This is a genomic window from Synechococcus sp. MW101C3 (genome assembly GCF_002252635.1).
Taxonomy (GTDB): Bacteria; Cyanobacteriota; Cyanobacteriia; order PCC-6307; family Cyanobiaceae; genus MW101C3.
On record NZ_NQKX01000002.1, the window covers coordinates 276529 to 333870 of the forward strand.

Below are 57342 nucleotides of genomic sequence, written 5' to 3' on the forward strand. Positions count from 1 at the left end.
TGGCGCTCGAAGGTTTTGACCTCAGCTGGCGTCAACGCCTGGAGCCGTTGCTGGCTGCAGGACGCGCCGCTGGAGCCAGCCTGGTGGAGGTTTTCCTGGAGAGCACTGACCACATCGGCTTGCTGGCTGAGCAGGACCGCATCACCAGCGTGAGCCCGGCCTTCGGCCGCGGCGCTGGTGTGCGCGTGTTCCGCGGCGAGCGCGATGGCTTTGTCTCCACCAACGACCTCAGTGAGCGGGGCCTGATGGTGGCGCTGGAGCAGGCCCTGGGCATGCTGGGCCTCACGGTCAACAGCAACGGCATCAGCGGCTTCGACGGGCTGCCCGACCTGCGCGACTACGCCCTCGCCAAGGGCGACTGGCTGGTTGCCTGCCCGACCCTGGCGGAAAGCACCGACCGGCTGCTGGAGGGCACCGCCCTGCTGGAACAGCACGGCCAGCACCTGCAGGCACGCCGCGGCAGCTACGCCCGCGACTGGCAGGAGGTGATGGTGGCCGCCAGCGATGGCACCTTCGCCCGCGACATCCGGTTGCACCAGTCGGTGGGGCTCACGGCCCTGGCCGCCGACGGGGAGCACCGGGCCAGCCAGGGCCGCCGTTATGGCAGCACCGACCGCCCGGACGATCTGCGCCAGTGGGATGCCCAGACGGCCGCCGTCGACCTGTGTGCCAGCACCCAGGCCATGCTGCATGCCGAGTATGTGGAAGCGGGCACCTACCCCGTGGTGCTTGCCAACCGCTTCGGCGGTGTGATCTTCCATGAGGCCTGCGGGCACCTGCTGGAAACCACCCAGGTGGAGCGGGGCACCACCCCCTTTGCCGATCGGATCGATGCTCCGATCGCCCACAGCGCCGTGACGGCGATCGACGAGGGGCTCAGCGACGGCGCCTTCGGCAGCCTGTCGATGGACGACGAGGGCATGGCGCCCCAACGCACGGTGCTGATCGAGAACGGGGTGCTCAAGCGTTTCCTCTCCGACCGCGCCGGTGAACTGCGCACCGGCCACCCCCGCACCGGCAGCGGCCGGCGCCAGAGCCACGCCTTCGCGGCCGCCAGCCGCATGCGCAACACCTACATCGCCGCCGGGCCGCACACCCCGGAGCAGCTGATCGAATCGGTCGATCGGGGCTTGTACTGCAAATCGATGGGTGGCGGCAGCGTGGGCCCCACCGGCCAGTTCAACTTTGCGGTGGAGGAGGGCTATCTGATCGAGAACGGTCGCCTCGGCAAGCCCGTGAAAGGAGCCACCTTGATCGGTGAAGCCAAAGAGGTGATGCCCCGGCTCTCGATGTGCGCCAATGATCTGGAGCTGGCAGCCGGCTTCTGCGGTTCGGTGAGCGGCAGCATCTTCGTCACCGTGGGGCAGCCGCACATCAAGGTGGATGCCATCACCGTGGGAGGCCGCTGATCATGAGCACCACCACAGCGGGAACCACCTTGGGCCTCGACGCCCACGCCCTCAGTGAGCAGCTCAGCGGCCTGGCCCAGGGCCTGGGCATCGAGCGCTGGGATCTGGGCGCCGCCTGCAGCACCGACACCTCCGTGCAGGTGGACCGCGGCGAAGCCAAGCAGCTCAAGGGGGCCCAGCGCAGCGCCATCACCGTGCGGGTCTGGAACGGGGATGGCCTTGTGGGCATCACCAGCACCTCCGACCTCTCCCCCGCCGGCCTGGCCCGTGCCCTCAGCGGTGCCCGCGATGCCAGCGCCTACGGCAACGCCGACGACATCCCGGCCTTCTCGCCGCTGGCCACGGCCCCGCTCGAACCGCTTGATCAGCCCCTGGTGGAGCCGCGCGGCATCCTCGAGCTGCTGGACACCCTGCGGGAAGCGGAGCGCGACCTGCTCGGCCGCCATGCCGCCATCACCACCGTTCCTTACAACGGCCTGGCCCAGCGCAGCAGCGAGCGCCTTTACCTCAACAGTGCCGGCGCCTGCCGCGAGCAGAAGCTCACCACCGCCAGCCTTTACCTCTATGCCCGCGGCGAAGAGGAGGGCCGCAAACCCCGCAGCAGTGGCGCCGTGCGTCTGGCTTACGGCCTGCAGCAGCTGGATGTGGCCGGCTGCATCGCTGAAGCGGCCGAGCGCACCATCGCCCATCTCGATTACGCCCCGATCCAGACAGGGCATTACACCTGCATCTTTTCGCCGGAAGCCTTCCTCGACCTGATCGGCGCCTTCAGCAGCCTGTTCAATGCCCGGGCCGTGCTCGACGGCGTCAGCCTCAGCAACCGCGACGCGCTCGGCAGCACCCTGGCGGTGCCGTTTCTCTCCATCCACGACAACGGCCTGCATCCCGGCAATGTGGGCGCCTCGAACTTCGATGGCGAAGGCACACCCGTGCGGCGCCTGGCCCTGGTGGAAGGGGGCGTGCTGCGCCACTTCCTGCATTCCGAAGCCACGGCGCGAGCCTTCGGGGTGGAGCCCACCGGCCATGCGGGCCTGGGCGCCAAGGTGTCGGTGGGGCCGCATTGGTTCGAGGTGGGGCCAAGCGCCGGTTCCTCCGGCGGCGCCAGCGGCCTGAATCGCCACACTGCCGACGGCGTGGTGTGGATCGATTCGCTCTCGGCACTGCACGCCGGTGTGAAGGCGAGCCAGGGATCGTTCTCACTGCCGTTTGATGGCTGGCTGATCCGCAACGGCGAAGCGCGCTCGATCGAAGCGGCCACCGTGGCCGGTGACATCCGGGCTGTGCTCAAGGGCATCCTCGGCTTTGAAGGGGAGGCCAAGCTCACCCCCGATGGCCTCTGCCCGCACGTGTGGGTGGAAGGCCTGTCCGTGACCGGCGACGCCTGAACGGCACCGGCCCCGTTTGATCCACCCGCCCACGTCCCTGTGAAGATCCTGTTCTGGGGCACGCCGGCCTACGCCGTGCCCAGCCTTGAGGCGTTGGTGGCTGCCGGCCACGCAGTCGTGGGAGTGGTCAGCCAGCCCGACCGGCGACGTGGCCGGGGGGCGGCGGCCCAGCCATCGGCGGTGAAGGCCCGGGCCCTGGAGCTGGGGCTGCCGGTGTTCACTCCCACCCGTATCCGCCGCGAACCGGAGGTGCAGCAGCAGCTGGCAGCCCTCGGCGCCGACCTTTCGGTGGTAGTGGCCTTCGGCCAGTTGCTGCCGCCCGAGGTGCTGCAGCAACCGCCGCTGGGCTGTTGGAACGGCCACGGTTCCCTGCTGCCCCGCTGGCGCGGGGCCGGGCCGATCCAGTGGTGCCTGATGGAAGGCGACGCGCAGACGGGGGTGGGGATCATGGCGATGGAAGCCGGCCTCGACACGGGTCCGGTGCTGCTGGAAGGTCGTCTGCCGATCGGCCTGCTCGACAACGCCCAGCAGCTGGCAGCCCGGCTCAGTGCGCTCACCGCCACCCTGCTGGTGGAAGCGATGCCGAGGATCGAGGCCGCCGGCCCTGGTCCCGAACCGGAGCGCTGGCAGCGGCTGGGGCTGCGGCCCCAGGGCGACGACGGCGTGCGCTTGGCGCGGTTGTTGCGCAAGGAGGACTTCGCGGTGGATTGGAGCCGTTCGGCGCTGGCGATCCACCGCCAGGTGATGGGCTTGTACCCCGGCGCCACCACCACGCTGGCGGGCAAGCGGCTCAAGCTGCTCGCCACCGAGCCGCTGGTGGCCAGGCTGGCGGAGCAACTGAGCGCCGACGTCCGGGCGCTGTCCACCGGCGTGGCTGAGCAGCAAGGGAGACCCGGTGAGGTGCTGGCTCTGCTGCCAGGCGTGGGGCTGGTGCTGGGCACCGGCGGCTGCCCGCTGCTGCTGCGCAGTGCCCAGCTGGAGGGCAAACAGGCGGCCAGCGGCCAGCCCCTGCTCCAGCAGCTGGGCCTGCAAGCGGGTGACCGGCTGGGTGAGAAGGGGGCAGGGTCTGCTCCAGAGGGGTCGCTCGGCGGGAGCTGAGCGCGGTTCCGCTGGTGCTCAGGCCAGGCGCCTTTCGATCTGGTGCTCAGGCCGGGCGCCTTTCCATACAGTGACGCCACGAGCGGACAGGACAGGCGCGATGGAGGGAGCCGGAGCGGCGGTGAATGCGCAGGAACCGGCAGCAGCGATGGAGAACGGGGGCCGCAGTGATCCGCTGCTGTGGGCCCTGGATCATGCGCAGGCACCTTTGCGGGTGGGCACCTGGCTGAAGGTGGAGGCCGATCAGGCCGCGGTGTTCGCCGTGGGGAATCAACTGGCCGATGTGCTCCTCACAGGCCGCCATCAGCTGCGGCGCCAGTCGCTGCCGAAGCTGGCGGGGTTGATCGACCTGCCGGGGCAGGAAGGCAGCTTCTTCAATGCCCAGATCCACGTGGTGGACCTGCGCCACTTCACGGCCCTGCCCTGGGGTGAGAGACGTGCGCAGCCGATGGTCGCCACTGCGCTCCGTCCGGTGGCTCCCTCGCCGGAGACCTTCAGCGCCTCCGGGCTCTGCGCGATCCAGTGCCTGGACCCGCTGCTGGTGCTACGTACCGTGGGCGCCCGCCAGCTGATCGAGGGCCCGTCACGGCCGGCTGCACCGGTGACTGAGCTGCTGGCCCCGCACCTGCTTGGCATCTCCAGCCAGCTGCGGCAGGTGATCCACGATGGCGTCCGTGGCCCAGCGCGGGAGGAGCCATCGTTGGCCATGCTGGCCAGCGACACGGGGGAGAGGTGCCGCAGCAGCTTTGCAGCTGTCGGACTGGCGCTCAGCGATGTGAGCATCGAGAGCCTCACCCTGCCGGCACGGAAGCCGAGCGGAGAACTACCGGCCTCGTTGGAAGCACTGATGAGCCTGTTCCGGCCGGCACCACCGCCACCACCACCGGCCTGAGCCGGTTGACTGGGCTGCAGGCTTGAGCGGAGGGTCAGGGACGACGGGTACGAGCCCGCGCCGGGGCGGCGGCAGATCCGGAGCCCGGCGCCGGCCGGCGGGAGCGGGTGGGGGGACGATCAGGCCGGCCACCGCCACCTCCGCCGGAGCGGCGTCCACCCTTGCCCCGCCCACCGCTGAGATCCAGCGGCGGGGCCGAGAGGATGGTGGGCTCAAACCCGGCGATCTCCAGCCGCGGCAGTGGGTTGCCGATCATCCGCTCGATCGCCCGCAGCAGCTCATGCTCCTCGGCGGCCACCAGGGAGATGGCATGGCCACTCTGGCCGGCACGGCCCGTGCGGCCGATCCGGTGCACGTAGTCCTCGGCCACGTTGGGCAGATCGAGGTTCACCACATGGGGCAACTGCTCGATGTCGAGGCCGCGGGCAGCCAGATCGGTGGCCACCAGCACACGCAGCTCGCCGCTCTTGAAGGTGGCCAGCGCCCGGGTGCGAGCGCCCTGACTCTTGTTGCCATGGATGGCCATGGCCGTGAGGCCCTCCTGGTTGAGGCGATCGGCCAGGCGGTTCGCACCGTGCTTGGTGCGCGAGAACACCAGCACCTGCCGCCAATCGCCCTGGCGCACCAGATGGGTAAGCAGATCAGCCTTGCGGGCCATGTCGCAGGGATGCATCACCTGCTCCACCAGCGGAGCGGCCCTGTTCTCGGGCGTGGCCTGCAGCTGCACCGGGTTGTGCAGCAACCCCTGAGCCAATTTGCGGATCGAGGGGTTGAAGGTGGCGGAGAACAGCAGGTTCTGCCGCTTCGGCGGCAGCAAGGCCAGGATCTTCTGGATGTCGCGGATGAAGCCCATGTCGAGCATGCGATCGGCTTCATCAAGCACGAGGATTTCGAGCCGGTCGAAGCGGATGGCGTTCTGCTGATAGAGGTCCATCAGTCGCCCCGGAGTGGCCACCAGCACGTCGGCGCCACGGCGCAGGCGCTGCATCTGCGGGTTGATCTTCACCCCGCCGAACACCACATCGCTGCGCAGATCGAGATAGCGCCCATAGACCTGCACGCTTTCCGCCACCTGGGCCGCCAGCTCGCGCGTGGGCGTGAGCACCAGGGAGCGCACCTGGTTGTTGCGGGCGTGGGGGCCGTGCTGAAGCCGCTCCAGCATCGGCAGGGTGAAACCGGCGGTCTTGCCGGTGCCTGTCTGGGCAGCCGCCATCACATCGTGGCCAGCGAGCACCGCTGGAATTGACTGCAGCTGGATCGGCGACGGCACCGTGTATCCCTTGGCCGCGATCGCCTTGAGCAGCGGCTCCGAGAGACCAAGCGAATCAAAGGAGACGCCGGCATCGGGAAGGTCCGTCAGCACAGGCCGCTGCTGCGGTGCCTGCTCCTCTGCCTGGAGGCGACGGATGGGTGGCGTGCGGCGACCGCCGCTGGGTTGCTCCTGTCCCGGAGCTGGGTGGGTCAGAAGGGTGATCGGAGCGGCTCGCATGGTGCCCCAAGCCTAGAGGGAGCCACCAAGCACGCCCGAGGGTGGAGAGGCTTTGGGGTTGAGGGCCTCAGAGCGGCTGGTGGCATCGGAACCGTTGCGCCAGATGAGGAGAGCGACAATGACGCCATGACGGCGAGCGGCAGGGACAAGCGAACGCAGGAGGATGACCAACTGCCAATTCGCCGTGCCGCCCAGTTGTGCCGGCTGACAAACGGATGGGAGGCGCACAGCGTCGGGATGCCGTACAACAGCGGTCAGCTCAGCTGCAGGCAGGAACAATCTGGTGGCCAACCACATCGAGCAGCCAAGTCCTGAGCCAAGGCACGGGTGATCTCAGCGGCTTGAAAGGCGGTAGCCGATCCCACGGATCGTTTCGATGCGGCGGGAATCGATTTTGCGACGGAGATAACCGATGTAGACATCCACAATGTTGGACTGGGGATCGTGGCCATAGCCCCAGACATGGTCGAGAATCTGCTCGCGGCTGTGGATGGCCAGCGGGTTGCTGAGCAACAACTCCAACAAACGGAACTCACGATCCGTGAGGTCGATAGGGTCGGGAAAACTCTCGAGGAACACCTGGCGTTCCCGCAGGTTCATGGTGATGCCGCAGTGCTGAAGCTCAAGCGTCTGCGCATTCGGAGCCTGAGCCAGGCGGGTAGAGGACGTGCGCAGACGGGCACGGATACGCGCCAGCAGTTCATCAAAGCGAAAGGGTTTGGTGATGTAATCATCAGCGCCAGCGTCCAGGCTGGCCACCTTGGTGCTGAGATCATCGCGGGCGGTGAGAACAATCACCGGTGTTTCTATGCCCTGACCCCGCATCGCCTCGAGAACATTGGTGCCATCAAGGCCCGGAAGGCCGAGGTCCAGCAATAACAGATCGATGGGGGAGGCAGAAAGGATGTCGACCACGCCATCACCCGATGGCGTGTGCACCACGTCGTAGCCCTGAGCACGCAATCCCTTTTCAATGAAGCGAGAGATGCGTGGCTCGTCTTCGGCGATCAGGATGCAGGCCATGGCTCAGGGGAAAAGTCGCGCAGCAGCACAGGTTGCCGTGCGGGAAAGATCAATGTGAAGGTCGTGCCGCGGTTTGGCTGGCTGAGGAGTTCAATCCGGCCGTGGTGGGCATTCACGATAGCCCTCACGATCGACAGACCAAGACCCGAATGATGCTCAGCTTGGGTGCGGCTTCTGCCCTTGAAGAAGCGTTTGAACACCTGCGGCTGGATGCGCTCAGGGATTCCCTCACCGCTGTCTGAGACCCAGAGGCGGATGGATCCATCGGCAGCGAGGGAGGAGCCCAGCTCAATGCGATCAGATTCACTGGTGTGCTGGGTGGCGTTGAGTGCAAGGTTCATCATGCACTGGGTGAGGCGTTGTTCATCGGCCTCCATGATTGTCTGGGCCGTGCATGCCAACGACCAGCGGCGCGGGGCGAGAATCCTGGCCTTCTGGTAGATGTCCTGGGTGAAGCGATTCACATCAAGGTCACTGAGCACCAGGAATTCAGGGCGTTGGGATTGGGCCAGCAGTGAAAGCTCTGCAACCAGCCTGGCGATCCGGTCCACTTCATCCAGCACCAGGCGTACCGTTTCACGGCGAGCCTCCTCATCATCGTCCTGAAGAAGCAGCTCGATATTGCCCCTGATCACTGTGATTGGTGTGCGCAATTCATGCCCAGCATCTTGGATGAATTCCTTCTGGGAAATGATTAAGGCTTCCAGGCGGTCCATCATGGCATTGAAGCTGAGGGTGATGTCACCCAGTTCGCCTCTGCCGGTAACGGGCAAACGCTGTTTGAGATTCGTGGCCGTGATCGAACGCGTGGTGCTGGCCAGCAGCTGGAGGGGAGCCAGCACCGCCTTGGAAAGAATCCAGAGAAACAACAGCGACGTGATCAGAATGCCAACAACAATCTGAACCAAGATGGAGGTGAAATCGCCAACCTCAGCAAGTTCGCCGGCAGTGGTACGTGCCGCCACGAACACAGCTTGCACCCGGCCATCCACTTCAACCGGAACGGCCGAATACAGAATGGTTCCCACCTCTGGATCAGCTTCATCCACCTTGCCTGAAGCAAGCTTTGTGGTGGCTTCCCACTGCCGCATCAAGACAGATCCCGGCCGCATGGGGTGAGGCAGAGCCACTGGGCTCGAGCGCTGAAACTCTCCATTGATGATCAAGATGAAGAAGGTGTCGTCTTCCGGAAGGATCTTCGTAAGAAAACTCTTCATGTGCCCGGCAAGCTCAGGACTGGAAGGAGCCGCTTCGGCGGTAAGCAATGGCCGCATGTAGTGCTCGAAGTCTTGAATGCTCTCGCCCAGGCTGGTTTGCTCACGCTGATGCAGCTCAAGCAGCAGCAGATGCTTACTGAGCGGCACCGTCAGACCAATCAGCACAGACAGCATCACGGCATAGAACACCAACAGCCGCGTGCGAACCTCACCAAAGAACCCCGCTTGCGGCATGTGACCTTCCAACGTGTACGGAATTGAGCAGTAAAGGTAAGGCAGCACCGCTGCTGGAAGCGATGCTTTCGCACTGGCGTTGAGCCTGGACTGACGCTGGCACACACAGCTGAAACAGCCCCGTTCAGAGCACTGATCAAAGCGTGAGCAGTGAATGCAGGAAGAAACCCGCCAGGCCAACAGCCTGACGGGTGATCATCACGATCGATGAGGTCAGATGAAATCGAAGGTCGGCACGTAATCGAACTTGAAGTCGTTTCCGGGATCAAAGCCACCGAAGTACCCCTGCAGCAGCATGCTTCCAGAGGAGCCAGCAAACGAGAGCTGGGTGCCCTGGGACGTGGTGCTGATGTTGATCGACGCTTCGGAAAGGCCCAGTGAGGCCGCGAAGTGGATCTGGTCTCCCTGAACGCGGCTGAAGTCGATCACCGTATCGCCAGCGCCGAAGATGAAGACATCACCCCCTGCGCCACCCGTGAGCCTGTCATTTTGCAGGCCGCCGTCGATCAGGTCATCGCCGGCACCACCAACCAGCTGGTCGGCGCCGCCGCCGCCCCAGAGCAGATCATTGCCGGCATCGCCGTTGAGGCGATCGGCACCGGCGCCACCATCGATGATGTCGTTGCCATCACCACCGAAAACGATGTCGTTTCCGCCAAGGGAACGGATCGCATCATTGCCATCCAGGCCGTTCATGGTGTCGCCGGCAGCGGTGCCCGTGAGCACGTCGTCGCCGGCTGTTCCGGTGAGTTGTGGCAATGGCGGCGTGACCGAACCAGTGGTGGGGAGATAGCCACCCGTGTTGTTGAAGGGAACGAGGCTGGCTGCCGTGAGCGGCTGATCAGAAACCAGAATTTTCTCCAGCTGCAAGCCGGCATAGGCGCCACCCACACCAACAGCAGGCGATTCGGAAATATAGAAGAAGTCGGCACCATTCTTCGATTGATCTGGATCCACATCCAATGCATTCGCACTGGAGACTCCAAAGGTGGTCACCTGTCCAGCGGCGGTGGTGACAGTCAGACCGATGACGGCACCAGCACCACCGATCAGAGCACCGGTCTGGGCGTTGAAGCTGGCGGGAGCAAAGGTGATCCGCACCGTATCGGTGGCACTGAACCAGACACGCCCTACTTCGACGCTGGTTGTGGAAGCATTGGAATCAAATTGAAGGGCTTCGCCGAGACGATCACCACTAACAGTGAGGGTTGTCATGTCGAGTTCTCAAGTAGGAGGAACACTCAACAAAGTTATCGGCCTATCTACCCGATGACGCAACAATGAGAACCTTCTCATGTCGCCTTCATCGTTATGACAATGTCTGTCAGATGTTACTCAAATACAACTGAATACAAGAAAACAGCGGCGTGATTTCTTGCATTCTTGGTTGGGGCCGAACGAAGTGAGCCAGACAGCTCGGCAGAAGGCTTTCTCCCCGCAAAGGAAGAAACGCAATCAGAGCCATCTGGTCTCTCGGATGTTGCTGTGGTAGCAGGAAGCGAGCTCTTGCTCCTCAGCGCCCCGCCCCAGCCCCCGCAGGCACCTTGCCGACGCCCAGAGCGCGCAGTTCCTGCAGCAGGGTCTGCAGCACCTGTTTGGCGTCGCCGAACACCATCGAGGTCTGGGGGAGTTCGAACAGGTCGTTGCGGATGCCGGCGTAGCCGGAGCCCAGGCTGCGCTTCACCACGAACACCGAGCGGGCCTGGTCCACCTCCAGCACGGGCATGCCGTAAAGCGGACTGCCGGGATCGCTTTTGGCGCGGGGGTTCACCACGTCGTTAGCGCCCAGCACGATCACCACATCGGTGCGGGGGAACTCCGGGTTGATCGCATCCATCTCGATCAACTGGTCGTAGGGCACATCGGCCTCAGCCAGCAGCACATTCATGTGGCCCGGCATGCGGCCGGCCACCGGGTGGATCGCATAGCTCACCGCAATGCCCTGCTGCTCCAGCAGCTTGGCCAGCTCCTTGAGGCTGTGCTGCGCCTGGGCCACCGCCAGGCCATAGCCCGGCACGAACACCACCCGCTCGGCCGCTTCCAGCGTGAGGGCACATTCCTCGGCGCTGCAGGAGGTGACGTTCTTGTACCCCTCATCCTTGGCACCATCGGAGCCGGCCGCCGGCGCTGCCCCCATGGCACCGCCGAACAGCACCGAGGTGAGCGAGCGGTTCATCGCCGTGCACATCACCTGGGTGAGGATCAGGCCCGCCGCCCCCACCATGGCGCCCGCCACAATCAGCAGCTCGCTGCCCACCACGAAGCCAGCCGCCGCTGCCGCCACACCGGAATAGGAGTTGAGCAGTGAGATCACCACCGGCATGTCGGCGCCGCCGACCGGCAGGGTGAGGCCCACGCCCAGCAGCAGCGACAGCACGGTGAGCGGAATCAGCGCCACCGCCATGCCTTTGAGCACCAGGCCGCAGCACACCAGCGAGGCCACCGCCAGGGTGATGTTGATCGCGTGGCGCTGGGGTTTCTGGGTCCAGCCGGGGGTGCCCAGCCATTCCTGCAGCTTGCCCATCGCCACCAGCGACCCGCTGAAGGTGATGGCACCCACCAGCACCGACGCCAGCACCGACACCTGACCCAGCAGGTCGAGCGGCGTGGGCAGTTGGGCGGCACCGATCGCCACCAGCAACGACGACAGACCACCGCAGCCGTTGAACAGCGCCACGGTTTCGGGCATGGCGGTCATCGCCACCTTGAAGGCGAGCAGGGCGCCGAGGCCACCGCCCACCCCCAGACCCAGCAGCATCCACGGCCAGCCGTCAAAGCCCTGTTGCAGCAGCAGACCGGCCACCGCCAGCAGCAGGGCCAGGGCCGCCAGGCCATTGGCCGCCCGGGCCGTGCGGATCTTGGCCAGGCCCTTGAGGCCGAGGGCCAGCAGCATCACAGCCCCGAGTTCGAGCGTCAGTTCTCCCATCAGTTCGCTCCCTTGCGTTTGAACATGGCCAGCATCCGGTCGGTCACGAGAAAGCCCCCGACCACGTTGAACAGGGCAAAGCCCAGCGCAGTGGCCCCCAGCAGGCGCAGCGCCGGTGTGGGCGCCTCGGCGATCAGCACCAGGGCCGCCAGCAGGGTGATGCCGCTGATGGCGTTGGCGCCGGACATCAACGGGGTGTGCAGGGTGGGGGGCACCTTGCCGATCAGTTCCAGCCCGAGCAGGCTGCCGAGCACCAGCACCCAGAGCGCTTCGGTGCCGCTGAGAACGCCGCTCATGCCGCCACCTCCACCAGCGCAGGCCAGAGGTCGGGGCGGCGGCAGGCGCCGGCGTGGGTGATCAGGCAGGGGTCCAACAGGGGGTCCTCCGGGGAAATGGTGAGCAGGTCGTCGACGAGCAGCTGCTCCAGCAGCGCCGACACATTGCGCGCATACAGGGCACTGGCGTGCTGCGGCACCGAGGCCGGCAGCTGGCCGGCACCGATCACCCGCACCCCGCCGATCTCGACGGTGGTGTCGGCCTGGCTGCCGGCCACATTGCCGCCCTGACCCACCGCCAGATCCACCACCACCGATCCGGGCCGCATCACGGCCAGCATCTGTTCGGTGATCAGCAGCGGTGCCGGCCGGCCCGGCACCAGCGCCGTGGTGATCACGGCATCGGCTTCGGCCAGGTGCACGGCCAGCTGCTGGCGCTGCGCTTCGAGGAAGGCCAGGCCGGCCTCGCGGGCATAGCCGCCGGCCTCGCCGGGGGCATCGCGTTCAGGCGGATCGATGAAGCGGGCACCGAGCGATTCCACCTGCTCCTTGGCGGCCGGCCGCACATCGCTCACCTTCACCACGGCGCCGAGGCGGCGGGCCGTGGCCACCGCCTGCAGACCAGCCACGCCGGCGCCGAGCACCACCACCTTGGCGGGCTGCACCGTGCCGGCGGCGGTCATCAGCATCGGGAAGAAACGATCGAGCTCGGCCGCTGCCAGCAGCACCGCCTTGTAGCCGGCGATGTTGGCCTGCGACGAGAGGGCATCCATCGTCTGGGCGCGGCTGATGCGGGGCAGCAGCTCCAGCGCCAGCGCCGACACGCCCTGGTGGGAGAGGCGCTCGATCAGGGGGCGGTTCTGGTAGGGCTCCAGCAGGCCCATCAGCAGGCTGCCGGAGCGCAGACGCTCCACATGGCCGGGGCCGCCCTCGGCTTCCAGCCGCGGTGGCGCCACCGTGAGCACCACATCGGCGCTCTCCCAGCCTTCAGCGGCTCCGGCGGGCAGGACCTCCGCGCCGCTGGCCGCAAAGCTGTCGTCGCCGTACCCCGCCTGCTGGCCGGCCCCACTCTCGATCGCCACCGCGCAGCCCTTGTCCGCAAGGCGGCGGGCCGTTTCCGGCGTCGCGGCCACCCGTCGTTCGCTGGGGCTCCGCTCCGCCGGGATCCAAACCCTGATCACGCTCCACTCCCTCCACACGGGTTTCCATGTAAAGAGCAGGAGGCCCATCAGGAGCCAGCCGGGCCCGGCCGTGTGTTCATGCCACCACATGCGTTCATGCCGCTGCCGGCAAGCGCACACACCACGGCAATCCGTAGCCGCCCGCACATCCGCGCCGCGATCGGCTCCCTAAATCCAGTGGGTCATCCACGTCGACCTCACCATGGCCACCTACGCGATCACGATCGAGGGCGGCAAGACCTTCGACTGCCCCGACGATCAGTACATCCTTGATGCCGCCGAAGAGCAGGGCATCGACCTGCCGTACTCCTGCCGTGCCGGTGCCTGCAGCACCTGTGCCGGCAAGATCCTGGCCGGCAGCGTGGATCAATCCGATCAGAGCTTTCTCGACGACGACCAGATCGCCCAGGGTTTCGCCCTGCTCTGCGTCAGCTACCCGATGAGCGACTGCACCGTGCTGCCGGGCGTGGAAGACGAGCTCTGAACCCGGAGCTGCGCGCGGCTCGTATCGCTCAGGCCCCCACCACCGCGCGGTAGGTGGGGTGCCAGCGGGCCTGCTCCAGGCAGACGAGCGCTTGCTCGGCCGTGCTGGCGTGGCGGGCCACGCCGGCTTCGACCGCCGCCAGGGCCACCGCTTCCGCCACTGCTGTTGAAACCACCGCCACCTCGGTGAGATCCGGCATCAGCGGCGCCTCCGGATCACTCCAGGCAGGAATGCGCCGCGCCAGTGCCTCCAGGCCCGCATCGATCATCGCTTCGCTCACCTCGCTGGCCCCCACCGCCACGCTGGCGAAACCCAGGCCGGGGAACAGGAAGCAGTTGTTGCACTGACCGATGCGGCGCAGCCGCCCCCCCACCTCCACCGGCGCAAACGGACTGCCGGTGGCTACCAGAGCACGGCCCTCACTCCAGCGCAGCAGATCGGCGGGTTGGGCCTCTGCCAGCCGGGTGGGATTCGACAGCGGCAGGATGATCGGCCGCGCCACCGCGGCGGCCATGCGTTCCACCACCTGCTGAGTGAAGGCCCCCGCCACCGTGGAGGTGCCGATCAGCACGGTGGGGCAGACGCGCTCCACCACTTCCAGCAGGCCGATCGTGCCGGCGGCGTCGCGGCGGAAGGCCTCCAGCTCCGCCAGCGGGCGCGCCAAGGCTCGGGCCATCTCCGGGATCTGCTCCGGCAGCTGACCCGTGTGCACCAGCCCGTGGCGATCGATCAACCACAGGCGTTGGCGCGCCTCTGTGGCGGAAAGGCCGCTGCGCTGCAGCAGCCGCACCAGGCCGTCGGCGATGCCGCACCCCGCTGTGCCGGCGCCGAACACCACGATGCGATGCTCCGCAAGCGGCACTCCGGCCCCCTGGGAAGCCGCCCTCACCACAGCGCAGGCCACGCCTCGGGTGCCCTGGATGTCGTCGTTGAAGCTGGGCAGCTGCTGCCGGTAACGGGCCAGGTTGCGGTGGGCATTGCCCACGCCGAAATCCTCCCAATGCAGCAAGGCCCCCGGAAACACCTCGGTGACGGCCTGCACGAAGCGGGCGATCAGGGCGTCGTAGGCGGCACCGGCCAGGCGCGGCTGGTGGCTGCCGGGATAGAGGGGATCGTCGAGCAGCTCGGGCCGATCGGTGCCCACATCAAGCACCACCGGCAACGCCCGGTGCGGATCCAGACCGGCGCAGAGGGTGTACACCGCCAGCTTGCCCTGGCAGATTTCGATGCCGCCCACCCCCTGGTCGCCGATGCCGAGGATGCCCTGCGCATCGGTGACGAGGATCAGATCGATCGGCCCGCTGGCCGCCTGCCGCAGCACCGCCGCGAAGCGGTCCTGATCGGCCGCCGCCAGAAACACGCCGCCGGCGGGGCTGCGGTAATCGAGGCTGAAGCGCTGGATCGCCGTTCCCACCGTGGGGGTGTACACGATCGGCAGCACCGCTTCGACGTGATCGGCCAGGAAGCGGTGGAACAGGATGCTGTTGGTCTGGCGCAGGCCGTGGGCGAAGCGGAACTTCTCCATGTCGCTGGCCAGGCTGCAGAAGGCCTTCCACACCCGGGCCACCTGGATGTCGAGCGTTTCCACGGCAAAGGGGAGCAGCCCCTCCAGGCCCAGCTGGAGCCGCTCCGCCCGGCTGAAGGCCGTGCCCTTGTTGAACTGCGGATCGGCGAGCAGCTGGCGCCCGCGCAGGCTGGTGGTCAGGGGCGCAGGGGTGGGCAAGGACGAAGCGCTCAACGGCCCCTCAGCAGCCGGGATGCCGGAGCGTACGCCAGTCGCCACAGCCGGTGCTGACCTCCAGGCCGATCCCGACCGGACCACCGGCAAGGCCGCCCCGCTGCTCCTGCCACCAGCCACAGGCCGCCTCCCAGGCCGCCTCCATCGAGTCGTAGGCCTCATCGAGCACGGGGTGAGGCTGTCCCTGGGGATCGACGAGCCGGTAGATCCGCTGGACAGGTGCTCCGGGCAGGACAGGAACCATCACGACAGGGTTCAGTGTGCAGGATCCTGCGCGGGATCGGGGACGCTGACTGTGCCCACGCGAACCCTCCGGGCGGGGTGTGGCGCAGCCTGAGGCCGGCTCAGGCCTGTCGCCGGGCATCGGCGCGCTGCCAGAGAGCCAGGCCGCCGCCCTTGCCCCGTGCCGCCAGCCACGACCCCCCGGGATCCGCCGCGATCAGGGCAAAGAACGGCAGGCCCGCCACCGGCAGGCTGCTGAAGGGAGCGGCGGCGGGCAGCGGGCGATCCACCAGTGTGCGTTCGCCCAGCCGCAGCTGCAGACGCAGGAAGCGGAACAGCAGCAGGGGGCGCCGGCCCTGCAGCCGGGCCTCGCCGCAGAACCGCAGCTCCAGCATCCCCAGCCGCACGCTGTTGATGATCTCCAGAGGGTCCGCCTCAGAGGCGGCAGACGCGGCTGCATCGGTTGACTCTGCTGGCGCGCTCAGGCTGAGCGAGGCGCCAAGCCCGCGCAGCAGGGTGCTGGACAAGTCTGCAGGGGTGGAGCGGCCCCGCGGCCAGGTGCGCTGCAGGATCCACGTGCCGCGCAGCGCCGCTGGGCTCAGGCCGCTGCCATTGCGGCGGCTCGCGCACTCCAGCGCCAGCAGTTGCGGACCATCGGGCAGGGAATCGGACATCGGCGGGGGGTGAGGTGGGACAACGGCTGGCGGGTGGGGATGGCCGTTCGTGAAGCCGGGTATGGATCGCTGGACGGGGACTGGCACCGTTTTTAGGGTTGATGTGGAGGGTGCCTCACCGGCCTCCCCCACCGCCAACCCACGAGGATTTCCATGCGCACCCATGACCTCGAGAACCATGACAACCTCTACGCCGATGAGGTGGCCATGCAGGCGGGCGAAACCCACGCCGATGCTCTCAACCATGCCCTGCTGGCCACCGGCGCGATCCTGCTGATGGTGGCCGCCCTGGGTGTGGTGTTGATCATCAGCTGAGCCAAACTCACAGCTCAGCAGGCAGGGCTGAGGGATGCTGCCGCTGTGCTGGGTGGTGGCAGGCGTTCAACCGGGGTGACTCGGTAGTGAATGCTGCACTGATTGCACCTGCGCATCGACTAAACACCAATGATGCAGCCGAGGTGAGCCGATGTCCAAGGACAAACTGAAAGAAGAGAAAGTCAAGAAGGACAAGAAACACAAATCCGGCAAGAATGGCCACAAGAAGAGCCACGGCAAAGCGCTCTCCTACCCGCTCGGCTCAGGCGATTCCTACGGTCCTTCGCCGATCCTTGACGACTTTTCCGACCAGTCCGAAGGACGTTTAACCAGACTCGACAAGAAGCTCTACGAGAAAGAGCTGGCTCGCCTGCAGGTGGAGCTGGTGAAGATGCAGTACTGGATCAAGTCAGTGGGCTACAGGCTCGTGCTGCTCTTCGAAGGCCGTGATGCGGCCGGCAAGGGTGGAACGATCAAGCGCATCACCGAGCCGCTCAACCCACGCGGCTGCAATGTGGTGGCCCTGGGCACCCCTTCCGACCAGCAGAAAACGCAGTGGTATTTCCAGCGCTATGTGGAGAATTTCCCCTCCGCTGGTGAGATCGTGCTGTTTGATCGCAGTTGGTACAACCGGGCCGGCGTGGAAAAGGTGATGGGCTTCTGCACACCCCAGCAGGTGGATGAATTCATGCTCTCCTGCCCGGAATTCGAGCGGATGCTGGTGCGCAGCGGCATCATCCTGATCAAATACTGGTTCTCCGTGAGCGATGAAGAACAGGAGGCCCGTTTCCTCTCCCGTCTGGAAGATCCTGCCCGGCGCTGGAAGCTGAGTCCGATGGATCTGGAGTCGCGCGATCGGTGGGTGGAGTTCTCCAAGGCGAAAGACGAGATGTTCGCCCACACCAACATTCCTGAAGCCCCCTGGTTCACGGTGGAGGCTAACGACAAACGCCGTGCCCGCCTCAACTGCATCCGGCACTTGCTCAGCAAGGTGCCCTACGAAGACATGACACCGGCCCCGTTTGAATTGCCGCCCCGCAAGAGCGGCAGCGATTACCAGCGTCCGCCGATGAACGAGCAATTCTTTGTGCCCAATGCTTATCCCTAAGCACGGGTGAGGCTCAGATCATGCTGCGGGGAGCCGGGGATGGGAACAACTGCTGAAAGGCCAGCTTGCGCTCGCTGAGCGGCTCCATGGCCCGGTCCCAGAGAGTTTCGAAGTAGAAGAAGGCCACCCCGAGCTGGCGTTCCCGCACCGCATTCACCTGGGCCTGAATCAGCTCCATCGGGACCAGGCGCTGGCGCTGACCCGTCATGATCGCCACCGCCGTGGGAATCCTGGTGCGCGATTCCAGCAGCGCCGCTTCGGCCAGCAGGGGCAGGAAGGAATCAAGATCCGGGCGATAGAGCTGCACGATCAGCTCATCCACCAGGCCACGCCGGATCCAACCGAGCCAATCCTGGAGCTGCAATTTGTAGGCGAAGTCGTAGTAGTTCGGCGACACAGACACCACCGCTGAGGGCTTGGCCGCATGCACAGTGTCATGCACTCGTTGCATGAAGTCGCTGATCTTGTCAGCGCGCCACTTCAACCAGGCCGGATCGCGCGGGTTGGTAGGAGGAGCCTTCCTGGTGTCCTTCCGATACAACGCCGTGGTGACGTCGTCATAGCCGAAATCACTCGGCAGGCTCATGTGATCGTCGAACTGGATGCCGTCGCCGTCGTATTGGCTGATGATTTCCTGCACCAGCTCAAGAATGAACGCCTGCACGTCAGGATGCAGCGGGTTCAGCCACACCACCTCACCGGCGGCGCTGATCGAGGTCAGGCCGCCGTCCTGTTTGCGGGTGAGCCATTGCGGATGCAGGCGGGCCAGCTCGGAGCCGGGCGGGGCCATGAAGCCGAATTCGAACCAGGGGATCACCAGCAGGCCTTTGGCATGGCCCGCCTGGATCAGCTCGGCGAGAACGTCCTGCCCCTGCAGGCCACGGAACGTGAACGACTGAATGCCGCGGCGCTGGGTGGACGCACTGGCGTAATAGGCGATGCCGCTGTTCCACACCACCGGATAGATGGTGTTGAAGTTCAGCCGTGCCAGCTGCTCCACTGCCAGCTGCATCCGGTCGCGGTCGCGCAGCACCGGCATGTCGTTGCCGGTCATCCAGACGCCGCGGATCTCGGCGCGGTTGAGGCTGAGCGGCTGCGGCTGCGCCACGGGAACCGAGGAAGTCGCCGGAGGCGCCACAGTCCCCGGAGTCGCAGAGGCGGGCGGTGGCGGTGGTGGTGGCGGAAACGACGCCATGGCGAACCCTGGCAGCACCGTGGCAGCGACGGCCACGAGCACGAGAACCAGGCGCCGCAGCCAGCGGTGTCTGAAGAAGGGCATCGGTGGGGGCTGGGTACGGGCTGAGGGAGCGGATCGGCGATCCCGGCCTCCCGCTCGGGAGCGCGAATTGTGCCGCCTTGTTGCGGCACTGTCATGGCCAACACAAAGGCAAACGCGACCGGATTCTCCGGCCGATCTCGACGTGCTGGCGCCGACCGCCCTGACACCCTGCCGGCAACGGCTGCCGTGACACCATGCCGGCACCGTCCCGACCCGAGCCCGTGCCTCCAGACACCATGCGGGCGATCGTGCAGCGCCGCTACGGCCCGCCTGAGGTGCTGCGCCTGGAGCAGGTGCCCAGGCCCGTTCCGGCCGACGATCAGGTGCTGGTGCGGGTTCGGGCCAGCGCCGTGCATGCCGGCGACTGGCATCTGATGCGGGGTGACCCCTTCATCAGCCGACTGATCTATGGCGGGCTGCGCACGCCCTCGATTCCCACCATCGGCACCGACATCGCCGGTGAAGTGGCGGCGGTGGGCGCTGCAGTGACAGGGCTGCAGGTGGGGGAGGCGGTGTTCGGCGATCTGTCGGAGGCGGGCTTCGGTGGCTTTGCGGACTACGTCTGCGCCCCCGCCACGGCCCTGGCGCCCATGCCCGCCGGCAGCAGCTTCGCGGAAGCGGCGGTGCTGCCGGTGTCGGCACTCACCGCCCTGCAGGCGCTGCGGGACGCGGGCCAGCTGAAGCCGGGACAGCACGTGCTGATCCACGGCGCCTCCGGGGGCGTGGGGTCGTATGCCGTGCAGATCGCCAAGGCCTACGGCGCCGAAGTGACCGGCCTCTGCCGGGCGCAGAACCAGGCGATGGTGCTGGCCCTGGGCGCCGACCACGTGAGCGATCTCGGGCCCGCCGATCTGCGCCGCCAGACCCAGCGTTTCGATCTGATCGTGGACATGGCGGCCTTTCTGCCGATCCGTTCCTGGCTGCCCCTGCTCACTCCCGCCGGCACCTACGTGCTGGTGGGGGGCGACTTCAGCCGGCTGCTGCGCGCCCTGCTGCTCGGCCCCCTGTTCTCCAGGCTGCGCCGCCGCCAGGTGGTGGCGGTGATGCAGCAGCCGAAGCGGGCGGATCTGCTGGTGCTGAAGGAGCTGGTGGAAGCCGGGCAGCTCAGGCCCTGGATCGATGGGCGCTACCCGCTCGACAAGCTGCCGGACGCCGTGCGCCGTCTCGAAGCCCGGCAGGTGAAGGGGAAGCTGGCGATCGAGATCTGACGGGCACCCCAAGGCGGCGCCCACCGGGCTGAACAGCAGCGACAGCAGACCACCTGGATGGGCACTGCCGGCGCAACGGCGCTCTGGATCAGGAGCGCGGCGCCGGCTCCAGGCGGATCAGCTGGCCATCGCCCGCAGCATCGGTGAGCACGTAGAGGAAACCATCCGGCCCCTGGCGCACATCGCGCACCCGCGCGCCGATGTCGATGCGGTGCTGGCCGCGCACCCGGCCGGCGGCATCGAGCGTGAGGCGATGCACCGCCTGCGACACCAGGCCACCGGCAAACAGCTGGCCGCGCCAGGCCGGCATCCGCTCGCCGTCATACACCACCAGCCCCGAGGGGGCGATCGCCGGGGTCCACACCAGCTCCGCATCCACGAAACGCGGCGATCCGGTGGCGGCGGAGATCGCCGGGCCGAAGTATTCGCGGCTGTGGGTCACAACCGGCCAGCCGAAGTTCGCCCCAGCCCTGGGGCTATTGAGCTCGTCGCCACCCTGGGCGCCATGCTCGGTAGCCCACACCCGCCCGCGGCCGCGGTCGTAGGCGAGGCCCTGGATGTTGCGGTGGCCCAGGCTCCACAGCCCTGGCAGGGCGCCGGGATCGCCGGCGAAAGCGGCGACGCGCACCGGCCGGCCCGTGTCGGTGAGGTGCAGGATCTTGCCGAGGGCGCTGGCGCGGTTCTGGGCCTGCACACGGATCAGGGCCCCATCGAGCTGCACGGGTGGATTGCCGCCGTCGCCGATCGCCAGCAGCAGGGTGCCATCGGGCAGCCACAGCAGCCGGGAACCGAAGTGCTGGCCGCCCGCCTTGCGCTGGGGCACCTCGAAGATCACCTGCAGATCCTGCAGCGCGCGTCCGTCGAAGCGGGCCCGGGCCAGGCGGGTGTGGTTCGCCGCTTCCGTGCCGGCGGCATAGGTGAGATACACCAGTCCGTTGTCGGCGAAGCGGGGATGCACCGCCACATCCAGCAACCCACCCTGGCCCCGCGCCAGCACCGCCGGCACCCCGGTGATCGGGGTGGGATCGAGGCGGCCGTTGCGCACCAGCCGCAGCCGGCCGGGTCGCTCCGTGATCAACAGCTCACCGCTCGGCAGCCACGCCACCGACCAGGGGTGCTCCAGCCCCCCCACCACCGGCACCTGGCGCACCGCCTCACGCGGCGCCTCGGGGCTGACCACCAAGGGCGGGCGGGTGCCACTCGTTGCATCCGCTGGCGGGGCACCACTGGGGGCGGCATCAATGGCGAGCGAGCCCGGCAGCGGGCCGCTCAGCGGCCGGGCCTGACAGGCCGTCACCAGGGGCAGGGCGAGCAACAGGGCCACACGCGCGGGCCCAGCGAGGCAGCCGGGGAACCTGATCACGGGCCACAACCAGAGCAGGGGCCACGATGCTGGCCCAGAATCACAGGCGATGCGCTGCCCTGGCCGCCTCGCCCATGTCCCCATGGCTTTCCGGCCGGTTGATCGCTGCCAGTGGCCTTGCGCTGGTGGTGTTCCTGCTGGCCCATCTGGCCAGCGTGGCCCAGCTGGTGCTCGATCCGGCCGCTTTTGAGGCGCTGGCGGCCTGGCTCCATGCCAGCCCCTGGTTGCCGGCGGCGGAACTGGGGCTGGCCCTCGCGGCCCTCACCCACGTGGCGCTGAGCCTGCAGCGGGTGCTCCAATCTGCCCGCGCCCGCGGCGAGGCCGGCTATGCCCAGCTGCGCAGCCGTCGCCCCGACAGCCTTGCCGCCTTTGCTTCCCGCACCGCGCCGCTCAGCGGCAGCGTGCTGCTGCTGTTTCTGGTGGTGCATCTGCGCCAGTTGCGCTGGCAGCGGCCGCCGGCCGGCCTGGAGGCGCAGGCGGTGGCCCTGGCGCTGAGCTCTCGCTGGGCTCTCGCCCTTTACCTGGCGGCGGCCGTGGCCCTGGCCCTGCATCTGCTGCATGGCAGCGAGAGCGCCCACCGCAGCCTGGGCCTGCTGGAGGCCGCCAACGCCGCGGGCCTGCGCAGGGGCAGCTGGCTGCTGGCTGTGCTGGTGGGCGGTGGCTTTGCCCTGGTGGCGGGCCTGGCCGCCGGTGCAGCAGGTGGCCTGGTGGCGGGGGCTGCTGGGGGCCTGGGAAGCCTGATGGCCCTGTTGGGCCTGCAGCCATGAAGCTCGATCCCCAGCTGCCCAGCGGGCCGATCCATGACGCCTGGACGCAGCGGCGCCGCGAGCTGCCGCTGATCAGCCCGATCAACAAGCGGCGCTTCAAGGTGCTGGTGGTGGGCAGCGGGCTAGCGGGGGCCTCCGCCGCCGCCACGCTGGCGGAGCAGGGCTTCCGCGTGACCCTGCTCACCTATCACGACAGCCCGCGGCGGGCCCATTCGGTGGCGGCGCAGGGGGGCATCAACGCCGCCCGCAACTATCAGAACGACGGCGACAGCGTCGAGCGGCTGTTCCTCGACACGGTGAAGGGGGGCGACTTCCGTGCCCGCGAAGCCGGCTGCCACCGCCTGGCCGAAATCAGCGGGGCGATCATCGACCAGTGCGTGGCCCAGGGGGTGCCCTTCGCGCGGGAGTACGGCGGCACCCTGGCCAACCGCAGCTTCGGCGGCGCCCTGGTGAGCCGCACCTTCTACGCCCGTGGCCAGACCGGCCAGCAGCTGCTGTACGGCGCCGTGCAGGCCCTGCTGCGCCAGGTGGACGCCGGCCGGGTGGAGCTGCTCACCCAACGGGACGTGCTGGATCTGATCACGGTGGAGGGGGTGGCGCGCGGGGTGGTGTGCCGGGTGCAGGCCAGCGGCCGCCTTGAGGCCCACACCGCCCATGCGGTGCTGCTGGCCAGCGGCGGTTACAGCAACGTGTTCCACCGCTCCACCAACGCGGTGAAATCCAATGCGAGCGCCATCTGGCGGGCGCACCGGCGCGGTGCCGCCTTCGCCAACCCCTGCTTCACCCAGATCCATCCCACCTGCATCCCCAGCGGCGATCCAGGCCAGAGCAAGCTCACGCTGATGAGCGAAAGCCTGCGCAACGACGGCCGCGTGTGGTTGCCGGCCCAGGCCGGCGATGCGCGACCACCGCACGCCATCCCCGAAGCCGAGCGGGATTACTTCCTGGAACGCCAATACCCCACCTACGGCAACATGGCGCCCCGTGATGTGGCTTCGCGCCGGGCCAGGGAACGCTGCCTGGAGGGCCACGGGGTGGGCCCCGGCGGCCGCTCGGTCTATCTCGATTTCAGCGACACGATCCGTCGGGAGGGACGCGCTGCGATCGAAAGCCGCTACGGCAATCTCTTCGCCATGTATGAACGCATCACCGGCAGCGATCCCTATGCCGAACCGATGCGCATCTACCCGGCGCCGCACTACACGATGGGGGGGCTCTGGGTCGACTACAACCTGATGAGCACCATCCCCGGACTGTTCGTGCTGGGTGAGGCCAACTTCTCTGAACACGGCGCCAACCGGCTGGGCGCCAGCGCCCTGATGCAGGGCCTCGCCGATGGCCTGTTCATCGCCCCGGCCACGGTGAGTGGCTGGCTGGCGGGCCACCTGCACACCGAGGTGAGCGCCGATCATCCGGCCTGCCGCGACAGCATCGCCGCGGTGCAGGCCCGCATCGACGGCCTCGGCAGCACGAGCGGCGGCCACAGCTGCGACAGCCTGCACCGGCAGCTGGGGGACACCATGATCGGCGCCTGCGGCATCAGCCGCCATGCCGACGGCCTGCGCGCCGCCATGGCGGAGGTGCGGGAGCTGGAGCTGGCCTTCGCCCAGGAGCTGCGTCTGCCGGAACCGCGTGCGGGGCGCAATCCCGAGCTGGAGAAGGCGCTGCGGCTGGAGGACTTCCTGCAGCTGGCCGGCCTGATGCTGCGCGATGCGCTGGCGCGGGAGGAATCCTGCGGCGCCCACTTCCGCGAGGAGCACCAGAGCGCCGATGGCGAAGCGCTCCGCAACGACGACAACTTCTGCCACATCGCCGCCTGGCAGTGGACCGGGGAGGGGCAGGAGCCGACCCGCCACTGCGAACCGCTCCACTACAGGCACGCCACGCCCAGCCGGCGCAACTACCGATGAGCAGCGCTTCCCTCCGGCTCACGCTGCGGATCTGGCGTCAGGAGAGCCCGCGGCAGCCCGGCGCCTTCGTGAGCTACCCGCTGGAGGAACTCAGCCCCGATCTCTCGCTGCTGGAGGCGCTCGATCGCCTCAACGAACAGTTGCTGATGGCAGGTGAGCGGCCGGTGAGCTTCGATCACGATTGCCGCGAAGGCATCTGCGGCGCCTGCGGCTTCATGGTGAACGGTCAGGCCCACGGCCCCCAGCGCGCCACCAGCGTCTGCCAGCTCTACCTGCGCCACTTCCGCGACGGCAACAAGCTCACGCTTGAACCCTGGCGCGCCCGGGCCTTTCCCCTGCAGCAGGACCTCAGCGTCGACCGCTCCGCCTTCGACCGGGTGCTCGCGGCCGGCGGCTACGTGTCGGTGAACACGGGCAGCGCTCCGGCGGCCAATGCGCTGCTGGTGGGCCGCGAGCAGGCGGAGCAGGCCTTCGCCGCCGCCAGCTGCATCGGCTGCGGTGCCTGCGTGGCCGCCTGCCCCAACGCCTCCGCCAGCCTGTTCGTGGCCGCCAAGCTGGGCCATCTGGCCCTGCTGCCCCAGGGGCAACCGGAGCGGCAGCGGCGCTCCGCCGCCCTGCAGTCCGCCATGGCGGCCGAGGGCTTCGGCAGCTGCAGCAACCAGCTGGAGTGCGCCGCTGTGTGCCCGAAGGAGATCTCCGCCGACTGGATCAGCCGCATGAACCGCTCCGGCTGACCGACTGAGCCACTCACTGACTGAGCCACTCCCTGAGTCACCGACTCACCGACCGCCATTGCGGCTGCGGAAAGGCTGCCAGATCCGCGCACACTGCCATGCTGACCGCAGAACGATGAACTTCTTCGTCAAACTCACCGATGCGATGGCGAGCCGCCAGTCGCTGCTGATCACCGGTTTGGATCCCAACCCGGAGATGCTGCAGACCTGGACCCGCCATCACCCCTCCAGCGGCTCGTTCCTGGCTCAGGCACGGCGCTGGATCAAGGCGGTGATCGACGCCACCGGTGATCATGTCTGCGCCTACAAGCCGAGCCTCGGCTTTTACCAGGCGCTCGGGCCGATCGGCATCGAGTTGCTGCACGAAGTGCGCGAGCTGGTGCCGCGCGACATGCCACTGATCCTGGATGCCAAGCACGGCGATCTGAACACCTCCTCGGCCCTGGCCCAGTACGTGTTCCGCGAGCTGGGGGCTGATGCCCTCACCCTCTCGCCCCTGGCCGGCCAGGACATCGTCGCCCCGTTCCTGCTCTACCCCGACCGGGCCGTGGTGATCACCTGCCACAGCTCCAACCCCGGCGCCCGGGTGTTTCAGCACCACCCCGACGAAGACCGGCCGTTGTACACAACGGTGGTGCGCGAAAGCCAGTTGTGGGCCACCGCCGAGCAACTGCTGCTGGAGGTGGGCACCAGTGATCCAGCGGTGCTGGCACGGGTGCGCAGCGCGGCTCCGGAACGCTTCCTGATCCTGCGCAGCCTCTGGGAGCAGGAGGAGCGGCTGGAAGCTCTGCTGCAGGCGGGCCTCAATGCCTCCGGCGACGGCCTGCTGCTGCCCCTGCCTCAGCACCTGCTGGTGGAGAAGGGGATGGCGGCCGGCACCAGCGCCCTGCGCATCCAGATCGAAACCATGCGGCACCGCTGGCTCAGCAACGTGGCCGACCGCTGCGACCTGTGGCTGCCGGCGCCAGAGACGGGGGCTGCCGCTGCTGTCCTCGGCGGGAGTGCCGGAGCTGTCCTTGAGGGCGATGGGGAGGAGGGAGATGGTGAAGACGTTGACGGGGAGGCGGGTGCAGCGAAGCAGGGGGCTGCCCTCGGTGCTGGCGCTGGCAAGGGCGGTGGGGGCTCGCTCAACGCCGCCGCGCGCAGCTCAGGTGGGCGTGGCGCCGGGCGCAACGCAGACGCCGTCGGCACCGGGAGCGACGGTGCGAAGCGTGAGGGGGCGGGGCGCACCAGCCGTGTCAGCAGCGTCGATCCGCTCGATGAGCTGATCGTGGAACTGTTCGACGTGGGCTGCCTGCTGTTCGGTGAGTACGTGCAGGCTTCCGGCGCCGTCTTCAATTACTACATCGATCTGCGCCAGATCATTTCCGACCCCAACCTTTTCCACCGGGTGCTGCATGCCTATGCCGGCCAGCTGGAAGGGCTGCGCTTCGATCGGATCGCCGGCATTCCCTACGGATCACTGCCCACCGCCACCGGCCTGTCGCTGAAGCTGCACCTGCCGCTGATCTATCCCCGCAAGGAAGTGAAGGCCCATGGAGCGCGGCGGTTGATCGAGGGCGACTTCAACGAGGGCGAAACCGTGGTGGTGGTCGACGACATCCTGATCACCGGCGGCAGCGTGCTGGAGGGCATCGCCAAGCTGGAGACCTCCGGCCTCGTCGTGCATGACGTGGTGGTGTTCATCGACCATGGTGGTCAGGCCCGCCAACGCCTGGCGGACGCGGGCTACCGCACCCATGCGGTGCTGACGATCCCGCGCATCACCAACGTGCTGATGGCCGCCGGCCGGCTCAACAGCGACCAGGCCAGCCTGCTGGGCGGCGGTGCCGCGCATTCCAATGGCTGAGCTCCGATTCTCAGCTGGCCACTTCTCAAGGGAATCAGCCAGCGGTGACACCAGAGGCCAGGGTGGATCCCATTGCGGAGCCGGTGGATATTGACCCCCCACGAGCAGAAGTGGACAGGACCAACGCCAAGGCACCGGGATGATGCGATGAGGGTTCTGGCAGCCAAGAGTTCTGCACGATTCTCAGAGGCCAGAACCAGCAGGCCTTCAGGGTTTTAGTCAAGCGCTTGAAGCATGCGGGGAATGATGCAGAACTCTCCCAGGGAGTCAGGGGCATTCCATGCAGTCAGCACCCTCTATGGGTGACGGGGACACCGGAAACCGTTCCAGGCTTAATGGGAATCAGCAGCGTCTATGGAAGGCAGCTGCTTCTTTGATCGTCAACAACCTCCTGGCCAGCGAAGGAACGACTCAGTCGGAGAGCAGTGCGGCATCTTCAGACTTGTGATTGATTGTGGTGTCCAGATTGGCAAGACAGGTTGCTGAGCCAAATACGAGGAGTTGATCTCCCACCTGAACGATTGCGTTGCCATTGGGGAAGCGCAGATTCTTTCCCTTTCTGCGGATGGCCTGAACAATGACGCCGAATTGCTGTTGAACCTCCAGTTGAGCCAAGCTTTTGCCTGCCAGTGCACTTCTTTCCTTGATACGGATCCAAACGGAGGAGTCATCCGCTTGCGGAAGGTTGGACACTGACCCAGAGGCAAGCTTCTTGAAGGCAGCCAGCTCATCTGCCTCGCCCACCAACAAGTAGGTGTCGCCCTCCTCGAACAACGTATCGGCCTCTGGATAGTCGATGTGTGCGCCATTGGCTCGGGTCACTGCCATCAGGATGACGCCCGTTAACGATCTAAGCTGTGATTCGGCAATGGATTTACCAAGCAAAGCGGATTGCGGCGGAAGAGGATAGAGCTTGGTTGTCATCGTCCTCGTTGCATCCTTAATTTCCTTGAGAATCTGATCTTTAGATTGCTGAGGCCTCAAGGTGGAATAATGAGAATCTCGAATCTGCTGAATGTTTTGCTGAATAGCCAGTGAGGGGATACCCAAGGTGGAGAACAGATGGGTTGAGAGTTCCAGGCTGGCCTCAAACTCCGGCTGTACGACTTCTCTTGCACCCATTTGGTAAAGAGGCTCAATCTCGCCCTCAGTGCTTGCACGTACCACCAGATCCAATTCAGGATTGAGCACGAGGGATCGTTTCAGACACAGCCGAATGCTCATGGGGTCGGGCAAGGCAATCGCCATTCCTTTGGCCTGGGTTACTCCTGCCTTTTCAAGGACGAGCGCACTTGCTGCGTTGCCAAAAATGTATGGAATCCTTGCTTCTCTCAGTTTCTGCACATACTGCTCGGACTGCTCGATGACCATGACGGGATAGTCGCGCTCAAGCAACAGCTTCACAATGTTGCTGCCAACTCTTCCGTAGCCACAGACCACAATATGGTTGCGCAGAGACGCAACCTCCGAGGAGGCTTCCATCGCACCATCGGCTTTTGCAAACCAGGAAAATGCCTCAGCTCTCTCCAAAAGCGCAGGCAGCCACTGAAGAACGAAAGGCGTAACAATCAACGTGACCGCAGTTGTGCCCAGAATCAACGAATAGACATTCTCTGAGATCAAGCCAAATTTGCTGCCTTGCCCTGCCAGCACAAACGAGAATTCACCAATCTGAGCCAATCCCAGCCCTGAAATGATAGCTGTCTTCAGCGGGTACTTAAAGAAGAACACCAAGGGTGCAGTGATCAACGACTTGCCGATTAGAACAAGGGCGACCAAGCCCAGAATGAGCGGCAGATTATTCCAGAGGAAAACTGGATCGATCAATATACCAATGGCGGCAAAGAATGCCGCTGCGCAGATATCCCGGATTGGCTCTACGTAATCAAGAGTCTGATCAGAATATTCAACCTCTGAGATCATCAGACCAGCAACAAAGGCACCCATTTCGGTTGAGAGTCCAATTTTCCCAGTGAGCAGTGCAATGCAAAGGCAAAGTGTGACGACACCAAGCAGGAAGAGTTCATGGCTTTCCGTCTTTGCCAGGAGTTGCAAGTAAGGAGGGATGAGCCACCTGCCCACCACATAGGCACCCAGGGCGAACAGGGCAAGCTTCAGGACAGCGAAACCAATCGCATAACCGAGTTCTTCTATCGGGCTATTGAGAGCTGGCAGGATCGCAAGCATCAAGCCAAGGGCCAGATCCTGGACAATCAAGATCCCAAGCATGACCTGTCCATGGGCCGTAGCCATTTCATCCTGTTCTGCCAAAGCTTTGATGACGACGGCAGTGGACGAGAGCGAAACCAACTCGCCAAGGAAGATGCCCTGCGGAACAGTGGTGACCCAGCCCACAGTCACTGCCACCAGGGCCGTCAGAGAAATGGTTAGGAGCAGCTGCAAGCTACCACCACCCAACGCAATCTTTTTGACCTTATTGAGCTCTGCAAGGGAGAACTCAACGCCGATTGTGAAAAGCAGGAACGTGACGCCTAATTCGGCAATGGTTTCAACTTCTTCGTAGTTCCCAATCAATCCAAGCTCAAACGGGCCAACAATCACACCCGCAAGCAAATAGCCCAGGATCACTGGTTGCTTCAGCAGGGATGCCAGCAAGCCGCCAAACGCAGCAGCCGCAAAGATGATGATCAGTTCTGTCATTGGTGGTGGGAAGGCGTTCTCGGTCTAAGCACGTGATGGCGTCGCTACAACGACTCTCGGTGAGGCCTTTCCACTCCCATGCCGTGAAGGATTTCACTTCCTACGAAGAGAGGTGTCTCTGCGCGAAGGGAAACGCCTCGGCGATTCAGTCCGACCGTCCTTTCCAGTCAGCTGGCTGGGGGCATCCAGCGGGAGCGATCAGGACATGCTTAGGAGGGTGATTTGGCCTTGGATAGGAGCGTGATAGGGGCGTGCACAGGAAGTGATTGGGTCATCCTCAAAAGAGTGATTGGGTCACCCATAGGAGAGGGGTTGAGCCCCGTACAGAAGGGTCATCGGGCCATGCGTGAGAGTGTGCTTGGGGCACCAGACAGCAGAGTGATGAGTGTAACCGTGGGCATCTGTCTGCATCGATACGTTGGTTCAACAAGCACCAAGCCGCAACCTCAGGCCCGCCTGATCATTTCCCCACGCACAGTCTTCTGACCAGCTCCGTGCCATTGCAATGGCAGGAACGTTGGTCATCGTGCCGGTTGTTGATTCACCGCTGATGACCAGCTGCCTAGAGAAACCTGTGAGCCGGCCCAGTCGGGTCAGTGAACGTATGGGCTCCCGGCGGCCGCGGACAGCAGACCCCAAAGCCCCCCTGCAGCGGAGCTGAGGTCTGGACCCGCTCTTGTGCAGTTCACCTGGCCATAGAACAGGCTGAGAGTTCCGTTGACACCCGCTGGCCTCAAAAGGAAGAGGGCGATCACCTGATGCAGGGGTGGGATCAAGGTCCTCACGCTGTGAATGGTCGTCGGCGTTTGCTTCGATCTTCTGCCTCAGTGCCTCTCCACAGGGAGGAAGCAAGCCGAGGAAGCCGGCGCCGAACGATGGGCGTGGCAGAGTTCGCCGCCGCGTGATGTCCCCTCAGTCGACCAGGCGCCAGGGCAGAGTCTGGCCGGCGTGGAACGGCACCAGTACCTCCACACCGCCGTTGCCATCGGCCAGCTCCAGGCGCCGTGGCACCGGCACCGGCTCGCGGCGCAGTTCCACGGTCTGCTCGTGGGGCGGCAGGCCGTAGAAGCGGGGGCCGTAGAGCGACGCAAAGGCTTCGAGCCGGTGCAGTGCCCCCTCCTGCTCGAACACCTGCGCGTAGCTCTCCAGCGCATGGGGCGCATTGAAGATGCCGGCGCAGCCGCAGGCCGCTTCCTTGGCGGAGCGGCGATGGGGGGCGGAATCGGTGCCGAGGAAGAAGCAGGGGTTGCCGGAGACGGCGGCACGGCGGAGGGCCAGGCGGTGCCGTTCCCGCTTGATCACCGGCAGGCAGTAGAAGTCGGGCCAGATCCCACCGCTGAACATTGCGTTGCGGTTGAGCTGCAGGTGGTGGGGGGTGATCGTGGCGCACAGGCGTGGGCTGTCGCCACCCGCCTGGCTCTCCACGAAGGCCACCGCTTCGCTGGTGGTGATGTGCTCGAGCACCACCCGCATGCGGGGATAGCGCTCCAGCAGCGGCTTCAGGTGCCGCTCGATGAACACCGCTTCGCGATCGAAGATGTCGATCTCCGCGTCGGTGACCTCACCGTGCAGGAGCAGCGGCATGCCGATGCGCTCCAGCGTGTCGAACACGGGCGTGAGCCTGGCGATGTCGGTCACGCCGTGGGCCGAATTGGTGGTGGCGTTGGCCGGATAGAGCTTCACGGCCGTGAAGATGCCGGCCGCATGGCCCCGCTCCAGTTCCGCCGGATCGATCGTGTCGGTGAGGTAGGCGGTCATCAGCGGCTGGAAGCGGCTGCCGGGCGGCAGGGCGGCCAGGATCCGCTGGCGGTAGGCCTCGGCCATCGCCGCCGTGGTGATCGGCGGGCTCAGGTTGGGCATCACGATCGCCCGCCCGAACGCCCGCGCCGTGGCAGCCACCACCGCGTTGAGCAGGGGGCCGTCGCGCAGATGCACGTGCCAGTCATCCGGGCGACGCATCACCAGGGCAGGGGAGGCCGGGTCCGGCGCGGCTGAGGAAACGGACATCAAACGGCGACCCAGGCCCGGACCTGAACGCCATCATCGCCTTCGTCTGAGGGGATGGAGAGCGGTCGTGCAACGTGTGGGCGTTGTGACCGGCACTCCTTGTGTCCTGCTGGCAAACTGCGCTCACTTCGCCACAGCCCCTGATGCTTCAGCTGCGATCACCGCGCCTGCAACCATCGCGTCTGCAACCATCAGGTCTGCAGCGGCTGCGTCTGCGATCCCTGCTGGCGGCGGCTCCGGTGGTGCTGTCCCTGCTGCTGACCAGCTGCGCCAACGACGGCGGCGGCGGCGAAGGGGTGCAGAGCCAGAAGATGGACACGATCCGCAGCCGCAGCAAGCTCGTCTGCGGCGTGGATGGCAAGCTGCCGGGCTTCAGCTTCCTCGGCCCCGACGGCACCTACAGCGGCCTGGATGCCGACACCTGCCGGGCGGTGGCTGCCGCCGTGCTCGGCGATCCGTCGAAGGTGGAATACCGCGACCTCAACTCCAGTGAGCGCTTTGCGGCCCTCGCCAGCGGCGAGGTGGACATGCTGGCCCGCAACACCACCATGACCCTGAGCCGCGATTCAGCCGGCGGCAACGGCATTTCCTTCGGTCCCACCACCTTTTATGACGGTCAGGGCCTGATGGCCCCGGTGGCCAGCGGCATCAAGACCCTCAAGGATCTGGCCGGCAAGCCGATCTGCGTGGAGAGCGGCACCACCACCGAGCTCAACCTGGCTGATCGCATGCGCGAGCAGGGCATCGCCTACACCCCGCTCAAATTCCAGACTGGCGACCAGACCTACGCCGCCTACCTGGGCGGCCGCTGCGTGGCCGTGACCAGCGACCGTTCCCAGCTGGCCGCCAAGCGCAGCAGCTTCCCGCAGCCCGATGCCCACATCCTGCTGCCGGAAGTGATGAGCAAGGAACCGCTCACCCCCGCCACCGTCAACGGTGATCCCGCCTGGGCCGATGCCCTGCGCTGGACCGTCTTCGCCCTGTTCCAGGCGGAGGAGCTGGGCATCACCCAGGCCAACGTGGCCGCCAAGGTGGCGGAAGCCAAGGCCAACACCAACCTGGCCGACCTGCGCCGTTTCCTTGGCGTGGAAGGGGATTTCGGCAAGCAGCTGGGCCTGCCGGCGGATTTCGTGCCCAAGGCGATCGCTGCGGTGGGCAACTACGGCGAGATCTTCGAGCGCAATGTGGGCACCGGCTCCCCGCTCAAGCTCGAACGGGCCGAGAACCGGCAGTGGAAAGACGGTGGGCTGATCTACTCGCCGCCCTTCCGTTGAGCACCTCGCGATGAGCGACATCCAGCGGGTTCCCTGGTGGCGGGATCGGCGCGTGGTTCCCTGGTTGGTCCAGGGGGCTGTGGGGCTGGCGATCCTGGTGGTGATCGCCCTGCTGATGGGCAACCTGGTGCGCAACCTCACCGCCGCCGGGCTGCTGCTCACCTGGCGCTGGCTCGGGCAACCTTCGAGCTTCGATGTGGCCGAAAGCCTCATCCCCTTCGATGCCTCCATGCCCTACTGGCGGGTGTTGCTGGTGGGGCTGGTGAACAGCCTGCGGGCAATCGTGGTGGGCCTGGTGGGGGCCACGCTCCTGGGCACGGCGGTGGGCATGGCCGCCTTCAGCGGCAATGGCCTGCTGCGCCGCCTGGCGCGGGTATACGTGGAGGTGATCCGCAACATCCCGTTGCTGCTGCAGCTGCTGTTCTGGTATTTCGTGGTGTTCCTGGCGCTGCCGAACAGCACGGCGGCCCTGCAACTCCCTGGGGTAGTGCTCTCCAAATCGGGGCTGTATCTCGCCTGGTTTGCCGAGGGTTTCCGCTGGCAGGGGCCCACCCTGGTGAACGACGTCTGGCAGGCGCCGCTGCGCCTGTCGGTGGAGTTCTCGGCCCTGATCACCGGCCTGATCACCTACACCGGCGCCTTCGTGGCCGAGGTGGTGCGCGGCGGCATCGCCGCGGTGCCACGCGGGCAGTGGGAAGCGGCCACTTCCCTGGGCCTGCACTGGAGCGCCACGATGCGCAGGGTGGTGTTGCCCCAGGCGCTGCGGGTGATCGTGCCAGGGCTCAACAGCCAATACATCTCCCTGGCCAAAAACTCCGCCCTGGCGGTGGCGGTGGGCTACGCCGATCTTTATTCCGTCTCTGAAACCACCCTCAACCAGACGGGCCGCGCCCTGGAAGTGTTCCTGCTGCTGCTGGGCGCCTATCTGCTGATCGATCTGGTGATTTCGGTGCTGATGAACGGCGTCAACCAACTGGTGCAGATTCGCGAGCGCTGATGACCTCCTCCTTCTCCCCGCCGCTGCAGCCGCCCAGGCCCGCTCCCCCCTCCACCCGCCGTAGCTGGCGCGGGGCGCTGCGTCAGGAGCTGTTCGCCACTCCGCTCGACGGGGTGATCAGCGTGGTGCTGCTCGCTGCCCTGCTGGCCGCCGCGGTGGGCCTGTGGCAGTGGGCCTTCCGCCAGGCCCAGTGGGCGGTGATCCAGGCCAACACCACCCTCTTTGCCGTGGGGCGCTACCCGCTGCCGCAGCAATGGCGTCTCTGGCTGCTGGTGACCCTGGCGGCGGCCACGATCGGTGTGAGCTGGGGCCTGCTGCGCAGCCATCCGCGCGCCGATCGCACCGGCACGCTCTGGCCCTTCAACGACCTGGTGGCCATCGCCGTGCTGGCCTTTCTGGCCGCCTGGCTGCCGGCTGCGCTGAAGCTGCCGCTGCCCCTGCAGCTGCGCTGGTGGGCGATCACGGCGCTGCTGCTGATGCTGCGGGGAGTGTCTGGGCAGTGGGGGCGGCTGGTGCCGCGCCGACTGCTGCGCTTTCTGCCGCTGTTCTGGCCGGCGCTCTACCTGTTCGGGATGGTGCTGATCGCCGGCGGGCTGGGCGTTCCGCACGTGCCGCCGTCGGAGTGGGGCGGCCTGCTGCTCACGCTGCTGATGGCCAGCTTCGCCATCCTGCTCAGCTTCCCAATCGGCATCGTGGTGGCCCTGGGCCGCCGCAGCACCCTGCCGCTGCTGCGCTGGAGCTCGGTGCTTTACATCGAGTTCATCCGCGGCGCCCCGCTGATCACCCTGTTGTTCCTGGGGCAGAACATCCTCGGTTACATGCTTCCCGGCGGCTGGGCCCCCGACCGCGTCTGGCGGGCCGCCTGGGTGCTTACCTTCTTCTGCGGGGCCTATCTGGCGGAAGCTGTGCGCGCCGGACTGGCGGCGGTGCCCGTCGGACAGCTGGAGGCCGCCCGCTCCCTGGGGCTCTCGGTGCCGCAGGCCCTGCGGCATGTGGTGCTGCCCCAGGCCCTGCGCATCGCCCTGCCCGCCACGGTGGGGCAGTTCATCTCCCTGCTGCAGGACACCACCTTGCTGTCATTGATCGGCCTACTCGATCTGCTCGGTACCGCCCGTACGGTGATGGCCAATCCGGAATTCCTCGGCAAAAACGCCGAGGTGTACCTCACCCTTGCGGTGCTGTTCTGGTGCTGCTGCGCCGCCCTTGGCCTCGGCAGCCGGGCTCTGGAGCGCCGCCTCGATCCCTCCCACTCCCCCACCTGACCATGACCGCCAGTCAGCCGATGATCGAGGCCCGCGGGGTCCAGAAGTGGTACCCCAACGGCTTCCATGCCCTGCGCGGCGTGGATCTGAGCGTGAGCCGCGGCGAGGTGGTGGTGATCATGGGGCCCTCGGGCTCAGGCAAGAGCACCTTCATCCGCACCTTCAACGCCCTCGAAGACTTCCAGGAGGGCACGATCACCATCGATGGCATCGCCCTCTCCAACGACCTGCGCAACATCGATGCGATCCGCTGCGACACCGGCATGGTGTTCCAGCAGTTCAACCTCTTTCCTCATCTCACCGTGCTGGAGAACCTCACGCTGGCGCCGGTGGTGGTGCGCAAGCGGCGGAAGGCCGAGGTGGAGGCCCAGGCCCTGGGTCTGCTGGAGCGGGTGGGCATCGCCGAGCAGGCGGGCAAGTACCCCGGCCAGCTCTCCGGCGGCCAGCAGCAGCGGGTGGCGATCGCCCGCTCGCTGTGCATGGAACCGCGCATCCTGCTGTTCGATGAACCCACCAGCGCCCTCGACCCAGAGATGGTGGGGGAGGTGCTTGAGGTGATGCGCGCCCTCGCCGCCGACGGCATGACGATGGTGGTGGTGACCCACGAAATGGGCTTCGCGCGCGAGGTGGCGCACCGGGTGGTGCTGATGTCGGAGGGGCAGATCGTGGAGGAAGCGGCCCCCACCACCTTCTTCACCAACCCCCAGCACGAGCGCAGCCGTCAGTTCCTGGCCCAGATCCTCTGAGCGGTTCAGCCCAGCAGCCCGGCCCAGACGGCCAGCTGGCGGCCGGCGCCGATCAGGGCCGCCGTGAGGATCAGCCGGAGCACCGGCCAGCGCCAGCGCAGCAGGGCCACGGCCGCCGCCACCATCAGCGCCAGCGCCGCCGGATCGAAGCCACTGCCCGCGCCGTCGGGCCAGAGCACATGGCCGGCGAAGAACACCGCCAGGTTGGCGATCACGCCCACCACCGCGGCGGTGATCGCCGTGAGCGGCCCGCTGAGGCGGATGTCCTCGCGGCTGGCTTCCACCAAGGGCCCGCCCGCCAGGATGAACAGGAACGACGGCAGGAAGGTGAACCAGGTGACCGTGAGGCCCGCCAGCACGGCCAGTGGCAGGGCCGTGGCGGCAGCGGCAAGACTGGTGGCGGTGCCCGCAGCGAGGCTGTTGGCGGCGTCCGCGCTGAGATTGGCGAGCGCGGTGTTCCAGCCGCCCATGAAGCCCACGAAGGTCACCACCATGATCAAGGGCCCCGGTGTGGTTTCACCGAGGGCCAGGCCGTCGATCATCTGGCTGGCGCTCAGCCACTGGTGCTGTTCCACCGCCCCCTGAGCCACGTAGGGCAGCACCGCATAGGCGCCACCGAAACTGAACACGGCCACACGGCTGAAGAAACGGGCCATCGTGGCCAGCAGCCCATCCCAGCCACCCATGCCGCTCACCAACGCCAGCGGCAACGCCAGCGCGGCGAGCCCGGCCAGCAGGATCAAGGCCAGGCGGCGGCGATCGAAGCGGGCATGGTCGGGCGTGGGCGTGGCATCACCATGCAGTGGGGGCTGCTCGGCCACGGGCATGGCGGTGGTGTGTGCGCCTGGGCCCGGAGCAGCAGGCGGGGCATGGCCGGCCCGGTGGGGCGGGCTGAACAGCTGCGGACGCCAGCGACCGCCGAGCCAGCCGATCACGGCCGCCGTGGCCAGGATCGCGGGAAAGGGCAGCCGCAGCAGGGTGAGACCGGCGAAGGCCAGCACCGCCAGCGCCAACAGCACCGGGTTGTGCAGGGTGCGCCGCCCGAGCCGCCAGGCCGCCTGGATCACGATCGCCGTCACGGCCGGCTTGAGTGCCCAGAACACCGAAACCAGCAGCGGCAACTGCCCCCAGATGGCGTAGACCGCCGAGAGCAGGAGCAGCAGCAGCAGCGAGGGCAGGATGAACAGACTTCCCGCCACCAGGCCGCCGGGGATGCCGTGCATCAGCCAGCCGATGTAGGTGGCCAGCTGCTGGGCTTCCGGACCCGGCAGCACCATGGCGTAGTTGAGCGCGTGCAGAAAGCGCCGTTCCGAGAGCCAGCGGCGGCGCTCCACCACCTCGCTGTGCATCAGCGCCACCTGGCCGGCCGGCCCACCGAAACTGATCAGCCCCAGCTCCAGCCAGTAGCGGGCGGCCTGAGCGAACGGCACCGGCCGGGGACCGGAGTCGGGAGCCACAGACGGAGCTGTGGGGGGACCGGCAGGGGGCTCAGGCGGATGGGTGGCGGTGGTCATGGGGGCCAGCGCCGGCGGCGATCGGGGAAGCGCAGGCCCTTGGGTGCGGCAAAGCTAAGCGCCAGCCTGCCCCGGGGTGGGGAGATCGTCGGCGATCAGGTGCAGATCCACGTGGCGGCCCACCAGCCGCTGCTGCAGCTTCTCGGCCAGGGAGCGCCCCAGCAGCGAACGGCCCCGGGAGCGCGGCGCCTGGCCCATCACGATCTGGGTGATGCGGCGCTCGATGGCCACCCGGGCGATTGAATCGAGCACGTCGTCACTGTCGATGCGCAGGAACTCTCCGCCGAAGTCTTCACACAGCCGCTTGCACTCTTCCAGCAGGGCTGATTGATCCCGGGTCAGAAAGCTGTGGGGATTGAGCACGATCACCACCAGCAGAGGCGCATCCATGAAGCCGGCGAGGCGGGCGGCGCGACGTAGCAGCCGCCTGGAACCTGGATACATCGACAGGCAGACCAGCACCCGTTCACGCAGGGAGCTGTCGGGGGACGTCTCGTCGTCGACCCGGTCGGCCACTTCCCGCAGGGCAAGCTCCCGCAAGGCCACCAGGTTGCGGCGCTGGAAGAAATGGGCGAGTGCCTGGCCCACCTTCTCGCTGGCGTACACCTTGCCGTCGCGCAGGCGCTCCTGCAGCGTTTCGGGGGTGACATCCACCAGCACCACCTCATCGGCCCGCTCCAGCACCCGGTCCGGCAGCCGTTCGCGCACGGTCACGCCGGTCAGCTGGGCCACCAGATCGTTGAGGCTCTCCAGGTGCTGGATGTTCACGGTGGAGTACACATCCACCCCCGCCGCCAGCAGGTGCTCCACGTCCTGCCAGCGCTTGACCCGGTCGCTGCCGGGGGCGTTGGTGTGGGCCAGCTCGTCGACCAGCACCAGTTGCGGGCGCCTGGCCAGCAGCGCGGCCACATCAAGCTCCTCCAGCCACACCCCTTGGTGGTGGAGGCGGCGCAGCGGCACCCGTTCCAGGCCCTCGGCCTGGGCGGCGGTGTCCACTCGGCCATGGGTTTCGAGCACGCCGATCACCACATCGGTGCCGGCGCGGCGCATCTCGCGGCCCTCCTGGAGCATGCGGTAGGTCTTGCCGACCCCTGGTGCCATGCCGATGAACAGCTTGTGGCGGCCCCTGCCACTCTGCGAGCGAATCATCGGGTTGGGATCACGGCCAAAGGTTCAGGAGGAGCGGCGATCCAGTTCGAGGTTCAGCTGGAGCACGTTCACCCGCGGCTGCCCCAGCAGTCCAAAGGTACGTCCTTCGGTATGGCGCCGGATCAGCTGCCTCAGCTGCTCAGGACTGAGGTTTCTCTCGGCGCCCACCCGCTCGATCTGCTGGGCAGCCGCCGCGGGAGAGATGTGGGGATCAAGGCCGGAAGCTGAGCTGTAGAGAAGGTCGGGGGCCGGATCCTGCAGCCCGGCCACTTGCAACACCTGGGAGGCCTCGGTGATGCGCTTGACCAGATCCGGGTTGGTGGGCCCCAGGTTACTGGGGCTGGAAATCGGTGCGTCTCCGGTGCTGTAGCTGATGGCGCTGGGACGGCTCCAGAAGTAGCGATTGCTGGCGAAAGGCTGGCCGATCAAGGCCGATCCCAGCACCTGGTTGTTGACCCGCAGCAGGGAGCCATTGGCTTGGAAGGGGAACAGCCCCTGGCCGATCGCCAGCAGGGGCAGGGTATAGAGCACCACAGTGATGAGCCACAGCACTGCTGTGAGCCGGAGAGCACGGAGGGCATCGCGGAACAGTGTCATCAGAACTTCTCCGGTTGGATCATCACGGCGAACAGGTAGATCGAGAGCGCCACGGTGGCGCTCAACAGCACAGACAGCGCCCCGGCCTGCAGGGGCGGATGGAACAGGCGCAGGGGCGAGGAGGCCGCCACCGCTCCAACTGCGAGCAACAGAGGAAGCCAGAAGATGGGCTTGGTCAGGAACACAGCAGGGGCCTCAAATCAGGTGAAGGGAGGTAATGACCAGGTCAATCGCCTTGATGCCGATAAAGGGCACCGCCAGACCACCGAGGCCATAGACGAGCAGGTTGCGCTTCAGCAGTTCTTCGGCTGAATCCGGGCGGAAGGCCACTCCACGCAGGGCCAGAGGTACGAGCGCGGGAATGATCAGCGCGTTGAACACCATCGCCGAGAGGATGGCGGAATGGGGGGTCTCCAGGTGCATGAGATTCAGCGCCCCGAGGCCCACGCCACCGAACAAGGCTGGCAGGATCGCGAAGTATTTGGCCACGTCGTTAGCGATCGAGAAGGTGGTCAGCGCACCCCGGGTAATCAGCAGTTGCTTGCCGATGGTGACGATGTCGATCAGCTTGGTGGGATCGCTATCAAGGTCGACCATGTTGGCCGCCTCCTTGGCTGCCTGGGTACCGGAGTTCATCGCCACCCCCACATTGGCCTGGGCCAGAGCCGGGGCGTCATTGGTGCCGTCGCCGGTCATGGCCACCAACTTGCCCAGCCGTTGCTCCGCCTGGATCACACCGATCTTGTCTTCTGGGGTGGCTTCGGCGATGTAATCGTCGACCCCGGCCTCGCGGGCGATCACCCCTGCGGTGATCGGGTTGTCACCGGTGAGCATCACACTGCGAATGCCCATGCGCCGCAGCTGATCGAAGCGTTCGCGCATGCCCGGTTTGATGATGTCCTTGAGGTAGATCACCCCGTAGATCTCCGCGCCACGGCACACCGCCAGGGGGGTGCCCCCCAGACGGGACACCTGCTCGTAGGCGTGATCCAGCCCATCGGGCACCTGGCCGCCACGAGAGCGAACGAATCCCTTGATCGCATCCACCGCCCCCTTGCGCAGTTCTGTGCCGTCGGCCAGATCAGTGCCGCTCATGCGCGTGCGGGCGGAGAAATCGAGGCCGGTGGCGCCCACCGGATCAAACCCCGAACTGGCCCCCAGCTTCTCCGCCAGCCGCACGATCGACTTGCCCTCGGGAGTGGTGTCGAAACCGCTGGCACCGAGGGCAACCGTGGCGAGCTCCGCGTCGGTGTAGCCCCCCACCGGCAGGAACTCCTCGGCCAGGCGGTTGCCGAGGGTGATCGTGCCGGTCTTGTCGAGCACCAAGGTGTTGATGTCGCCGCAGGCTTCCACGGCGCGGCCGGAGGTGGCGATCACGTTGAACTGGGCCACCCTGTCCATGCCGGCGATGCCGATGGCACTGAGCAGACCACCGATCGTGGTGGGGATCAGGGCGACAAGCAGGGCCACCAGGATGACCACCGGCGTGGGACCTCCGATGTAGGCCGCCACCGGCGGAAGGGTGGCCACGGCGATCAGGAACACCTGGGTGAGCACAGCCAGCAGCACGGTGAGGGCGATCTCGTTTGGCGTGCGATTGCGCTCGGCCCCCTCCACCAGGGCGATCATGCGGTCGATGAAGCCCTGGCCAGGGTCGGCGGTGATCCGGATCGTGAGTTGGTCGGAGACCACCAGGGTGCCGCCGGTGACCGAGCTGGCCACATCGGAGCCGGCCTCCTTGAGCACGGGGGCGGATTCGCCGGTGATCGCCGATTCATCCACGGCGGCCACCCCAGCCACCACCTCCCCATCGGCGGGGATCAGCTCGCCGCTGCTGACCAGCACCTGGTCCCCTTTGCGCAGGCTGCTGGAATCCACCAGCGCCTCGCCGCCATCGGGCAGCTGGCGCCGGGCCTGGGTGCGGGCCTGGGTGCGGCGCAGGGCATCGGCCTGAGCCTTGCCCCGGCCTTCGGCCAGGGCTTCAGCCAGGTTGGCGAACAGCAGGGTGAACACCAGGATCGCCGCCAGGGCGGCATTGAAGCCCCGGCCGGGGGCGTCGGTGCTGATGCCGAACAGCTGAGGACTGGCCGTGGCGAGGAGGGTGACGATCGTGCCGCACCAGACGACGAACATCACCGGATTGCGCACGGTGAGACGTGGATCGAGTTTGCGGAACGATTCGACGATCGCCCGGCCCAGCAGCCCCTGGCTTTTGGGGCGTTCGGTGTAGCGGCGCTGGTCGCGGCGGCCCCGTGGCATGCGGGGAAAGAAGGGTTGCTGCAGAGACGTCATGGGATCCGAAAGGCGGTCAGCGAGGGATCGAGAAGGCTTCGGCAATCGGCCCCAGGGCCAGCACCGGGAAGAAGGTGAGGGCACCGAGGATCAGGATCACCACGGCGGTCACCACGGTGAACAGGCCTGTGTCGGTGGCCAGGGTGCCGTGGCTGGGCGGCACGGGCTGTTTGCGGGCGAAGCCGGCCGCCAGCAGCAGCAGGGCGATGAACGGCAGGTACCGGCCGCCCAGGAGGCTGACGACGGTGCTGAGGTTCCACCACACCGTGCCGTCGCCCAGGCCCTCGAAGCCACTGCCGTTGTTGGCCGCCGCCGAGGCGTACTCGTAAACCACCTGGCTGACGCCATGGAACCCGGGGTTGCTGATGCCCTGAAGGGCGGGGAAGCCAATGGTGATGGCGGCAGGCACCAGCACGAACACCGGGTGGATCAGCAGGATCAGGCTGCTGAACACCACCTCCGCTTTTTCCACCTTGCGTCCGAACAGTTCGGGGGTGCGCCCCACCATCAACCCGGTGAGGAACACCGTGAGGATCAGGAACACGAGCAGATAGGCCACGCCCGTGCCCTGGCCGCCGAACACCACCTGCAGGAACAGGTTGAACAAGGGCGCCAGGCCGCCGAGGGGCATGAGCGAATCCATGGCGGCGTTCACGGCTCCGGTCATCGAGCCGGTGGTCATGGTGGCGAACAGGGCAGAAACGGCGGCTCCAAAGCGCAGCTCCTTGCCCTCCAGGTTGGGGCCACTCAGCCAGGGAGCCAGCAGGGGGTTGCCGGCCTGCTCGGCCGTGATCGCCAGGATGGCCAGAGGCAGGAAAAGGCCTGTGACGAGCAGCAACAACAGAGTGGCCTGGCGCCTGTTGCCGAGGAAGCGGCCGAAGGCGTCGATCGTGGCGGCCGGGACGGCGAACATGGCCACCATCGCCAGCAGGTTGGTGAATGGATTCGGGTTTTCGAACGGATGGGCAGAGTTGGCCGTGAAGAAGCCGCCGCCGTTCTCGCCCAGCTGCTTGATCGCCTCGAAGCCAGCCACCGGGCCCCGCACCAGGATCTGGGTGGCGCCTTCGAGGGTGGGAAGCCTGACCGGGCCGCCCAGGGTCATCGGCACCCCGTTGATCAGCAGGATCAGGCCGAACACCAGGCTGATCGGCAGCAGCACCCGGGTGATCGAGCGGACCAGATCCCGGTTGAAGTTGCCAAGGGGCCGGCCACAGAGTCCGCGGATGAAGGCGAAGCCCACCGCCAGGCCCGTGGCGGCGGAGGTGAAGAACAGGAACTGGAGGGCTCCCAGCTGGGCCAGATCCCCCAGGCTCTGCTCGGGCACGTAGTGCTGCTGGTCGGTGTTGGTGAGAAAGGAGATGGCGGTGTGCAAGGCCGTGTCCCAGCGCATGCCAGGCAGGCCCTGGGGGTTGAGCCAGGAGGGCTGGAACAGCAACAGCAGAAAGGCCACCGCACCGAACAGGAGGTTGCTGAGCAGCAGGGGGCGCAGGTAGTCCCAGGCTTGCTCGGCCGGACGGCCCCGATCACCCACCCAGCGCAGCAGGGAGGTTTCCACGGGGTTCAGCCAGCCATCCAGGAGGGGCTGGGGACGGTCGTCGAACACCTGCCAGAGATGCCGACCGAGCAGTGGAGCCGATCCCAGCACAAGGGCGAGCAGCAGGGCGACCTGAATCCAGGCATTCATCAGCGGTAACGTCCGATTCGGAGGACAGATTCACTGTCGATGGCCCCCGCAGCATGACGCGACTAGCTGAGGGTATGGATTTGAATCGGCGATCCCTACCCGGCGGTATAGCGGCCCTGGCCTCACCTGGCGGTCAGGTGAGCGCGCTGACAGCCGTGGTGGCCCTGGTGGACGCCTTCACGCCCGTGCAGGTGGTGCTCGCCTATCTCTATGTGGTGCCGCTGATCGTGTTCAACGAAACCGCTCGGCCGGCGGAGCTCGGCCGCTACGCGGCGCTGACCTGCGGCCTCACCCTCGCCAATCTGCTGATCCCGGATGTCACTCCCTTCAGCGGCTTGGTGCTCACCAACCGGCTGCTGGTCTGCATCGCCCTGGTGCTCACCGCCCGCCAGTGCCTGCACATCCAGGGCCTGCAGCGTCAGCGACTGGAACTTCAGGGCCAGCTTGCCGTTGAAGACCTGCGCCATGATTTCGTCTCCACCCTGGCGCACGACCTCAAGACACCGATCCTGGGCACGATCGCCACCCTGCGCAGTCTGGCCAGCGCCAGCCAACGCCCCGATGGCGCGATGCTGGAGCGCACACTGGCCACGATCGAGCGGGGCCAGAGCCGCGCACTCGGCCAGATCCAGACCCTGCTGGAGGTCTACCGCAACGACGCCGAAGGGCTGCGGCTGCGGGTTGAGGCTGTTGAACTCACCGGCGTGGTTGAGGAGGTGATCCGGGAGCTCTCGGCACTCGCTGAGGAAAGGCAGCTCACCCTGCGGCTCGGTTTCGGTGAGGACGCCCTGTGGCACCCCCATCATTTGCGAGGGGATGGAGCCCAGCTCAGAAGGCTGGTGGAGAACCTGCTGCTCAATGCCATCCAGCACAGCCTGCGGGGCGGCCAGATCCAGGTGGTCTTGGAGAACCGGGGCGGCGGACACCGCCTGCGCATCGCCGATGGCGGACCTGGGGTCCCGGAACAGGACATTCCCAACCTGTTTCGGCGTTTCGCGAGGCTGTCGGAGGACCGGCCGGGCAGTGGACTGGGGCTCTACCTGTGCCGCCAGATCGTGAGCGCCCACGGGGGAACGATCGGCCTGCACAACCGGCCAGGCGGCGGCGCCGAAATTGAGGTGCTGTTGCCTGACGCCTCCATCGCTGCCGACATGGAGGGAGGCTGAACCCATGCGCGCCCTGGTGGTGGAAGACGACGAACTGTTCCGGTTGGGGCTGGAGGTCACGCTGCAGGGCTTCGCGGCAATCCACACGGTGACAGCCGTCAGCGACGGCGAGCAGGCTCTTGATCTGCTGCGTCATCAGACGTTCGACGTGATCCTGCTCGATCTGGGCCTTCCGGGTCTGGGGGGGTTGGAGACCTGCCGCCGCATGAGCGCCGAGCACGCGCAGATTCCCGTGCTGGTGATCACCAGCCAGGACGAACCCGCCTGGTGTCTGCGGATGGTGCGGGCCGGCGCCCGGGGCTACGTGCGCAAGGGAGTGGCGACCGCAGACCTGCTGCTCGCCATCCAGACGGTGCTGCGCGGCGCCTCCTGGTGGGACGCGGACGCCACCACGGCCCTGCGGGAGCTGGGTGCGGCAAGGGCGGAGGCAGGGGTCGATGGGGACAGCCACAAAGGAGACCCGCTGTCCATGCTCACCCCCCGAGAGCGGCAGGTGCTTGAGGCGATGGCCCGCGGGCTGAGCAACCAGGAAATCGCCACGGAACTGGGCATCACCCTGGGCACGGTGCGGGTCCATGGCCACGCGATCATGCAGAAGCTGGGGGTGGCCAACCGCACCCAGGCGGTGTTGAAGCTGCTTCCCAGGCAGGGCTCCAGAGGCTGATCCCGCCGCTCGCACAGAACGTGAGATGGATTCCCGCCGGGCCCAGTGTCACGGTTCGCCGTTGCTTGGGGTTATTCGGTGACCCTTGCTACCGGAAGCAAGGAGCTTCAGACACATTCTTTTAAAGCCATTTCCGGGTTAACCATTGTCGAAGTCAAGGATTCCAAACTCATATGGCGGAGCCTCCGCCATCGAAGCCGTTGATCGCTTCCGAGCGGGGCTCGTCGGGGATGTGCAGAACCCTCAACTGCGCCGTTTCGCCGTCTTCCTGCTTGCCGCCGGAGCCGGCTTGGTACCTCTGATGGCTGGATCAGCCCACGCGGCCCTCGCCAAGACACCCACCGACGGAGCCGACACCCTGTTGATGTTGATGGGATCGGCCCTGGTGTTGGTGATGACCCCGGGCCTGGCGTTCTTCTACGGGGGGTTCACCCGGGCCAAGAACGTGCTCAACACGATGATGATGAGCTTCTTCTGCATGGGGCTCGTCGGCGTTCTCTGGGTGGTGATCGGCTACAGCCTCTCCTTCGGCACAGGCTTCAACAGCCCCTTCATCGGTGGTCTGGAGTTCATGTGGCTCAACGGTGTGGGTGGTCCCCTGGGGGATGCTCCTCTGGCCGATGGCTTTGCCATCAGCGCCACCAGCTTTGCCCTCTTCCAGGGCATGTTCGCGATCATCACCCCAGCCCTGATCAGTGGCGCCCTTGTGGAGCGCATCAACTTCAAGGCCTGGTTCTGGTTTGTGCTGCTCTGGAGCCTTTTCATCTATTGCCCAATGTGCAAGATGGTGTGGGGCGGCGGATTCATCGGACCCTTCGGCTCCATCGGTGCCCTTGACTTCGCCGGCGGCACGGTCGTTCACATTTCCTCTGGTGTGGCGGCATTGGTATCTGCGGCCCTCATCGGTCCGCGCAACGTCTGGCCGGATAGAACCCGTCCCCCGCACAACGTTCCCTTTATTCTTTTGGGTGCTGGTCTGCTGTGGTTTGGCTGGTTTGGCTTCAATGGTGCCAGTTATTTCGCTGCCAAGGCTGCTGGATTCTCCTTCCTGACCACCACCACATCGGCATCAGCCGCCATGCTGACGTGGTGCCTGATTGAGTGGTTTAAGGGTGGCAAACCCACCGCAGTGGGTGCAGCCACAGGTGCCGTGGCAGGGCTTGTGGGAATCACTCCTGCTGCAGGATTCGTTTCGATGGGCTCATCAATCCTGATCGGAGCGCTTACTACAGTGGCCTGTTTCACGGCCATTCAGATCAAAGCCGCTATCAAGTTTGACGATTCCCTTGACACCTTCATGGTGCACGGCGTAGGTGGCACGGTGGGCGCTCTGCTCACAGGAATTCTCGCCGTCAAGGAGTATGTGCCCGCCGATTACTTCCCCCTCTCGGCGAAGATTCTTGAGGAGAGCGGTAATTTCGGCATGTTCATCGCCCAGCTCAAGGCTGTCGTCTTCTCCTATGTGTTCGTTGGCATTGGCACTGCCATCATCATCTGGATCATTGGAGCCACCGTTGGTCTCCGGGTCAGCGCAGAGGATGAAGAGCGCGGCATGGACATCGTCTCCCATGGAGAGGAGGCCTACGAGCCCATGACGAACTAGCATGGCTTTGGTAGGTTGTCCGGGTAGGTTGTCATGATTGGCCAGAACCAGCGCAAACCTGGTTCTGGCCTTTTCTTCTCAGGCATCCTCCGCTTCAGTCACCGATCTCCGTCGGGGCCCGAAGACCAAACTGCCTGTCACACAACATCACCACATCCATAAGCATGAAAAAAGTCGAAGCGATCATCCGCCCCGCCAAGATTGATGATGTGAAAACAGCCTTGGTGAATGCCGGAATCATCGGCATGACCATCACCGATGTGCGTGGATTTGGCAGACAGAAAGGCCAAGTGGAAACCTACCGCGGTGCGGAATACACCATTGAATTCATCACCAAGGTGAAGGTGGAAGTGGTCGTCGAAGACGACAAGGTGGACACCGTGATCGCCGCAATCTCAGGCCCTTCCCGCACCGGCGAAATCGGCGACGGCAAGATCTTCGTGCTTCCAGTGGAGGCCGTTGTGCGCATCCGCACGTCCGAATCAGGAGCGGCTGCGATCTAACGCTCTCCCCAAACCTGAGCGTACGATCTCGTCTGAAAGCGTCTGAGCCGACCCTTGACCAACGATCCACGCGGATCAGGCACCCAGTCGCTCAGACGCCTGCTGATCGGAGCCCCGCTTCCGACCAGCGCCCACGCCGAGGAACGGCTCACCAACGCCGAAGCTCTCGCCATCCTCAGCTCCGACGCTCTCTCCTCGGTGGCTTACGCCACCCAGGAGATCGTGCTGGTTCTGGCCATGGCTGGGGCTGCCGCCCTGCATTACACCCTGCCGATCACAGGGTTGATCGTGGCGTTGATGCTGGTGGTGGCGATCAGCTACCGGCAAACCATCAAGGCCTATCCCCACGGAGGTGGTTCCTACCGGGTGTCGCACGACAACCTCGGGGTGATCCCCGGCCTGTGCGCCGCCGCTTCGCTGTCGATCGATTACACGCTCACCGTGGCGGTGAGCACGGCGGCCGGGATCGCCGCCCTCACCTCCTATTTCCCCCTGCTCGACGGCCTGCGCGAACCGTTGTGCTTGGCAGCCGTGAGCTTGCTGATGCTCGCCAACCTGCGTGGCGTGCGCTCCACGGCCCGGCTGCTGAGCCTGCCCACCTTTCTGTTCATGGGAACGGTGTTCACCCTGGTGGTGGCTGGCCTGATCCAGTGGAGCCAGGGGTCGCTCACCGCTCTGCCGCTGGCCGAGCAGAGCCGGCTGCTGAACAGCGAGCACGGCGCCTCGCTGGCGGCGCTGGGGCCGGTGCTGCTGATGCGCGCCTTCAGCTCTGGCTGCGCTGCCCTCACCGGCATCGAGGCGATCAGCGACAGCGTGATGGCGTTCAAGCCGGTGGAGTGGCGCAACGCCCGCCGTGTGCTCACCGTGATGGTGATCCTGCTGGCGTTGATGTTCAGCGGCATCAGCGCCCTGGCCACCGAGCTGAGGCTGGTGGCGCAGGACACCGGCCCCACCCTCCTGTATCAGCTGGGAGAGCGCATCTTCGGCAATGGACCACTGCTGCTGCTGCTGCAGCTCACCACCCTGCTGATCCTGCTGCTGGCCGCCAACACCGCCTTCGCCGACTTTCCCCGCCTGGCCGCCTTCCTGGCCCAGGACGGATTCATGCCGCGCCAGCTCGCCTCCCTCGGCGACCGGCTCGTGTTCACCAACGGCATCGTGCTGCTGAGCAGCTTCGCGGCGGTGCTGTTGCTGGTGTTCGACGGCAGCGTCACCCGCTTGATCGCGCTGTACGCCGTGGGGGTGTTCGCCAGCTTCACGCTCTCCCAAGCCGGGATGGTGATGCATTGGTGGAGGGGGCGCAGCGCCGCCGAGGGCTGGCGAGGCAAGGCTCTGGTGAACGGGCTGGGCTGCCTGGTCACAGGTTTGGTGTGCGGCGTGCTGCTGTTCAGCAAGTTCACCGAGGGGGCCTGGCTGGTGGTGCTGGGCGTGCCGCTGCTGGTGAGCCTGTTTCTGGCGATCAAGACCCATTACGGCCGCATGGCCCGCCGCCTCGATCTCGGCCCCTTGGCCCCACTCAGCCTGCCGCCGGCCCCCGCCCAGGGCGGCACCCCGGTGGTGGTGCTGGTGGGCGCGCTCAACCACGGCAGTGCCGATGCGGTGTGTTATGCCCGCAGCATCGCCGGCCCCCTGGTAGCGGTGCATGTGGATCTCGATGGCAGCGGCGCCGAAGCCTTCCGCCAGCAATGGAGCCAGCGGCTGCCGCAGGTGCGGCTGGTGGTGTTGCCCTCCCCCTACCGCTCACTGGTGGATCCGATCACCTCCTTCGTGCACCGCTTCGAAGCGGAGCACAGCAAAGATCCCACCAGCTTCTGCACGGTGGTGCTGCCCGTGTACGTCACGCGCCGCCCCTGGGAGAAGTTGCTGCACAACCAGTCGGCGCTGAATCTGCGCCGGGCCCTGCGCAACGGCGGCACCCGCGTGGTGACCACCGTGGGCTTCTATCTCTGATGCCGCCCTGATCCCGCTCTGGGCCCGCCGGAATCTCCCTACCCTCGGCAGCAGCGCGTTCAGGCACTCGATCCCATCACCTCGATTTCCTTGCTCCTTCCAGCTCTGATCGCTCCCACCGCCCACCTCAGCCCTGGGGCGCTGTTCAGCCAGTCGTCGCTGTTCGGCTTTGGGATCGCCTTCAGCCCGCTGCACATCGCCGTGGTGGCGCTGCTGCTGCTGGGCCCTTTCCCGCTGCGGCGTTCCTTCGCCTACGTGAGCGGCTGGGCGATGGCCAACGGCCTGGCGATCCTCGCCCTGATGCTGGTGGGCGACCGCTTTTCCCTGGCCCTCAACCACGGCGAACAGGGGCAGGTGGCGATTGACCTGGTGGGGGCGGTGGCCCTGCTGGGCATCGGCCTGTTCCAGCTCACCCCGGCGGCCGAGCTCGGCCACGAGGGCATGGCGGTGAAGCTGCTCAACCAGTTGCCCGATGTGCGCACGCCGTTGCTGGTGCTGATCGGCGCCACCAGCGCCCTGCTGACGCCGGAAAACCTGGTGTTCTATCTCAAGGAAGCGGGCCTGCTGCTGGTGAACCAGCCAGGGGTGAGCCGCGATCTGGAACTCACCGGCGTATTCGTGCTGGTGGCCAGCTCCCTGCTGCTGCTGCCGCCGCTGGCGTGGATCGCCACCGGTGGCGGCATCCGCGAGCCGCTGCTGCAGGTGGAAGGCTGGCTGGTGCACCGGGCCGAATGGGTGGTCGGCGTGCTCGCCCTGCTGATCAGCGCCTACCTGGCCTGGGAAGGTCTGCACGGCCTGTGGATGCTGCACGGAGCCGCGCCGCTGTGATCGCGACCGAGCCGCTGAGCACCCTGTCGGCGGTGCTGGTGGCTCTGGCCCTGGTGATCGTGGTCTCGAAGCTGCTGGGGCGCCTGCTGGCCCACTTCGATCAGCCCGCGGTGATCGGCGAGATCCTGGGCGGCATCGTGCTGGGGCCCTCCTTGCTGGGGGCGCTGGCACCCCAGCTGCAGCAGGCGGTGTTTTCCGCGGCGGTGCTGCCCCAGCTCAACCTGCTCTCCCAGCTGGGCCTGATCCTGTTCATGTTTCTGGTGGGGCTGGAGGTGAACCCGGAGCATCTGCACGGCCGGTTGCGACTGGCGGCGCGAATTTCGCTGGCGGGCATCTTGCTGCCGCTGCTGCTCGGGGTGCTGCTGGCCGTTGGCCTGGAGAGCATGCTGCCAGGGCTGTTGCCGGGCGATCGCACCCTGCCGGGCCTGTTGTTCATGGGCACGGCGATGTCGATCACGGCCTTTCCGGTGCTGTCGCGACTGCTCAAGGAACGGGGGTTGCTGGGGCTGCCGCTCGGCCAGCTGGTGATCAGCTGCGCCGCCATCGACGACGTGGTCAGCTGGGTGCTGCTGGCGGCGGTGGTGTCGTTCACCCGCTCCGGATCGGTACTGGGCGCCCTGCCGGCATTGATCGGCACCCTGGCCTGGGCGCTGCTGCTGCTGCTGGGCCTCAGGCCGTTGATGCACCGGCTCGAGGAGCACTACCGGCGCGAGCGGCTGCTGAGCCCGATTCTGCTCTCATTGCTGTTCGCTGGAGCGATTCTCTCGGCCGTGATTACCGACTGGATCGGTGTGCACTACATCTTCGGGGCGTTTCTGTTCGGCCTGGCGCTGCCCCGCTACGGTCCGCTGCTGCGCCGCCTGCGGCTGCACATCGAGGATCTGGTGCTCACCTTGCTGCTGCCGGTGTTCTTCGCCATCAGCGGCCTCAACACCCGGATCGCGGACCTCGATCAGCCGCTGTTGTGGCTGGCCCTGATGGCGGTGCTGGCCGTGGCGATCGGCGGCAAGTTCATCGGCTGCTGGGCAATGGCCCGCCTGGGAGGGTTGCCCCCCCGGCAGGCCCAGGCGGTGGGCTGGCTGATGAACACCCGAGGGCTCACGGAACTGGTGATCCTCAACGTGGCCCTGAGCCTTGGGGTGATCAGCACCACCCTGTTCACGATGATGGTGGTGATGGCCTTGGTGACCACCGCCATGGCCTCTCCCCTGCTCACCCGGCTGGGGATCAGCCCGGCAGCATCACCCGGTTGATCACGTGCACGATGCCGTTGTCGCAGACGATGTCGGCGGAGAGCACGGAGGTATTCTTCACCTCGAAGGGCTCGGCGCAGCGGATCGGGATCGGGGCGCCCTCCAGGCTTTCCCAGCTGGGCTGATCCACCAGCTCACTGCGTCTGAAGGCGCCGGAAAGCACGTGGAACTTGAGGATGCGCGCGAGTTGGGGCGGGTTGTCCACCAGGGTCTGCACGGTGCCGGGCGGCAGGGCGGCGAAGGCGTCGTCCACCGGGGCGAAGACCGTGAAGGGGCCAGGGCTCTCCAAGGCTGCGGTGAGGCCGGCCACCTCCACCGCTGTGAGCAGGGTGGAAAACAGGCCGGCGCCTTTGGCGGTTTCGATGATGTTGGCCATGGCTGGGAGTCTCTAGCGGTAGTCCTGGGTTTGCACATCCCGGAGGCGGGCCTCAGGGCGGAGGAAGCGATCCATCTGGGCCTCGAAGAAGGCGCGGTTCGCCTTGAGGTGCTCCGGATCGGGATCATCGAGAGGGAACAGCAGGGCGCAGCGCAGCGCCTGGATCACCGCTGAGGTGACGTTGTACATGGAGCGCTGGAAGGTGATGCCCAGCTGCACGAGGATGTCGTCTTCACCGCGCTTGTGGTTGCGGTAGAGCTCCACCAGATAGGGCGGCAGGAAGTGGAGCATGTCCTGCATCAGCAGGGTGGGCGGGATGCCGGCTGAACCCACCGGGAACACATCGGCATAGAGGATGCCGTAGTGGAAATCCGCCTGCTCCGAAGGCACCTGATCAGCCTGGGCGTTGTAGCTCTTGGTGCCGCGGAAGGGGGCCGTGCGATAGAACACCGCCTCCACATAGGGGAGGGCCGCCTCATACAGCCAGGTGAAGCCTTCCGATTTGGGGATGATCTCGATGCATTCACCACCGATGTAAACGTGGTGATAGATCGGCCGGCCGGCCACGGCAAAAATGCCGTTCACCAGGAAATCCATGGCGGCTGGCACACCAGAGAAGCCCCCTTCATCGTAGATGTCGCTCATCTCGAAGAACACCGGCGCCATCACCTCCCAGAAGAGGCCAAGATTGGCGTAGTAGCTCATCTTGCGCACCTGCTCCAGGAACATCTCCGGGAACAGCTTGTGCAGGCCCAGCATCAGTGGGTTGCCTTTGAAGTAAGCGAGGATCGCCCGCTCGGCGTTGGCCTTGTAGGCGTCGCTCTCCAGGTAGTCGTAGAAGCGGCCGCCCATGCCCTGGTGCCAGAACATGGCATCCATACAGGCCTCCGCGAACTCCATGTTGATGCGGTCGTGCCAGAGGTGATGGAGCAGCTTCGGCAGCTTGCCGGCTTCGCCCTTCTCCATGAACTCCAGCAGCTCGGGATGGGCCGTGGCCGGCCCGCGCCAGATGCGCAGCTTGGAATCATCACCCGCGTAGGAATTGGGCAGATCCAGATACTCCTGACTCGGGAAATACTTGAACGCCGGCAGGGGATCGAGGAACACCCGCTCGGCGATGTAGAGCAGGTCGCGCCAGTAGAAATCCATCGGCACGGCATAGGCCTTGTAGATGCCGATGATCTGCATCAGGTTTTCCGGCGTATCCGGCAGCATCGAGCCGCCGGCTTCGAGCCGCTGCACCACCTCAGCGAAGGGGTGGGTGGAAGGCGGCAGGGCGGTGGCGGGAGTGGTGACGGTCATGGCCGGAGAGCCAGCGAGGTGGGCAGGTGCAGGGGCGCCAGCGGGGCGTGGAACGCTGGGGTCGTCAGTGAAGGCAGGGTGGCGAGCGTTGGCAGGGCTGGGCTCGGGGCAGCCATCGCCAGGGCGTTGATCGGCGGGCGGGAGAGGGCGAGGGCGCTGGTGGTGTCCTCACTCCAGCCCAGCAGGATCTGGGGCCAGAGGCCCGCCAGGATCACCAGGAAGGAGAGGGCCAGGGCCGGCAGCCGCTCCACCCAGGTGGTGCTCACGTAGTCGGCGGTCTTGTTGTCGAGGCGGCCGAAGCCCACCCGGTTGAACAGGCGCACCGCATACACGGCCGTGAGGCCCGAGGCCAGGATGCAACCGATCGTGGGCAGCGGAAACACCGGCCAGCTGCCCTGGAACACCACCATCTCCGCCAGGAAGCCTGCCTGGCCGGGCACACCTGCCGCTGCCATCAGGGCCAGCAGCAGCAGGCCGAGGGTGAAGGGCAGGCCCCGGCTGGGGTTCATCAGGCCGGAGAGGGCGGCGATCTCGGTGGTGCCCGTTTTCGCCTCGATCTTGCCGACCAGGCAGAACAGCAGGGCCACGATCATGCCCTGGGCGAGGATCTGTGCGATCGCCCCCTGCAGGCTCAACGGCGTGGCGGCGGCCAGGGCCAGCACCAGCAGGCCCATGTGGCCCAGGGCACTGAAGGCCACCAGGCGGCGCATGTCCGTCTGGGCGATGGCATTGAGGGCCCCATACAAGGCGCTGACCATGCCGACCACGGCAATCCACGGCGACCACTCGGCCCAGGTGTCGCCCAGCATGCCGATGCCGAAGCGCAGCAGGCCATAGGCACCCAGCTTCGAGACCACCCCGGCCAGCTGCATGGCCACGGGCGTGGAGGCCTGGCTGTAGGTGAGCGGCTGCCACCCGTGCAGCGGAAAGATCGGCATCTTGAGGCCGAAGGCGAGCAGAAGCAGGGCCAGGATCCAGCGCTCCGCCCCCTCCGGCAGCACCGCCTGGGCCATGTCGGCATAGGCGAAGCTGAAGCCATTGCGGTTGAGCAGGGCCAGGGCCAGCACGCCCGCCAGCAGGGCCATCCCCGACACCGCGCCATACATCAGATAGCGAATCGCAGCGGTGGCACGCCGCTCACCCCCCCACACCGCCACCAGCAGGGTGGTGGGGATCAGCGTGATCTCGTAGGCCAGCACGAACAGCAGACCGTTGCAGGCCAGGAAGGCCCCTGTGAGGCCCACGTTGGTGGCCAGCACCATGGCGTAGAAGAAGCGCCGCCGCGGCTGGCTGATCGGCGTGGCGAACACCGCCATGAAGGAGAGCAGGGCGGTGAGGCCGGCCAGTGGCAGCGACAGGCCATCAAGGCCCAGGTGAAGCTCCAGGCCGAGCTGGGGCAGCCAGACCTGGCGAAGCTCCGGCACCGGATGGCCCGCCAGCCACAGCAGCATCAGCAGCTGCACCGCCGGAGCGAACACCGCCACCCGACGGGGCCAGGGCCCCGGCAAGGGGGCGAGACAGAGCAGCAGCACAGCCGCCAGGGGAAGCAGCAGAAGGGTGAGCAGCATGGGAGATCTCGGTGGTCTGCTTCAGAGGGAGAGAAAGGCGGGCGTGTGGCGGGTGAGGATCCACAGCCCCATCAACACCACCCCCACCAGCACGGTGAAGGCATAGGCCTGCACCCGGCCGGTGGTGCTGAGGCTGAGGCGGCGCGCCCCCTCCAGGGCCAGGTCGCCGCTGCGGTTGCTGAAGCCGTCCACCAGGATGCGGTCGACCCAGCTGCTGGTGGCCGCCAGCGCCACCACCAGACCCACCACGGTGCGGCGGTAGAGGCCTTCAGTGTGCAGGTCGGCGGCCAGCCATTCCTGCAGGCCGGCCAAGGGGCCGGACAGCTTGGGCAGGTGCTCGGTGGAGAAGAGATAGAGCACCGACCCGGCCGTGATTCCCAGCAGCGTGGAGGCGAGCAGCGGCAACGCCATCGGGCCCCACTCCGCGCCAATGCCGGCGCGGCTGATCAGGATCGGCAGGTGCAGCACCAGGCCGGTGGCCACCATCGCCGGCAGCACCATCAGCCACAGCACTTCGGCGGAGCGCTTGGTGAACACCGAGGGCTTGCCGCCCCAGATCAGCCCGAAGATCCGCACCAGTGCGGCGCTGATCAGGCCATTGGTGAGCAGCACCACGGCGGTGAGCAGCAGCGGGGCCTGGCTGGCCGAAAGGCTGGCGGTCATGGCCCGCAGGGCACCGAAGCCAGCCAGCGGCGGCAACCCCACCAGGCCGGCGCCCCCCACCAGGAAAGCGATGCCCATCAAGGGGCGGCGCGACCAGAGGCCACCCAGCTGGGTGAGGTCCTGGCTGACGTTGCTCGACACCACCGTGCCCAGGGCCAGCAGCACCAGGGCCATCGGCAGCGGATAGACAAGCAGCATGCGCCAGGCGGTGTCACCGGCACCGGCGCCCACGGCCAGGAACAGCAGACCCAGCCAGCTGCTGACCAGAAAGGAAACGGCCCGCTTGATGTCGATCTGGGCCAGGGCGATCAGGGCGCCCACCAGCGCGGTGGTGCCGCCCACGACCACCAGCACGGCCTGCACGGTGGGGCTCACCGACAGCAGTGGCTCAAGCCGCAGCAGCACCCAGGCCCCGCCCAGCACCACCACGGAGTTGCGCAGCACCGTGGAGGGGAAGGGGCCTTCCATGGCCTCGTCGAGCCAGAGGTGCAGCGGGATCTGGGCGCACTTGCCCATCGGGCCGGCGATCAAGGCCAGCAGGATCAAGGTGAGGCCGGGGCTGGGGGTGGCCTGCTCGGCCCAGGCATTCAGGGCGTTGATGTTCCAGCTGCCGGCCACCGGCAGCAGCGCCACCAGGCCGGCCAGCAGCACCAGATCCCCTACCCGCTTGGTGAGGAAGGCATCGCGCGCGCCCTTCACCACCAGCGACTGATTGAACCAGGTACCCACCACCAGATAGGTGCCGAGCGTGAGCAGCTCCAGTACCACATAGGCGAAGAAGAGGGAATCGGTGAGCACAAGTGCGCACAGGCCGGCCTCGAACACACTCAGGCAGCCGAAGAAACGGGGCCAACCCCAGTCCATCTCCAGATAACCAATCGCATACACCTGTGCCAGCACATGGATGCCGCAGATCATGGTCATGGCGATCAGCACCGGCGTGTTGATCGTGGCGTCGAAGCGGATCGACAGGCCGGCGGTATCCAGCCAGGGCCAGCTGCGGGTCAGCGGGGTGCCGCTGAAGGCGATCCAGGCCGCGAGGCTGTGCAGGAACGCCACCAGGTTGAACAGGAGATTGATGTAGCCGGCGGGGCGAGGACCGGTACGGGAGATGAGCCCGGGCACCCAGAGCAGGGAGAAGAACGCCCCCAGCAAGGGATAAAGCGGAATCAGGAAGGCCGTCTCAACGACGGACGTTGCAAAGGAGGCCGTCTCGGGCGGGGGGACGGTCATCTGATCGCGAGGCTTCCGGGATGATCGCGAACAATAGGGAGTGACCGTTAACGGTTGGGGGGTGGATGAAGAGGTATTGCCAATGTCTGCGCCAAGCCAGCGTGATCAGTGCCAGCTGATGCCTGCCATCCGTGGATCCTTGGACAAGCTGATCCGTGGTCCCGAGAACGGGCCCCGTATTTGTACTTAACGGGTTAAGGGACGGTGAATGCAGCGAAGGCCGCCTGCCACAGCGCCGCCGCCCCCAGAGGGAGGCTTGACACAACCCCAGAGAGCAGGACGGCGGCCAGCAGCCGCAGCAACGGCACCGCGCCGGCCTGCCAGATGAGCAGCCCTGCGATGTTGGCGGTGAGCACCAGCAGGATCAGCAGCATTGTGCTGGCATTGGGAAGCCAGGCGCAGATCACGGTGGTGAGCAGCACCACGCTGATCAGCATCCGTCAGCCCTTGCCGCGCAACAAAGACAACAGGCGGTGGGCCGCCAAGGAGAACACCCCGGTGACCTCCAGGGCACGCACCAGCACCATCATTCCGAAAGAGGAGCATGCCGCTCACCAGCAGCAGCACGGCTCCCAGCAGGGCGCCAGTGAGATGGGTGAGCCCCAGAGCCGTGGCCAGCAGCATCTTGACGAAGGTGGCAACGGCGAGCAGGGCCTCGTGGCGGCTGATCTCGGTGTGGGAGGCATCCAGCAACTTGAACCTCCGGGGCTCTCCAGCCGTTGACGGGTGGTGCCGTGGTCCCCCAGCACAGACACGCTGCGCCCCTTTTCTACCGCCTCATCCACCACGTTCTCGAGGGCCAGTGCCGCCGTGACACCCAGGCGGGATACGGAGCACAGATCGAACATGATGCTCTGGAAATCGGTGATCGCGTCGTGCTCGCGTGCGATCGCCAGGCCAGGCCGAAGACCATGGCGCCGTTGAGCTGGAAGAGCAGCACCTTGCTTTCGCCCTGATCCAGCAGCACCCTCTCCTCTGGGGGTGAGAACAAGTTCGCCGTCGCTGGTGCTGATCGCCTTCACACCCCCTGGATCGCAGGGCATTCATGCGCACGATGGTGAGCCTCAAGCGGCCCCTGCCCCCGAGGCCACCCCAAAGGCGAGCGCCATCGGCAGGGCGATCACCGCAGCGGTGACCCCACCAAACACGCCAACGCGGATGTTCTGAAGATTGATCCGGTTGGTGATGGCCGCGCGAGACTTTCATTCTCTAGGCCATACCCGCAGGCCAAGGGCAAGGCTCCGGCCTGGGCTGCAGGCCATAGTTGCCC

The 57342-nt window shown here is 66.5% G+C and carries 49 protein-coding genes (1 of these 49 only partly in view); 24 read left to right on the plus strand and 25 right to left on the minus strand.

Annotation, left to right across the window (positions count from 1 at the left end; all coding sequences use genetic code 11):
- From CJZ80_RS03630 to CJZ80_RS03645, 4 genes are all read left to right on the plus strand, one after another.
- Window positions 1–1409, plus strand: the 3' portion of a protein-coding gene (locus tag CJZ80_RS03630) for a TldD/PmbA family protein (protein WP_369802985.1). 28 nt of this gene lie to the left of the window's left edge; the window shows 1409 of its 1437 coding nt (coding positions 29–1437); the start codon falls outside the window, past its left edge; the stop codon is at window positions 1407–1409.
- A gap of 2 nt (window positions 1410–1411) precedes the next feature.
- Entirely contained in the window at window positions 1412–2794 is a 1383-nt protein-coding gene (locus CJZ80_RS03635) for a TldD/PmbA family protein (protein WP_094510696.1), read from the plus strand.
- Window positions 2795–2833: 39 nt separating this feature from the next.
- Window positions 2834–3892, plus strand: coding sequence for a methionyl-tRNA formyltransferase (fmt, locus tag CJZ80_RS03640; RefSeq protein ID WP_094510697.1), 1059 nt, complete (start codon window positions 2834–2836; stop codon window positions 3890–3892).
- A gap of 100 nt (window positions 3893–3992) precedes the next feature.
- Window positions 3993–4784, plus strand: a complete 792-nt coding sequence (locus tag CJZ80_RS03645) for an SPFH domain-containing protein (RefSeq protein WP_094510698.1) — start codon at window positions 3993–3995, stop codon at window positions 4782–4784.
- 34 nt (window positions 4785–4818) lie between these two features.
- Here the strand turns inward: CJZ80_RS03645 and CJZ80_RS03650 are convergent, their stop codons facing one another.
- The 7 genes from CJZ80_RS03650 to CJZ80_RS03680 all read right to left on the minus strand — a co-directional run bounded on the left by CJZ80_RS03650 (window position 4819) and on the right by CJZ80_RS03680 (window position 13129).
- The gene (locus tag CJZ80_RS03650; protein ID WP_233132773.1) at window positions 4819–6273 is read right to left on the minus strand and encodes a DEAD/DEAH box helicase; all 1455 of its coding nucleotides are present in this window, start codon (window positions 6271–6273) and stop codon (window positions 4819–4821) included.
- A gap of 333 nt (window positions 6274–6606) precedes the next feature.
- The gene (locus CJZ80_RS03655) at window positions 6607–7296 is read right to left on the minus strand and encodes a response regulator transcription factor (protein ID WP_094510699.1); all 690 of its coding nucleotides are present in this window, start codon (window positions 7294–7296) and stop codon (window positions 6607–6609) included.
- Complete coding sequence (locus CJZ80_RS03660; RefSeq protein ID WP_144036898.1) at window positions 7281–8795, minus strand: cell wall metabolism sensor histidine kinase WalK; 1515 nt, start codon at window positions 8793–8795, stop codon at window positions 7281–7283. Before CJZ80_RS03660 ends, CJZ80_RS03655 begins: the two co-directional genes overlap by 16 nt.
- 165 nt (window positions 8796–8960) lie before the next feature.
- The gene (locus CJZ80_RS03665) at window positions 8961–9962 is read right to left on the minus strand and encodes a calcium-binding protein (protein ID WP_094510701.1); all 1002 of its coding nucleotides are present in this window, start codon (window positions 9960–9962) and stop codon (window positions 8961–8963) included.
- Between the two features lie 298 nt (window positions 9963–10260).
- A complete protein-coding gene (locus tag CJZ80_RS03670; protein ID WP_094510702.1) occupies window positions 10261–11673 on the minus strand; it encodes an NAD(P)(+) transhydrogenase (Re/Si-specific) subunit beta in 1413 nt (470 codons plus the stop codon).
- Window positions 11673–11969 carry an NAD(P) transhydrogenase subunit alpha gene (locus CJZ80_RS03675; protein WP_094510703.1) on the minus strand — a complete coding sequence of 99 codons (297 nt, stop codon included), beginning with the start codon at window positions 11967–11969 and terminating at the stop codon, window positions 11673–11675. The genes CJZ80_RS03670 and CJZ80_RS03675 overlap by 1 nt, the downstream gene beginning before the upstream one ends.
- Complete coding sequence (locus tag CJZ80_RS03680) at window positions 11966–13129, minus strand: NAD(P) transhydrogenase subunit alpha (RefSeq protein WP_233132774.1); 1164 nt, start codon at window positions 13127–13129, stop codon at window positions 11966–11968. Before CJZ80_RS03680 ends, CJZ80_RS03675 begins: the two co-directional genes overlap by 4 nt.
- Before the next feature lie 202 nt (window positions 13130–13331).
- On the opposite strand from CJZ80_RS03680, the gene CJZ80_RS03685 reads away from it, so the two are divergent.
- Entirely contained in the window at window positions 13332–13613 is a 282-nt protein-coding gene (locus CJZ80_RS03685; RefSeq protein ID WP_094510704.1) for a 2Fe-2S iron-sulfur cluster-binding protein, read from the plus strand.
- A gap of 28 nt (window positions 13614–13641) precedes the next feature.
- Here the strand turns inward: CJZ80_RS03685 and CJZ80_RS03690 are convergent, their stop codons facing one another.
- From CJZ80_RS03690 to CJZ80_RS03700, 3 genes are all read right to left on the minus strand, one after another.
- A complete protein-coding gene (locus tag CJZ80_RS03690; protein WP_094510705.1) occupies window positions 13642–15351 on the minus strand; it encodes an NAD-dependent malic enzyme in 1710 nt (569 codons plus the stop codon).
- Window positions 15352–15358: 7 nt separating this feature from the next.
- The gene (locus CJZ80_RS03695) at window positions 15359–15595 is read right to left on the minus strand and encodes a hypothetical protein (protein ID WP_094510706.1); all 237 of its coding nucleotides are present in this window, start codon (window positions 15593–15595) and stop codon (window positions 15359–15361) included.
- A gap of 100 nt (window positions 15596–15695) precedes the next feature.
- Window positions 15696–16247, minus strand: a complete 552-nt coding sequence (locus CJZ80_RS03700) for a hypothetical protein (protein ID WP_094510707.1) — start codon at window positions 16245–16247, stop codon at window positions 15696–15698.
- A gap of 153 nt (window positions 16248–16400) precedes the next feature.
- Between CJZ80_RS03700 and CJZ80_RS15420 the strand changes: the two genes are divergently transcribed.
- Window positions 16401–16562, plus strand: coding sequence for a hypothetical protein (locus CJZ80_RS15420; protein WP_198948223.1), 162 nt, complete (start codon window positions 16401–16403; stop codon window positions 16560–16562).
- Between the two features lie 151 nt (window positions 16563–16713).
- Window positions 16714–17670 carry a polyphosphate kinase 2 gene (gene ppk2, locus CJZ80_RS03705; RefSeq protein WP_094510708.1) on the plus strand — a complete coding sequence of 319 codons (957 nt, stop codon included), beginning with the start codon at window positions 16714–16716 and terminating at the stop codon, window positions 17668–17670.
- Between the two features lie 13 nt (window positions 17671–17683).
- Here the strand turns inward: ppk2 and CJZ80_RS03710 are convergent, their stop codons facing one another.
- Entirely contained in the window at window positions 17684–18949 is a 1266-nt protein-coding gene (locus tag CJZ80_RS03710; protein ID WP_233132775.1) for a glycoside hydrolase family 10 protein, read from the minus strand.
- A 221-nt stretch (window positions 18950–19170) separates the two neighbouring features.
- On the opposite strand from CJZ80_RS03710, the gene CJZ80_RS03715 reads away from it, so the two are divergent.
- A complete protein-coding gene (locus CJZ80_RS03715) occupies window positions 19171–20157 on the plus strand; it encodes an NAD(P)-dependent alcohol dehydrogenase (protein WP_233132776.1) in 987 nt (328 codons plus the stop codon).
- An 88-nt stretch (window positions 20158–20245) separates the two neighbouring features.
- Here CJZ80_RS03715 and CJZ80_RS03720 read toward each other — a convergent pair whose 3' ends face one another.
- Entirely contained in the window at window positions 20246–21481 is a 1236-nt protein-coding gene (locus CJZ80_RS03720; protein WP_369802986.1) for a PQQ-dependent sugar dehydrogenase, read from the minus strand.
- 113 nt (window positions 21482–21594) lie between these two features.
- Between CJZ80_RS03720 and CJZ80_RS03725 the strand changes: the two genes are divergently transcribed.
- The 4 genes from CJZ80_RS03725 to pyrF all read left to right on the plus strand — a co-directional run bounded on the left by CJZ80_RS03725 (window position 21595) and on the right by pyrF (window position 26780).
- Window positions 21595–22287 carry a hypothetical protein gene (locus tag CJZ80_RS03725; protein WP_094510797.1) on the plus strand — a complete coding sequence of 231 codons (693 nt, stop codon included), beginning with the start codon at window positions 21595–21597 and terminating at the stop codon, window positions 22285–22287.
- Window positions 22284–24197, plus strand: coding sequence for a fumarate reductase/succinate dehydrogenase flavoprotein subunit (locus tag CJZ80_RS03730; protein WP_094510710.1), 1914 nt, complete (start codon window positions 22284–22286; stop codon window positions 24195–24197). The genes CJZ80_RS03725 and CJZ80_RS03730 overlap by 4 nt, the downstream gene beginning before the upstream one ends.
- Window positions 24194–24931, plus strand: coding sequence for a succinate dehydrogenase/fumarate reductase iron-sulfur subunit (locus tag CJZ80_RS03735; RefSeq protein WP_094510711.1), 738 nt, complete (start codon window positions 24194–24196; stop codon window positions 24929–24931). Before CJZ80_RS03730 ends, CJZ80_RS03735 begins: the two co-directional genes overlap by 4 nt.
- 115 nt (window positions 24932–25046) lie before the next feature.
- The gene (gene pyrF, locus CJZ80_RS15590) at window positions 25047–26780 is read left to right on the plus strand and encodes an orotidine-5'-phosphate decarboxylase (RefSeq protein WP_233132777.1); all 1734 of its coding nucleotides are present in this window, start codon (window positions 25047–25049) and stop codon (window positions 26778–26780) included.
- Between the two features lie 411 nt (window positions 26781–27191).
- Here pyrF and CJZ80_RS03750 read toward each other — a convergent pair whose 3' ends face one another.
- Both CJZ80_RS03750 and pyrC read right to left on the minus strand, forming a co-directional pair.
- Complete coding sequence (locus CJZ80_RS03750) at window positions 27192–29441, minus strand: cation:proton antiporter (RefSeq protein WP_094510712.1); 2250 nt, start codon at window positions 29439–29441, stop codon at window positions 27192–27194.
- Between the two features lie 912 nt (window positions 29442–30353).
- A complete protein-coding gene (pyrC, locus tag CJZ80_RS03755; RefSeq protein WP_094510713.1) occupies window positions 30354–31448 on the minus strand; it encodes a dihydroorotase in 1095 nt (364 codons plus the stop codon).
- Between the two features lie 143 nt (window positions 31449–31591).
- Between pyrC and CJZ80_RS03760 the strand changes: the two genes are divergently transcribed.
- The 4 genes from CJZ80_RS03760 to CJZ80_RS03775 are packed head-to-tail and all read left to right on the plus strand — an operon-like array spanning window position 31592 to window position 35727.
- Window positions 31592–32722, plus strand: a complete 1131-nt coding sequence (locus CJZ80_RS03760; protein WP_233132778.1) for an amino acid ABC transporter substrate-binding protein — start codon at window positions 31592–31594, stop codon at window positions 32720–32722.
- A 10-nt stretch (window positions 32723–32732) separates the two neighbouring features.
- Window positions 32733–33719 (plus strand): ABC transporter permease subunit, encoded by a 987-nt coding sequence (locus tag CJZ80_RS03765; protein ID WP_094510714.1) that lies wholly within the window; start codon window positions 32733–32735, stop codon window positions 33717–33719.
- Window positions 33719–34981 carry an amino acid ABC transporter permease gene (locus CJZ80_RS03770; RefSeq protein ID WP_094510715.1) on the plus strand — a complete coding sequence of 421 codons (1263 nt, stop codon included), beginning with the start codon at window positions 33719–33721 and terminating at the stop codon, window positions 34979–34981. Before CJZ80_RS03765 ends, CJZ80_RS03770 begins: the two co-directional genes overlap by 1 nt.
- Before the next feature lie 2 nt (window positions 34982–34983).
- Window positions 34984–35727, plus strand: a complete 744-nt coding sequence (locus tag CJZ80_RS03775) for an amino acid ABC transporter ATP-binding protein (RefSeq protein ID WP_094510716.1) — start codon at window positions 34984–34986, stop codon at window positions 35725–35727.
- Window positions 35728–35732: 5 nt separating this feature from the next.
- Here the strand turns inward: CJZ80_RS03775 and chrA are convergent, their stop codons facing one another.
- Genes chrA through kdpA form a run of 6 tightly spaced genes read right to left on the minus strand, consistent with a single transcriptional unit; the run spans window position 35733 to window position 42966 of the window.
- Window positions 35733–37241 (minus strand): chromate efflux transporter, encoded by a 1509-nt coding sequence (gene chrA / locus CJZ80_RS03780; protein WP_094510717.1) that lies wholly within the window; start codon window positions 37239–37241, stop codon window positions 35733–35735.
- 54 nt (window positions 37242–37295) lie between these two features.
- Window positions 37296–38390, minus strand: coding sequence for a histidine kinase (locus CJZ80_RS03785; RefSeq protein WP_094510718.1), 1095 nt, complete (start codon window positions 38388–38390; stop codon window positions 37296–37298).
- A 24-nt stretch (window positions 38391–38414) separates the two neighbouring features.
- Entirely contained in the window at window positions 38415–38981 is a 567-nt protein-coding gene (kdpC, locus tag CJZ80_RS03790) for a K(+)-transporting ATPase subunit C (RefSeq protein ID WP_198948229.1), read from the minus strand.
- A gap of 5 nt (window positions 38982–38986) precedes the next feature.
- Window positions 38987–39136 carry a potassium-transporting ATPase subunit F gene (locus CJZ80_RS03795; protein WP_233132779.1) on the minus strand — a complete coding sequence of 50 codons (150 nt, stop codon included), beginning with the start codon at window positions 39134–39136 and terminating at the stop codon, window positions 38987–38989.
- Window positions 39137–39182: 46 nt separating this feature from the next.
- Window positions 39183–41279, minus strand: coding sequence for a potassium-transporting ATPase subunit KdpB (gene kdpB, locus CJZ80_RS03800; protein WP_094510721.1), 2097 nt, complete (start codon window positions 41277–41279; stop codon window positions 39183–39185).
- A 16-nt stretch (window positions 41280–41295) separates the two neighbouring features.
- The gene (gene kdpA, locus CJZ80_RS03805; RefSeq protein WP_198948230.1) at window positions 41296–42966 is read right to left on the minus strand and encodes a potassium-transporting ATPase subunit KdpA; all 1671 of its coding nucleotides are present in this window, start codon (window positions 42964–42966) and stop codon (window positions 41296–41298) included.
- Window positions 42967–43100: 134 nt separating this feature from the next.
- Here kdpA and CJZ80_RS03810 point away from each other — a divergent pair, with 134 nt between their 5' ends.
- The 7 genes from CJZ80_RS03810 to CJZ80_RS03840 all read left to right on the plus strand — a co-directional run bounded on the left by CJZ80_RS03810 (window position 43101) and on the right by CJZ80_RS03840 (window position 50930).
- The gene (locus CJZ80_RS03810) at window positions 43101–44129 is read left to right on the plus strand and encodes a sensor histidine kinase KdpD (protein ID WP_158217415.1); all 1029 of its coding nucleotides are present in this window, start codon (window positions 43101–43103) and stop codon (window positions 44127–44129) included.
- A gap of 4 nt (window positions 44130–44133) precedes the next feature.
- A complete protein-coding gene (locus CJZ80_RS03815) occupies window positions 44134–44793 on the plus strand; it encodes a response regulator transcription factor (RefSeq protein WP_094510724.1) in 660 nt (219 codons plus the stop codon).
- Between the two features lie 301 nt (window positions 44794–45094).
- Window positions 45095–46396, plus strand: coding sequence for an ammonium transporter (locus tag CJZ80_RS03820; RefSeq protein ID WP_094510799.1), 1302 nt, complete (start codon window positions 45095–45097; stop codon window positions 46394–46396).
- Window positions 46397–46560: 164 nt separating this feature from the next.
- The gene (locus CJZ80_RS03825) at window positions 46561–46899 is read left to right on the plus strand and encodes a P-II family nitrogen regulator (RefSeq protein WP_094510725.1); all 339 of its coding nucleotides are present in this window, start codon (window positions 46561–46563) and stop codon (window positions 46897–46899) included.
- Between the two features lie 54 nt (window positions 46900–46953).
- Window positions 46954–48849, plus strand: coding sequence for an APC family permease (locus CJZ80_RS03830; protein ID WP_094510726.1), 1896 nt, complete (start codon window positions 46954–46956; stop codon window positions 48847–48849).
- A gap of 90 nt (window positions 48850–48939) precedes the next feature.
- Window positions 48940–49677 carry a GAP family protein gene (locus CJZ80_RS03835; RefSeq protein ID WP_094510727.1) on the plus strand — a complete coding sequence of 246 codons (738 nt, stop codon included), beginning with the start codon at window positions 48940–48942 and terminating at the stop codon, window positions 49675–49677.
- Window positions 49674–50930, plus strand: a complete 1257-nt coding sequence (locus CJZ80_RS03840) for a cation:proton antiporter (RefSeq protein ID WP_158217416.1) — start codon at window positions 49674–49676, stop codon at window positions 50928–50930. The genes CJZ80_RS03835 and CJZ80_RS03840 overlap by 4 nt, the downstream gene beginning before the upstream one ends.
- On the opposite strand, the gene CJZ80_RS03845 is transcribed toward CJZ80_RS03840, so the two are convergent.
- From CJZ80_RS03845 to CJZ80_RS03865, 5 genes are all read right to left on the minus strand, one after another.
- Complete coding sequence (locus CJZ80_RS03845; RefSeq protein ID WP_094510729.1) at window positions 50905–51306, minus strand: fasciclin domain-containing protein; 402 nt, start codon at window positions 51304–51306, stop codon at window positions 50905–50907. The genes CJZ80_RS03840 and CJZ80_RS03845 overlap by 26 nt on opposite strands.
- 12 nt (window positions 51307–51318) lie before the next feature.
- Window positions 51319–52608, minus strand: coding sequence for a CO2 hydration protein (locus CJZ80_RS03850; RefSeq protein ID WP_094510730.1), 1290 nt, complete (start codon window positions 52606–52608; stop codon window positions 51319–51321).
- Entirely contained in the window at window positions 52605–54176 is a 1572-nt protein-coding gene (locus CJZ80_RS03855) for an NADH-quinone oxidoreductase subunit M (RefSeq protein ID WP_094510731.1), read from the minus strand. Before CJZ80_RS03855 ends, CJZ80_RS03850 begins: the two co-directional genes overlap by 4 nt.
- Before the next feature lie 21 nt (window positions 54177–54197).
- Window positions 54198–56072, minus strand: coding sequence for an NAD(P)H-quinone oxidoreductase subunit F (locus CJZ80_RS03860; protein WP_094510732.1), 1875 nt, complete (start codon window positions 56070–56072; stop codon window positions 54198–54200).
- Window positions 56073–56266: 194 nt separating this feature from the next.
- Window positions 56267–56509 carry a hypothetical protein gene (locus CJZ80_RS03865; RefSeq protein WP_094510733.1) on the minus strand — a complete coding sequence of 81 codons (243 nt, stop codon included), beginning with the start codon at window positions 56507–56509 and terminating at the stop codon, window positions 56267–56269.
- Between CJZ80_RS03865 and CJZ80_RS03870 the strand changes: the two genes are divergently transcribed.
- On the plus strand, window positions 56484–56795 hold the full coding sequence (locus tag CJZ80_RS03870; RefSeq protein WP_144036900.1) for a hypothetical protein: 312 nt from the start codon (window positions 56484–56486) through the stop codon (window positions 56793–56795). The two genes, CJZ80_RS03865 and CJZ80_RS03870, sit on opposite strands and share 26 nt — an antisense overlap.
- Window positions 56796–57342 lie beyond the last annotated feature (547 nt).

What these genes read in the sequence shown, in the direction of transcription:
- CJZ80_RS03635 (WP_094510696.1), top strand. Translation starts at nt 1,412, where the DNA reads ATGAGCACCACCACAGCGGGAACCACCTTGGGCCTCGACGCCCACGCC.
- CJZ80_RS03645 (WP_094510698.1), top strand. Translation starts at nt 3,993, where the DNA reads ATGGAGGGAGCCGGAGCGGCGGTGAATGCGCAGGAACCGGCAGCAGCG.
- CJZ80_RS03650 (WP_233132773.1), bottom strand. Translation starts at nt 6,273, where the DNA reads ATGCGAGCCGCTCCGATCACCCTTCTGACCCACCCAGCTCCGGGACAG.
- CJZ80_RS03655 (WP_094510699.1), bottom strand. Translation starts at nt 7,296, where the DNA reads ATGGCCTGCATCCTGATCGCCGAAGACGAGCCACGCATCTCTCGCTTC.
- CJZ80_RS03665 (WP_094510701.1), bottom strand. Translation starts at nt 9,962, where the DNA reads ATGACAACCCTCACTGTTAGTGGTGATCGTCTCGGCGAAGCCCTTCAA.
- CJZ80_RS03670 (WP_094510702.1), bottom strand. Translation starts at nt 11,673, where the DNA reads ATGGGAGAACTGACGCTCGAACTCGGGGCTGTGATGCTGCTGGCCCTC.
- CJZ80_RS03675 (WP_094510703.1), bottom strand. Translation starts at nt 11,969, where the DNA reads ATGAGCGGCGTTCTCAGCGGCACCGAAGCGCTCTGGGTGCTGGTGCTC.
- CJZ80_RS03685 (WP_094510704.1), top strand. Translation starts at nt 13,332, where the DNA reads ATGGCCACCTACGCGATCACGATCGAGGGCGGCAAGACCTTCGACTGC.
- CJZ80_RS03695 (WP_094510706.1), bottom strand. Translation starts at nt 15,595, where the DNA reads ATGGTTCCTGTCCTGCCCGGAGCACCTGTCCAGCGGATCTACCGGCTC.
- CJZ80_RS03700 (WP_094510707.1), bottom strand. Translation starts at nt 16,247, where the DNA reads ATGTCCGATTCCCTGCCCGATGGTCCGCAACTGCTGGCGCTGGAGTGC.
- CJZ80_RS15420 (WP_198948223.1), top strand. Translation starts at nt 16,401, where the DNA reads ATGCGCACCCATGACCTCGAGAACCATGACAACCTCTACGCCGATGAG.
- ppk2 (WP_094510708.1), top strand. Translation starts at nt 16,714, where the DNA reads ATGTCCAAGGACAAACTGAAAGAAGAGAAAGTCAAGAAGGACAAGAAA.
- CJZ80_RS03710 (WP_233132775.1), bottom strand. Translation starts at nt 18,949, where the DNA reads ATGCCCTTCTTCAGACACCGCTGGCTGCGGCGCCTGGTTCTCGTGCTC.
- CJZ80_RS03725 (WP_094510797.1), top strand. Translation starts at nt 21,595, where the DNA reads ATGTCCCCATGGCTTTCCGGCCGGTTGATCGCTGCCAGTGGCCTTGCG.
- CJZ80_RS03730 (WP_094510710.1), top strand. Translation starts at nt 22,284, where the DNA reads ATGAAGCTCGATCCCCAGCTGCCCAGCGGGCCGATCCATGACGCCTGG.
- CJZ80_RS03735 (WP_094510711.1), top strand. Translation starts at nt 24,194, where the DNA reads ATGAGCAGCGCTTCCCTCCGGCTCACGCTGCGGATCTGGCGTCAGGAG.
- pyrF (WP_233132777.1), top strand. Translation starts at nt 25,047, where the DNA reads ATGAACTTCTTCGTCAAACTCACCGATGCGATGGCGAGCCGCCAGTCG.
- CJZ80_RS03750 (WP_094510712.1), bottom strand. Translation starts at nt 29,441, where the DNA reads ATGACAGAACTGATCATCATCTTTGCGGCTGCTGCGTTTGGCGGCTTG.
- pyrC (WP_094510713.1), bottom strand. Translation starts at nt 31,448, where the DNA reads ATGTCCGTTTCCTCAGCCGCGCCGGACCCGGCCTCCCCTGCCCTGGTG.
- CJZ80_RS03760 (WP_233132778.1), top strand. Translation starts at nt 31,592, where the DNA reads ATGCTTCAGCTGCGATCACCGCGCCTGCAACCATCGCGTCTGCAACCA.
- CJZ80_RS03765 (WP_094510714.1), top strand. Translation starts at nt 32,733, where the DNA reads ATGAGCGACATCCAGCGGGTTCCCTGGTGGCGGGATCGGCGCGTGGTT.
- CJZ80_RS03770 (WP_094510715.1), top strand. Translation starts at nt 33,719, where the DNA reads ATGACCTCCTCCTTCTCCCCGCCGCTGCAGCCGCCCAGGCCCGCTCCC.
- CJZ80_RS03775 (WP_094510716.1), top strand. Translation starts at nt 34,984, where the DNA reads ATGACCGCCAGTCAGCCGATGATCGAGGCCCGCGGGGTCCAGAAGTGG.
- chrA (WP_094510717.1), bottom strand. Translation starts at nt 37,241, where the DNA reads ATGACCACCGCCACCCATCCGCCTGAGCCCCCTGCCGGTCCCCCCACA.
- CJZ80_RS03785 (WP_094510718.1), bottom strand. Translation starts at nt 38,390, where the DNA reads ATGATTCGCTCGCAGAGTGGCAGGGGCCGCCACAAGCTGTTCATCGGC.
- kdpB (WP_094510721.1), bottom strand. Translation starts at nt 41,279, where the DNA reads ATGACGTCTCTGCAGCAACCCTTCTTTCCCCGCATGCCACGGGGCCGC.
- CJZ80_RS03815 (WP_094510724.1), top strand. Translation starts at nt 44,134, where the DNA reads ATGCGCGCCCTGGTGGTGGAAGACGACGAACTGTTCCGGTTGGGGCTG.
- CJZ80_RS03820 (WP_094510799.1), top strand. Translation starts at nt 45,095, where the DNA reads ATGGCTGGATCAGCCCACGCGGCCCTCGCCAAGACACCCACCGACGGA.
- CJZ80_RS03825 (WP_094510725.1), top strand. Translation starts at nt 46,561, where the DNA reads ATGAAAAAAGTCGAAGCGATCATCCGCCCCGCCAAGATTGATGATGTG.
- CJZ80_RS03845 (WP_094510729.1), bottom strand. Translation starts at nt 51,306, where the DNA reads ATGGCCAACATCATCGAAACCGCCAAAGGCGCCGGCCTGTTTTCCACC.
- CJZ80_RS03850 (WP_094510730.1), bottom strand. Translation starts at nt 52,608, where the DNA reads ATGACCGTCACCACTCCCGCCACCGCCCTGCCGCCTTCCACCCACCCC.
- CJZ80_RS03855 (WP_094510731.1), bottom strand. Translation starts at nt 54,176, where the DNA reads ATGCTGCTCACCCTTCTGCTGCTTCCCCTGGCGGCTGTGCTGCTGCTC.
- CJZ80_RS03860 (WP_094510732.1), bottom strand. Translation starts at nt 56,072, where the DNA reads ATGACCGTCCCCCCGCCCGAGACGGCCTCCTTTGCAACGTCCGTCGTT.
- CJZ80_RS03865 (WP_094510733.1), bottom strand. Translation starts at nt 56,509, where the DNA reads ATGCTGATCAGCGTGGTGCTGCTCACCACCGTGATCTGCGCCTGGCTT.